59 protein-coding genes (2 of these 59 only partly in view) are annotated in these 57,671 nt (G+C 41.6%); 22 read left to right on the top strand and 37 right to left on the bottom strand.

Annotated features, from left to right (window positions below; genetic code table 11):
* The 7 genes from C5749_RS14140 to C5749_RS14110 form a co-directional block, all read right to left on the bottom strand.
* Window positions 1-424, bottom strand: partial view of an inorganic diphosphatase gene (locus tag C5749_RS14140; protein ID WP_105716496.1) — the 5' portion only. The gene continues 119 nt to the left of window position 1, outside the view; only the first 424 of its 543 coding nucleotides appear in the window; the start codon lies at window positions 422-424; its stop codon lies off the left edge, out of view.
* A 21-nt stretch (window positions 425-445) separates the two neighbouring features.
* Window positions 446-1,096, bottom strand: coding sequence for a DedA family protein (locus C5749_RS14135; RefSeq protein WP_105726794.1), 651 nt, complete (start codon window positions 1,094-1,096; stop codon window positions 446-448).
* Between the two features lie 57 nt (window positions 1,097-1,153).
* Window positions 1,154-1,570 carry an HIT family protein gene (locus C5749_RS14130; RefSeq protein ID WP_105726793.1) on the bottom strand — a complete coding sequence of 139 codons (417 nt, stop codon included), beginning with the start codon at window positions 1,568-1,570 and terminating at the stop codon, window positions 1,154-1,156.
* A 224-nt stretch (window positions 1,571-1,794) separates the two neighbouring features.
* Window positions 1,795-2,268, bottom strand: coding sequence for a transcription elongation factor GreA (greA, locus tag C5749_RS14125; protein WP_105726792.1), 474 nt, complete (start codon window positions 2,266-2,268; stop codon window positions 1,795-1,797).
* A 128-nt stretch (window positions 2,269-2,396) separates the two neighbouring features.
* Entirely contained in the window at window positions 2,397-3,098 is a 702-nt protein-coding gene (locus C5749_RS14120) for a response regulator transcription factor (protein ID WP_105726791.1), read from the bottom strand.
* 8 nt (window positions 3,099-3,106) lie between these two features.
* The gene (locus C5749_RS14115) at window positions 3,107-4,780 is read right to left on the bottom strand and encodes a sensor histidine kinase (protein ID WP_105726790.1); all 1,674 of its coding nucleotides are present in this window, start codon (window positions 4,778-4,780) and stop codon (window positions 3,107-3,109) included.
* 5 nt (window positions 4,781-4,785) lie between these two features.
* On the bottom strand, window positions 4,786-6,675 hold the full coding sequence (locus tag C5749_RS14110) for a S9 family peptidase (protein ID WP_105726789.1): 1,890 nt from the start codon (window positions 6,673-6,675) through the stop codon (window positions 4,786-4,788).
* Between the two features lie 160 nt (window positions 6,676-6,835).
* Between C5749_RS14110 and C5749_RS14105 the strand changes: the two genes are divergently transcribed.
* A complete protein-coding gene (locus C5749_RS14105; protein ID WP_105726788.1) occupies window positions 6,836-7,126 on the top strand; it encodes a DUF4286 family protein in 291 nt (96 codons plus the stop codon).
* Between the two features lie 22 nt (window positions 7,127-7,148).
* On the opposite strand, the gene C5749_RS14100 is transcribed toward C5749_RS14105, so the two are convergent.
* The 8 genes from C5749_RS14100 to C5749_RS14065 all read right to left on the bottom strand — a co-directional run bounded on the left by C5749_RS14100 (window position 7,149) and on the right by C5749_RS14065 (window position 14,195).
* Window positions 7,149-7,544 carry a DUF983 domain-containing protein gene (locus tag C5749_RS14100; protein ID WP_105726787.1) on the bottom strand — a complete coding sequence of 132 codons (396 nt, stop codon included), beginning with the start codon at window positions 7,542-7,544 and terminating at the stop codon, window positions 7,149-7,151.
* Window positions 7,545-7,548: 4 nt separating this feature from the next.
* Window positions 7,549-7,824 (bottom strand): hypothetical protein, encoded by a 276-nt coding sequence (locus C5749_RS14095; protein ID WP_342748711.1) that lies wholly within the window; start codon window positions 7,822-7,824, stop codon window positions 7,549-7,551.
* A 106-nt stretch (window positions 7,825-7,930) separates the two neighbouring features.
* Window positions 7,931-9,370 (bottom strand): SLC13 family permease, encoded by a 1,440-nt coding sequence (locus C5749_RS14090; RefSeq protein WP_105726786.1) that lies wholly within the window; start codon window positions 9,368-9,370, stop codon window positions 7,931-7,933.
* A gap of 75 nt (window positions 9,371-9,445) precedes the next feature.
* Window positions 9,446-10,888: an NAD-dependent succinate-semialdehyde dehydrogenase gene (locus C5749_RS14085; protein WP_105726785.1), complete on the bottom strand. Its 1,443-nt coding sequence runs from the start codon at window positions 10,886-10,888 to the stop codon at window positions 9,446-9,448.
* A 15-nt stretch (window positions 10,889-10,903) separates the two neighbouring features.
* Window positions 10,904-11,593, bottom strand: coding sequence for an RluA family pseudouridine synthase (locus tag C5749_RS14080; protein WP_105726784.1), 690 nt, complete (start codon window positions 11,591-11,593; stop codon window positions 10,904-10,906).
* A 67-nt stretch (window positions 11,594-11,660) separates the two neighbouring features.
* A complete protein-coding gene (locus C5749_RS14075; RefSeq protein ID WP_105726783.1) occupies window positions 11,661-12,650 on the bottom strand; it encodes an MlaD family protein in 990 nt (329 codons plus the stop codon).
* 6 nt (window positions 12,651-12,656) lie between these two features.
* On the bottom strand, window positions 12,657-13,430 hold the full coding sequence (locus tag C5749_RS14070; RefSeq protein ID WP_105726782.1) for an ABC transporter ATP-binding protein: 774 nt from the start codon (window positions 13,428-13,430) through the stop codon (window positions 12,657-12,659).
* Window positions 13,431-13,436: 6 nt separating this feature from the next.
* Window positions 13,437-14,195, bottom strand: a complete 759-nt coding sequence (locus tag C5749_RS14065) for an MlaE family ABC transporter permease (RefSeq protein ID WP_105726781.1) — start codon at window positions 14,193-14,195, stop codon at window positions 13,437-13,439.
* A 147-nt stretch (window positions 14,196-14,342) separates the two neighbouring features.
* Between C5749_RS14065 and C5749_RS14060 the strand changes: the two genes are divergently transcribed.
* From C5749_RS14060 to C5749_RS14050, 3 genes are all read left to right on the top strand, one after another.
* Window positions 14,343-15,731, top strand: a complete 1,389-nt coding sequence (locus tag C5749_RS14060; RefSeq protein WP_105726780.1) for a DUF6600 domain-containing protein — start codon at window positions 14,343-14,345, stop codon at window positions 15,729-15,731.
* A gap of 304 nt (window positions 15,732-16,035) precedes the next feature.
* Complete coding sequence (pncB, locus tag C5749_RS14055; protein WP_105726779.1) at window positions 16,036-17,208, top strand: nicotinate phosphoribosyltransferase; 1,173 nt, start codon at window positions 16,036-16,038, stop codon at window positions 17,206-17,208.
* Window positions 17,208-17,915, top strand: a complete 708-nt coding sequence (locus tag C5749_RS14050; RefSeq protein ID WP_105726778.1) for a class I SAM-dependent methyltransferase — start codon at window positions 17,208-17,210, stop codon at window positions 17,913-17,915. Before pncB ends, C5749_RS14050 begins: the two co-directional genes overlap by 1 nt.
* A gap of 391 nt (window positions 17,916-18,306) precedes the next feature.
* Here the strand turns inward: C5749_RS14050 and lnt are convergent, their stop codons facing one another.
* Genes lnt through rsmI form a run of 3 tightly spaced genes read right to left on the bottom strand, consistent with a single transcriptional unit; the run spans window position 18,307 to window position 21,267 of the window.
* Window positions 18,307-19,929, bottom strand: a complete 1,623-nt coding sequence (gene lnt, locus C5749_RS14045; protein WP_105726777.1) for an apolipoprotein N-acyltransferase — start codon at window positions 19,927-19,929, stop codon at window positions 18,307-18,309.
* Window positions 19,930-19,932: 3 nt separating this feature from the next.
* Window positions 19,933-20,595: a PH domain-containing protein gene (locus C5749_RS14040; protein ID WP_105726776.1), complete on the bottom strand. Its 663-nt coding sequence runs from the start codon at window positions 20,593-20,595 to the stop codon at window positions 19,933-19,935.
* A 6-nt stretch (window positions 20,596-20,601) separates the two neighbouring features.
* On the bottom strand, window positions 20,602-21,267 hold the full coding sequence (gene rsmI / locus C5749_RS14035; protein ID WP_105726775.1) for a 16S rRNA (cytidine(1402)-2'-O)-methyltransferase: 666 nt from the start codon (window positions 21,265-21,267) through the stop codon (window positions 20,602-20,604).
* A gap of 560 nt (window positions 21,268-21,827) precedes the next feature.
* On the opposite strand from rsmI, the gene serS reads away from it, so the two are divergent.
* The 3 genes from serS (at window position 21,828) to C5749_RS14020 (ending at window position 25,952) form a co-directional block, all read left to right on the top strand.
* The gene (gene serS, locus C5749_RS14030; RefSeq protein WP_105726774.1) at window positions 21,828-23,099 is read left to right on the top strand and encodes a serine--tRNA ligase; all 1,272 of its coding nucleotides are present in this window, start codon (window positions 21,828-21,830) and stop codon (window positions 23,097-23,099) included.
* Between the two features lie 642 nt (window positions 23,100-23,741).
* Window positions 23,742-24,371: a fibronectin type III domain-containing protein gene (locus tag C5749_RS14025; protein ID WP_105726773.1), complete on the top strand. Its 630-nt coding sequence runs from the start codon at window positions 23,742-23,744 to the stop codon at window positions 24,369-24,371.
* 444 nt (window positions 24,372-24,815) lie between these two features.
* Entirely contained in the window at window positions 24,816-25,952 is a 1,137-nt protein-coding gene (locus C5749_RS14020; RefSeq protein ID WP_105726772.1) for a cysteine desulfurase family protein, read from the top strand.
* Window positions 25,953-25,964: 12 nt separating this feature from the next.
* Here C5749_RS14020 and C5749_RS14015 read toward each other — a convergent pair whose 3' ends face one another.
* The gene (locus tag C5749_RS14015; RefSeq protein WP_181151427.1) at window positions 25,965-26,318 is read right to left on the bottom strand and encodes a copper resistance protein NlpE; all 354 of its coding nucleotides are present in this window, start codon (window positions 26,316-26,318) and stop codon (window positions 25,965-25,967) included.
* A 134-nt stretch (window positions 26,319-26,452) separates the two neighbouring features.
* Window positions 26,453-26,791 carry a tetratricopeptide repeat protein gene (locus C5749_RS14010; RefSeq protein ID WP_105726770.1) on the bottom strand — a complete coding sequence of 113 codons (339 nt, stop codon included), beginning with the start codon at window positions 26,789-26,791 and terminating at the stop codon, window positions 26,453-26,455.
* 149 nt (window positions 26,792-26,940) lie between these two features.
* Between C5749_RS14010 and C5749_RS14005 the strand changes: the two genes are divergently transcribed.
* From C5749_RS14005 to C5749_RS13985, 5 genes are all read left to right on the top strand, one after another.
* Window positions 26,941-27,678 carry an electron transfer flavoprotein subunit beta/FixA family protein gene (locus C5749_RS14005; RefSeq protein WP_105726769.1) on the top strand — a complete coding sequence of 246 codons (738 nt, stop codon included), beginning with the start codon at window positions 26,941-26,943 and terminating at the stop codon, window positions 27,676-27,678.
* Window positions 27,679-27,699: 21 nt separating this feature from the next.
* Complete coding sequence (locus tag C5749_RS14000) at window positions 27,700-28,674, top strand: electron transfer flavoprotein subunit alpha/FixB family protein (RefSeq protein WP_105726768.1); 975 nt, start codon at window positions 27,700-27,702, stop codon at window positions 28,672-28,674.
* 108 nt (window positions 28,675-28,782) lie between these two features.
* A complete protein-coding gene (locus tag C5749_RS13995) occupies window positions 28,783-29,409 on the top strand; it encodes a bifunctional nuclease family protein (protein ID WP_105726767.1) in 627 nt (208 codons plus the stop codon).
* Between the two features lie 37 nt (window positions 29,410-29,446).
* A complete protein-coding gene (locus C5749_RS13990; protein ID WP_105726766.1) occupies window positions 29,447-30,811 on the top strand; it encodes a nucleoside permease in 1,365 nt (454 codons plus the stop codon).
* Between the two features lie 36 nt (window positions 30,812-30,847).
* Window positions 30,848-32,182: a mechanosensitive ion channel family protein gene (locus C5749_RS13985; RefSeq protein WP_105726765.1), complete on the top strand. Its 1,335-nt coding sequence runs from the start codon at window positions 30,848-30,850 to the stop codon at window positions 32,180-32,182.
* A 205-nt stretch (window positions 32,183-32,387) separates the two neighbouring features.
* Here C5749_RS13985 and C5749_RS13980 read toward each other — a convergent pair whose 3' ends face one another.
* Window positions 32,388-32,888, bottom strand: coding sequence for a hypothetical protein (locus tag C5749_RS13980; RefSeq protein WP_245893782.1), 501 nt, complete (start codon window positions 32,886-32,888; stop codon window positions 32,388-32,390).
* Window positions 32,889-32,977: 89 nt separating this feature from the next.
* Complete coding sequence (locus C5749_RS13975) at window positions 32,978-33,535, bottom strand: C40 family peptidase (protein WP_105727060.1); 558 nt, start codon at window positions 33,533-33,535, stop codon at window positions 32,978-32,980.
* Between the two features lie 128 nt (window positions 33,536-33,663).
* Between C5749_RS13975 and C5749_RS13970 the strand changes: the two genes are divergently transcribed.
* Window positions 33,664-34,557: a DMT family transporter gene (locus tag C5749_RS13970; protein WP_105726764.1), complete on the top strand. Its 894-nt coding sequence runs from the start codon at window positions 33,664-33,666 to the stop codon at window positions 34,555-34,557.
* A 6-nt stretch (window positions 34,558-34,563) separates the two neighbouring features.
* Here the strand turns inward: C5749_RS13970 and mtaB are convergent, their stop codons facing one another.
* Complete coding sequence (mtaB, locus tag C5749_RS13965) at window positions 34,564-35,886, bottom strand: tRNA (N(6)-L-threonylcarbamoyladenosine(37)-C(2))-methylthiotransferase MtaB (RefSeq protein WP_105726763.1); 1,323 nt, start codon at window positions 35,884-35,886, stop codon at window positions 34,564-34,566.
* Between the two features lie 372 nt (window positions 35,887-36,258).
* Here mtaB and C5749_RS13955 point away from each other — a divergent pair, with 372 nt between their 5' ends.
* Both C5749_RS13955 and C5749_RS13950 read left to right on the top strand, forming a co-directional pair.
* A complete protein-coding gene (locus C5749_RS13955; protein ID WP_105727059.1) occupies window positions 36,259-37,080 on the top strand; it encodes a thymidylate synthase in 822 nt (273 codons plus the stop codon).
* A 24-nt stretch (window positions 37,081-37,104) separates the two neighbouring features.
* Window positions 37,105-37,602 (top strand): dihydrofolate reductase, encoded by a 498-nt coding sequence (locus tag C5749_RS13950; protein WP_105726761.1) that lies wholly within the window; start codon window positions 37,105-37,107, stop codon window positions 37,600-37,602.
* Here the strand turns inward: C5749_RS13950 and C5749_RS13945 are convergent.
* Window positions 37,571-38,593: a D-alanine--D-alanine ligase gene (locus C5749_RS13945; protein WP_105726760.1), complete on the bottom strand. Its 1,023-nt coding sequence runs from the start codon at window positions 38,591-38,593 to the stop codon at window positions 37,571-37,573. The two genes, C5749_RS13950 and C5749_RS13945, sit on opposite strands and share 32 nt — an antisense overlap.
* A gap of 105 nt (window positions 38,594-38,698) precedes the next feature.
* Here C5749_RS13945 and C5749_RS13940 point away from each other — a divergent pair, with 105 nt between their 5' ends.
* From C5749_RS13940 to rpsA, 4 genes are all read left to right on the top strand, one after another.
* Entirely contained in the window at window positions 38,699-39,454 is a 756-nt protein-coding gene (locus C5749_RS13940) for a PASTA domain-containing protein (protein ID WP_105726759.1), read from the top strand.
* A gap of 10 nt (window positions 39,455-39,464) precedes the next feature.
* The gene (mltG, locus tag C5749_RS13935; protein ID WP_105726758.1) at window positions 39,465-40,508 is read left to right on the top strand and encodes an endolytic transglycosylase MltG; all 1,044 of its coding nucleotides are present in this window, start codon (window positions 39,465-39,467) and stop codon (window positions 40,506-40,508) included.
* An 11-nt stretch (window positions 40,509-40,519) separates the two neighbouring features.
* Window positions 40,520-40,933: an acyl-CoA thioesterase gene (locus C5749_RS13930; protein WP_105726757.1), complete on the top strand. Its 414-nt coding sequence runs from the start codon at window positions 40,520-40,522 to the stop codon at window positions 40,931-40,933.
* A gap of 104 nt (window positions 40,934-41,037) precedes the next feature.
* A complete protein-coding gene (rpsA, locus tag C5749_RS13925; RefSeq protein WP_105726756.1) occupies window positions 41,038-42,972 on the top strand; it encodes a 30S ribosomal protein S1 in 1,935 nt (644 codons plus the stop codon).
* Window positions 42,973-43,055: 83 nt separating this feature from the next.
* Here rpsA and gyrB read toward each other — a convergent pair whose 3' ends face one another.
* Window positions 43,056-45,014 (bottom strand): DNA topoisomerase (ATP-hydrolyzing) subunit B, encoded by a 1,959-nt coding sequence (gyrB, locus tag C5749_RS13920; RefSeq protein ID WP_105726755.1) that lies wholly within the window; start codon window positions 45,012-45,014, stop codon window positions 43,056-43,058.
* 223 nt (window positions 45,015-45,237) lie between these two features.
* Between gyrB and C5749_RS13915 the strand changes: the two genes are divergently transcribed.
* Together C5749_RS13915 and C5749_RS13910 are read left to right on the top strand one after the other, a co-directional pair.
* Window positions 45,238-45,861 (top strand): OmpH/Skp family outer membrane protein, encoded by a 624-nt coding sequence (locus C5749_RS13915; protein ID WP_105726754.1) that lies wholly within the window; start codon window positions 45,238-45,240, stop codon window positions 45,859-45,861.
* 76 nt (window positions 45,862-45,937) lie between these two features.
* Entirely contained in the window at window positions 45,938-46,840 is a 903-nt protein-coding gene (locus tag C5749_RS13910) for a CorA family divalent cation transporter (RefSeq protein ID WP_105726753.1), read from the top strand.
* Here C5749_RS13910 and tsaB read toward each other — a convergent pair whose 3' ends face one another.
* The 5 genes from tsaB to mscL all read right to left on the bottom strand — a co-directional run bounded on the left by tsaB (window position 46,841) and on the right by mscL (window position 48,890).
* Entirely contained in the window at window positions 46,841-47,542 is a 702-nt protein-coding gene (gene tsaB, locus C5749_RS13905) for a tRNA (adenosine(37)-N6)-threonylcarbamoyltransferase complex dimerization subunit type 1 TsaB (protein ID WP_105726752.1), read from the bottom strand.
* A gap of 6 nt (window positions 47,543-47,548) precedes the next feature.
* Window positions 47,549-47,803 carry a membrane protein insertion efficiency factor YidD gene (gene yidD, locus C5749_RS13900; RefSeq protein ID WP_105726751.1) on the bottom strand — a complete coding sequence of 85 codons (255 nt, stop codon included), beginning with the start codon at window positions 47,801-47,803 and terminating at the stop codon, window positions 47,549-47,551.
* Window positions 47,766-48,173 (bottom strand): ribonuclease P protein component, encoded by a 408-nt coding sequence (locus C5749_RS13895; protein ID WP_105726750.1) that lies wholly within the window; start codon window positions 48,171-48,173, stop codon window positions 47,766-47,768. The genes yidD and C5749_RS13895 overlap by 38 nt, the downstream gene beginning before the upstream one ends.
* Window positions 48,174-48,224: 51 nt before the next feature.
* Window positions 48,225-48,383, bottom strand: a complete 159-nt coding sequence (gene rpmH / locus C5749_RS13890; protein ID WP_105716541.1) for a 50S ribosomal protein L34 — start codon at window positions 48,381-48,383, stop codon at window positions 48,225-48,227.
* Window positions 48,384-48,482: 99 nt separating this feature from the next.
* Window positions 48,483-48,890 carry a large-conductance mechanosensitive channel protein MscL gene (gene mscL, locus C5749_RS13885; RefSeq protein ID WP_105726749.1) on the bottom strand — a complete coding sequence of 136 codons (408 nt, stop codon included), beginning with the start codon at window positions 48,888-48,890 and terminating at the stop codon, window positions 48,483-48,485.
* A gap of 231 nt (window positions 48,891-49,121) precedes the next feature.
* Here mscL and C5749_RS13880 point away from each other — a divergent pair, with 231 nt between their 5' ends.
* The gene (locus tag C5749_RS13880; RefSeq protein ID WP_105726748.1) at window positions 49,122-49,766 is read left to right on the top strand and encodes a response regulator transcription factor; all 645 of its coding nucleotides are present in this window, start codon (window positions 49,122-49,124) and stop codon (window positions 49,764-49,766) included.
* A gap of 40 nt (window positions 49,767-49,806) precedes the next feature.
* Here C5749_RS13880 and C5749_RS13875 read toward each other — a convergent pair whose 3' ends face one another.
* The 7 genes from C5749_RS13875 to C5749_RS13845 form a co-directional block, all read right to left on the bottom strand.
* Window positions 49,807-50,949, bottom strand: coding sequence for a sugar phosphate isomerase/epimerase family protein (locus C5749_RS13875; protein ID WP_105726747.1), 1,143 nt, complete (start codon window positions 50,947-50,949; stop codon window positions 49,807-49,809).
* 91 nt (window positions 50,950-51,040) lie between these two features.
* Window positions 51,041-52,735, bottom strand: coding sequence for a cell division protein FtsZ (gene ftsZ, locus C5749_RS13870; protein ID WP_105726746.1), 1,695 nt, complete (start codon window positions 52,733-52,735; stop codon window positions 51,041-51,043).
* A 139-nt stretch (window positions 52,736-52,874) separates the two neighbouring features.
* Entirely contained in the window at window positions 52,875-54,236 is a 1,362-nt protein-coding gene (ftsA, locus tag C5749_RS13865) for a cell division protein FtsA (RefSeq protein ID WP_105726745.1), read from the bottom strand.
* A 35-nt stretch (window positions 54,237-54,271) separates the two neighbouring features.
* Window positions 54,272-55,099: a cell division protein FtsQ/DivIB gene (locus C5749_RS13860; protein ID WP_105726744.1), complete on the bottom strand. Its 828-nt coding sequence runs from the start codon at window positions 55,097-55,099 to the stop codon at window positions 54,272-54,274.
* A complete protein-coding gene (gene murC, locus C5749_RS13855) occupies window positions 55,092-56,450 on the bottom strand; it encodes a UDP-N-acetylmuramate--L-alanine ligase (RefSeq protein WP_105726743.1) in 1,359 nt (452 codons plus the stop codon). The genes C5749_RS13860 and murC overlap by 8 nt, the downstream gene beginning before the upstream one ends.
* Entirely contained in the window at window positions 56,451-57,557 is a 1,107-nt protein-coding gene (gene murG / locus C5749_RS13850; RefSeq protein ID WP_105726742.1) for an undecaprenyldiphospho-muramoylpentapeptide beta-N-acetylglucosaminyltransferase, read from the bottom strand.
* An 84-nt stretch (window positions 57,558-57,641) separates the two neighbouring features.
* A protein-coding gene (locus C5749_RS13845; protein ID WP_105727058.1) for an FtsW/RodA/SpoVE family cell cycle protein crosses the window boundary here: on the bottom strand, window positions 57,642-57,671 show its final stretch. It continues 1,164 nt past the right edge of the window; 30 of the gene's 1,194 nt are visible here — the last part of the coding sequence; the start codon falls outside the window, past its right edge; its stop codon occupies window positions 57,642-57,644.

Here is a 57,671-nt window from a genome sequence, read left to right as displayed (position 1 = left end):
TTTCAAAAAACTGAACGATCTCTTTCATGATATGCGGTGCTAAATCTTCCATATCATTCAAATAGCTGTATTTAGGGTCGTGTTTTGCTACGGCGATGATTTTATCATCCTGTTCTCCTCCATCGACCATATTCATCACCCCGATTACTTTGGCCTCTACCAAAGTCATCGGCAGGATATCTACCGAGCATATAACTAAGATATCCAGTGGGTCTTTATCATCACAATAGGTTTGTGGGATAAAACCATAATTGGCAGGATAGACAACAGAAGAACTTAGAACGCGATCCAATAAAAGAAGACCTGTTTCCTTGTCCAATTCATACTTTCCTTTTGAGCCGTTTGTAATTTCGATGATGGCATTGACCGAATTTGGCACGTCGCTTCCAGGAGCTATCTGGTGCCAAGGATGTTGTTTGTTCATTAATTACTGTTACTGTTTGTTTTATTTATTTGTTTGTTTGTTTTTTCTGTTCTTTAACCATCTTTTAAGCAGTGCGATAGCGATCGGCAGAAATGCGATAGCAATCAATCCGACGATGATATACTCTACGTAGTTAATGATCGCGGGAAACTTGACTCCCAGAAAATACCCGGTCAATGTCAGCAAGCTAACCCACAAAAAGGCTCCAACGATGTTGTAAAAGATAAATTTTCGAAAATTCAGTTTGACCACGCCGGCAAATATGGGAGCAAAGGTGCGAACGATTGGTACGAAACGCCCTATAATCAAGGCAGTCCCTCCATATTTGTGATAGAATTCCTCTGCCATAATCACGTATTTCCGCTTAAAGAGAAGCGAATCCTTTCGTTTGAAAAGCATGGGCCCCGTTCGATAACCAAACCAATAACCCGTAAAATTACCTAGAACCCCTGCCCCGAGAATACCGAAATACATTGTTACGATATCAACATCAATCTTCCCTAACGCGCAAAATAAACCAGCTAAAAATAGTAGATAATCTCCAGGCAAAAAGAAACCAAAAAATAGGCCTGTTTCAGCAAAGACGATCAGCACTACAATATAGAACCCACCATGGCTTAGTAAATATTCCGGATCCATCAATTGCTGAAAAGACAGCCACAAATCTTGCATAATTTCTATTTAGTATATCAGCAAGCTGATCTAAAATCTCTTTGTTTCTAAATTAGATTATGAGTCAGCATTTGTCACTTCCGAAATAGCTTCCCTGATGTCCTCCGCTATTTTTGTCATTTCATCACTTGGCAGGCTCAGTTTCGGACGAGCAAAGTTCATATCATCCACTTCATTTAACGGGATTAAATGAATATGAGCGTGAGCCACTTCCAAGCCGACTACAGCGACGCCCACTTTTCGGCAGGGGAACACCTTTTTTATGCCTTGGGCAACAATCTTTGCGAACACCCACATACCCATATATTCATCGTCATTAATATCAAAGATATAGTCTGTTTCTTTCTTTGGAATAACTAGGACATGACCGCTCGTTAAAGGGCTAACGTCTAAAAAAGCCAAATAATCGATACTTTCCGCTACTTTATAAGCGGGAATCTCACCTGACACTATTTTTGAAAAAATTGTTGACATCTTTTATCTATTTATAGAAATAACAAACAAAGATAAAAAAACCGTCTGAAATACGTGCATTGTTCTTCTAAGTTATCGTATATGTAGTTAAGTGGTGTCTTCGTTACATTGGTAGCGCCTGTGTATATTAAGCAAAAAAACGGTTGCTCTATTTTGCAACCGTTTCAAATTATTTCGTAAACGATGTGCGGTTATGGCAGAAACCGCACATAACCGTCTATCTTTTACCTTGAGATCTCCAAGATTTCGAACTCAACGATACCTGCCGGGACTTCCACCTGAGCAACGTCCCCCACAGATTTACCAAGAAGCCCTTGGGCAATCGGTGATTTTACAGAAATCTTCCCCGCCTTCAAATCTGCTTCTGTCTCCGAAACCAGTTGATACGTCATTACAGCATTGTTGTTCTTGTTCTTAATCTTGACATAAGACAAAGCCAAAACCTTTGACGTGTCCAGATTGGATTCGTCAATTAGGCGCGCACTGGCTAAGACGCCTTCTAATTTAGCGATCTTCGCTTCATGCAAACCTTGCGCTTCTTTTGCGGCATCATATTCCGCATTTTCGGATAAATCTCCCTTATCCCTTGCCTCTGCTATCGCTTTAGCGATATTCGCCCGGCCTTCTGTTTTTAGATACTGTAACTCTTGCTTCAGCTTATCTAATCCCTCTTGTGTGTAATAAGTTACTTCTGCCATATTTTTACGTTATTTATATTCAAAAAAAATTAAAAAAAGACAAGACCATACCGCCCTTTGCCAGGACAACATGGTCTTGCTCGTTGCTTGCTAAGATAGCAAGCAACTTCTAAAAAAGCAAATTTCTTTTACGATTCTTCTTCGTCTGTATCAATAAACTTATAACCCAATCCGCGAACGGTCTGTAAATAATGTGGCTTATCTGGATTGGTTTCGATTTTCTTACGAAGACGTACAACGTGCATGTCCAGTGTCCGTGTATTTACATTGGAGCTATAACCCCATACAACCTCCATCAGTTCCTCTCTTGTGATTTCTTTTCCCACATTTTGTAGAAAATAAAGCAAGATACGGTTTTCCAAAATCGTCAATTCTATTTTGCGCCCCTCTCTTACCAAGGAATGTATGGTAGGGTGGTGTTCCGTTTTGCCAAAAGTATAGACATCGCTATTTTTCGGCAAGAAAAACCGCACTTTGTTTTCGATCATAGCCACTAACACATCCATGTTAAATGGTTTCGTAATGTAATCCGTCACGCCATAGCTGTACGCATCAATTTTGTCCACGTCCTGTGACTTTGCCGTCATCATAATAATGATATTCTCAAAACCAGCTTGGCGCACAGATTCACATACATCAATACCCTCTTTGCCGGGAAGCATCCAATCCAACAGAACGACATCAGGTTTTTGTTGGAGTATTTGCTCTTCAGCTTCGAGACCATTAGCTGCCTGAATAACTTTATATCCTTCTGTTTGCAGACGGTGTGTAACCAAAAAACGTAAGTTCTCGTCGTCTTCTATTACAGCAATCGTGATATCTTTACTCATAATATTATTTAGTTCTTTTTCGGTCCTAAAGGTAGAAGCAATGTAAAAGTAGTGCCTTCGCTCGGTACACTATCTACTTTGATCTCTCCCCCCATGAAATCTACAATTTCCTTGCAGAACGCTAAACCCAAACCAATACTTCCTTGTTGGTTGAATTGGTTCTTTACTCTATAAAATTTTTTAAAAATACTATTAAATTCCTTTTTATTTATGCCTATCCCTTTATCTTTAAATTTTATAACAAAATTTTTCTTGTTTTGTTGTACGTCAATATGTAGGAACTTACGCTGCGGCTCCGAATACTTATAGGCGTTGTCAATCAAATTTTGGAACACGCTTAATAAAAGCGTTGTGTCTACCATCATATGGTTTTGGACATCGATTGTATAGGTAAAGTTTAAATCGGGATATTTTAGTTTAACGGCTTCGAAAATTGGTTCACAGAACTCCTCCACCTGTACCTCTTCTTTATTGGGCTTGATTGACTTATTCTCAATTTGCGCAAATGACAATAATTTGTTCATCAAACTGTTCAGTTTATCTGCCTCTTGATCCAAAATCTTCCCATACATGCGTTGCTCTTCCGTTGACAGCTTTTCACTACTCTGAATATTGTTTCCAGCAATCTTGATCACACTTACAGGTGTCTTAAATTCATGTGTTAGATTATTAATAAAATCATACTGTAGTTGGAATAGCCTGCTGTTGATTGTCACGTTCCGATAAATCAGATAAGCAATAAAGATTAATATCAGATAGACGCCCGATATACCAAGGCTAACGGGGAAGAAACGCCTGTTAATTTCTTTATTAATAAAGCCCTCAGAGCTTGTATACTGCAGTTTATAATCGGACAAGGCTCCTGGAAGCGATAATTCCGTCTGCAAATAGTAATGCTGATCACTCACACTACCAGATACAATAGGCAATATCGCTATCTTTTCATATAAATTTTCGGCTACATTTTTAATTTGAATCTTGCTTGGATCGATTAAAAACATGAACATATCTTGATCGTATGCTACAAAGTTTGTGTCTGGAACTGACATCATACGTTTATACGCTAATAAATCGGAAATCCGCGGAATATTCATGTAGATTACCTTCCCGGGGTTCAAAGCATAAAAAACCCGATAAATATCATCGTTCGACATGCTTGTCGATTCGTTAACCCGATCCAGGAAGCCGACAAACTTTAACACCATGGTATTAAAGTCGTCTATATAAGCACGTGTCTGCGTATTCTCAGGACGTTGAGCAATAAGCCTATTTTCTTCGTTTAAGTAAAACGAGGTAATACTTTTAGGATAAACGAGCAGGTTGTTGTACTTAATTCCAGTCTCTACAGTATCAGAATTCGTGATAGCGATATCGTAAAAAAGCACACGATCCACAAATGCATATTTCCGAATGATATCATTAACATATGATGCGGCTTTTACGGAATCCAAATATCCCTGATAATATGATATTTCAGGGATTTTATCGTTAAAGAACTCATGAAACGGCTGCACAGAGCGATCAAACACCTCTACTTTTCTGTTATTAAACTCTGTCTCAATAAAGTTGGCGATCATCGAGCGCGCGGCCAGCATAGCAACACCGAATAATATAGTCACCAATATTACAAAAGCAATTAGCAACCCAAAGTTCTTTCGGTATTTAAGCTGGTTATATGCCATATTGCTTATAGATACTTCTTCAAAAAGGCCTCTACTTCCTGATAATAGTTTATAATGTTTTCTTCACTCCTAAATCGCCGCCCCTCTTCTTCTCTATATATATACTTAATCGGCACGTCATTGTTTTTTAACTTTTGAACAAATTGGTTTGCATCTGTCAATGAACTAAATCTATCTTTTCCACCCTGTGCAAAAAGTACGGGAATCTTTACTTTATCAGCATGGAAAACAGGCGAAATTGCTTTGAATAGCTCATATTCCTTATTCGGATTACCAATTATGTTATAAAACAGACGAACGTACTGCTGATGGTGGGGTGGAATCTCTTTAAAATACGTAAAGAGATTTGTATATCCTGACATCGAAATGGCACACTTATAAAACGAAGAATTATAGGTAGCCGCATGGAGAGCCGAATACCCACCAAAACCACTTCCCATGATGGCAACCCTATCTTTATCCACGATTCCTTGATGAATCAGCCATGTCACTCCATCGATCATATCAGCTTGTATCTTCCCTCCCCATTCTTTGAAACCGGCGGACCAAAACTGCTTTCCATAACCCGCCGACCCTCTATAGTTTAATTGAAACACAAGATAACCTCGGTTGGCCAAAAACTGTACCTCTGCATCGAAATCACTTGTTTCGCGACGATTGGGACCATCATGTACCAACACCACTACTGGCAGCTTATCTCGTCTCCCAATCAATGGATAAGTAAGATAGCCATGCAATGTCAAGCCGTCCCGGCTTTGAAAGCTAACTGCTTCTTTTGGAGATAGCGTCGCCATTGCTAATTTCGGGTTCATTTCTTCCAACAGTTCTGCTGTATCGCTTATTACATCATAATAATAAATTCCACCTGCATGCACATCCGTATAAATTTTAACAATCCAATGCTGCATATTCTTGTCCATGTCGAGAATGTCAATAGACTGATTATCAAACTTAGCCGTCAGTTTGGCGAAATACTGTTGAAATGTAGGATGGAAAAAATGTCTTTTCACCTTGTTAATGGTATACTGACTAAAAATAAGCTCTTGTAAGTCGTAGGAATAACCAGCAGGCTCAAGGTCTACCTTTGGATTTTCAAATAATAGTCGTTCTTCTTTTCCGGTAGATACATCATATTCCACCAGCGACAGCCTATCTCTATTGTCGTTAGATAACGCATAGATATGGGTGTGCGAATGCTTCACAAAACCTAAGGGTCTTATCGATGTCTGGTAGTCCGTGGTAGTAACCTGCTGAAAAGGCATATCTTCCTCCGCTCGATACAAGATACTCTCCTGTACGCTATCGTTGGTCATCGCCAGTCGTACCTTTCCATCTGGAGACGCAAACCATTTAGAGATATTGCCAGGGTTGCGTGTTAACAGCTTGGGGTTAGAACCATCTACAAAAATTTTATACAAATCAAACGCCGTTGAATCTCGATCGTTCAGGGTAGCAAGCAAATAATTGTCATGGAGCGTGTGTGGTGCCAGCCAGCGCAATCGAGCTTTCTTAACTGGCAATAACAATGTGACTTTTTCGGAGTCGACCAAGATACTGTAAATGCGCAGGCTATCCTGGGGTGAATGGCTATTGGAATATACTATCAGGGAATCGGAAGCCCAGAAAAAATACTGTACATTCATATCCGACTGATAGGTAAGTTGCTTTGATTTGCTCTTGTCCTGTAAATCCAGAACAAAGATATTCCGACAATGGTCATCTATCCCCAAATACGCAATTCGGCGACCGTCGGGGGATATTTTAAAGTTACTTTTTTCCGGTTTAACGAAAAAGTCTTCTATGGGGATTAACTTGTTTGTATTTTGCTTATTTCCACACGAAACTGAACCTACAAACAAACACACAGCAAAAATCCAAAGCAAAAATCTAAACATATTCTAATCCTATTGCAATTTCAAATATTGTTATTTTTTTATAATAATAGGGTATCTGCAACCTTATTTTTACAAGCCTCGGTCATAACCAACTGCCCGTTCTCCGTCGAGGGCCAACTTATAACTCATAACTTATAACTCCAATCTCGTATCTTTGCGTATGATTTTATATAACATCTCTATAATTATGGAGGACAGTCGTCATGATCAAGTGGTCAATTGGCTTAAATCGCATTTACGCACAAGTTCTTACGAAACAACGTTTTTGAAAATGTTGGATTCTCCGCACGAAGGACATACGTATTGTATACAATTTCTTGCTGCAGACGATGCCGCAATAGGCAAATTTCAAGAAGACGTAATGGCCGAACTGCAAACGTATTTAATGACCAACCACGCCGAAAAAGCGTTTATTTTTGATAGCAAGATGCAATACCTATCATTGGAGTAACGCAGTATCGCGATCACCATTCCTACTTTTGTTCCGATGCTATTTCGTATGCTGGATTATACACGATTTTGGGAGAAAGGTAATGCAACAACACCAGACGGGAATATCGAAGATTAAAGGGTGCAAAGATTAATATTGCACCAAAAAGGACGGAAACATACAGCCAAGGTGATTCGCTTTTTGTCAACATAGCGGTGGCTAAACCGAGTGCGACCACTTCAGCTACTGAAAAAGCATAGCTCACATACATCGCCGCATAAAAATAACCCGGTTCTACTTCAAACTTTAGTCCGCAATGAGGACAACGCTCATGCATCTTCTGCTTTTTAAAGCCGTATACCGGTCCCTCAAACACCTTCCCGACTCTACATTTCGGACATTTAGACTGCGCCATAGCAGTGAACCTAGATGTTGTCATATAATTAGATTTGTTCTCCAAAGGGTGAGACTTTTTTAGCGTTGTTCTTGCGGTATTTTTTATACCACAAGACACCTATTCCTATGGCAATCAAATAAGGAATAGCCAACAGAAAGAGGATACCATCATTTAATCCCTTCCCTTGTGTGTTACCGTTAGCAGCACTATTCTCCGCATTTAAGGAACACATAGCGCATTGAGCGGACACGTCCGTATAACACAAAATACTCAACATGGCTACCGCCAGTATAACGAAAAAAGGAGTCCATTTTGAAATCATATACAAAAATACCAAAATTTTATGGTTTAGTACAATTTGAAAAGAACACTCCGGAGCTGACAATCTAAAGAAGTGCGATTATACATGACAAGGATGTGGCATTCTCCTAACCATATATCAAAGGGATCAACAGCTTGCTCATCAATAAAATGACGACCAAACTGATCATATTCAACCAAAACCCAACCTTAATCATATCCATAATTTTTATATGTCCACTCGAGAAGACGACAGCATTAGGCGGCGTAGCAATCGGCATCATGAAGGCACAACTTGCAGCCAGTGTAACCGGCACGACCATCAGCATTGTATCTACCTGCAATATATCAGACAGATTGATTACCACCGGTATAAAAATAGTCGCCAAAGCAGTATTACTCGTCAGCTCTGTTGCAAAGACCGTAAATACGGTCAATATACCGGTCAATACGTCTGATGGTAGGTCGAGATTAGCTGAAATCATATTTCCCATATATTCAATCACCCCAAATTCCTGGAGCCCTTTTGCCAAACATAAACCACCACCAAACAACAACAATATACCCCAAGGAAGTCGCTGTGTATCTTCCCAATGCAACACAAATATTGGCTTTCTATTATGAAGAGGAATCACAAACATCAACACACCTCCTCCCATAGCAATTACAGTATCGTTAAGATAATTATCACCAAGTACCCCATTTATTTGATCTTTAAATATCCAACAGCAAATTGCAAGGCAAAATACCCCCAGCACCAACTTCTCCGCCCGCTGCATATTTCCCATTTTTTTCCGTTGTTGGCGCACCATCATATCAGCTCCTTTCAATTGTTGCAGCCCGTGTCGAAAGAAAATTTTCGTAAAAAAAATGTACATTGTGGCGAGCAATACCACAGAAATAGACCCTCCCAATAACAACCACCTAGAGAAATCTACTTCTACGTCTGCAAACTCCTGCATAAATCCAACCATCACCATATTAGGAGGCGTACCGATCAACGTAGCCATCCCACCAATGTTCGCTGCGTAAGCAATCCCCAGCAAGAGTTCAACCTTAAACCGTTTCATGGCCTTATTGTCTTCCTGTGTCTCTCCGGTTTCTTCCAACAACTGAAATATGGAGTTTGCGATGGGCAACATCATCACAGCTGTTGCCGTATTGGATATCCACATGCTTAAAAAGGCTGACGATAACATAAAGCCCAACAGAATACCATTGACGTGCGTACCCGTAACCTGCAATATGCGTAATGCTATACGTCTGTGCAATCCATGTTTCTCCAAAGCTAGGGCAATGAGAAAGCCGCCCATAAATAAAAATATAATAGGGTGCGCATAAGGAGTTGTGGCTTCTACCATGGTAAAAACACCCGTCAGGGGCAATAACGTCATGGGTAATAAAGCGGTGACAGGCAACGGTACCGCATCAGTGACCCACCAAATGATCATCCAAACCGCCATAGCTAGCACCAAAGAGGCCTCCGAGCTTAGGGCATCTGTACGCAGCGAAAGGAGAAATAGCAGAAAAAGTATAGGTCCTAAAAATAATCCTAAGCGTTTACTCATGGTTCTTTTTTATTTTAACGGGTTAGCATCCTTTGCTCGTATTTTATTTATATATTGATATTATTCTTTAATCGGTCACCTCTTCGCGACACCAAAATTTATATATTTCAGCTCCGTATATTCATCCAATCCGTAACGTGACCCCTCCCTTCCTATTCCAGATTCTTTGATACCACCAAACGGCGCTCCCGCGAATGAAATTTGCCCTTCGTTTACACCCACCATTCCGGCTTCTAGTGCTTCTGCAACACGCCAACAGCGATGAACATCGTTGCTGTAAAAGTAAGCGGCGAGTCCGAATTCCGTATTATTAGCCAGCTGGATAGCTTCTTCTTCCGTCTTGAATCTAAATAACGAGGCTACCGGGCCGAAGGTCTCTTCTTTCGCGATCAACGCGTTCACCGGTACATCCGCAAGCACTGTAGCTTCGTAAAACAATCCCCCGATTGCCTTTCCTCCCTGGAGTATACGGGCGCCTTTATCAACCGCATCGGTTACATGTTTATGTACTTTATCCAATCCTTTTTTATTAATTAAGGGACCTAACTGTACACCTTCATCTAGGCCGTTACCTACGACCAAAGTCGCTACGGCTTCCATTAATCGTTGCGAAAATTCATCAAAAATCGCATCTTGTATCAAAAAGCGGTTTACCGCTACGCAGGTTTGTCCGCCATTGCGGAATTTCGCAAATATAGCCCCCTGTACCGCGGCTTCTATATCAGCATCTTCGAAAACGATGAACGGCGCATTTCCTCCAAGCTCCAAAGATACTTTTTTAATGTGATCAGCAGCCTGCTTCATTAACTGCTTTCCGACTGAAGTTGAGCCAGTAAAGGATAGCTTTCGGATCAATGGATTAGTGCTCAACTCGTAACCGATACCCGAAGAGTCGGTACCTGTAACTACGTTGAATACGCCCGCAGGACAGCCGGCTTTTTCGGCAAGAATGGCAAGAGCCAACGCCGTTAAAGGTGTCTGGGAAGCAGGGCGTAAGATAACGGTACAACCTGCTGCAATAGCTGGTGCTACTTTTCTCGTCACCATGGCCAGCGGAAAATTCCAAGGTGTAATGGCTGCAACAACACCTATCCCCTGTTTGATGGTCAGTATCCTATTCGACATCTTCGGTGCAGGCATGGTTTCTCCATAACAACGCTTACTTTCCTCGGCAAACCACAGCACAAAGGACGCACCATAGTCCACTTCACCTAGGCTATCGGTCAAAGATTTTCCAGATTCTACTGTAATGATTTCCGCCAGTTCCTGCTTATGTTCCAGTATTAAACGATACCAATTTTCCAATAGCGAGGCGCGCTGTACCACGTCCATTGTTTTAAAAGATATCCAGGCATGATGTGCAACTTTGACTGCATAACGTACGTCAGACACCGTGAGATCCGCTACGTTCTCCACTACGGTGTCAGTCGCCGGATTTACAACCTCGAATGAATCTGTTCCTACTATCCATCGTCCGTTGACAAAGGCTTTTCCAGTTATCAGTTCGTTGGTTTCCATATGATGTAGATTTTATTACAGCAGCGCATTAAACCGTTCCCAAAAGCCATCAACAGGCAGCTTTGCGACAAGCGTTAATTGCTCGTCCTTGATGGGGTGAATAAATTCCAGCGAACGGGAATGCAGACAAATCGTGCGGCGTAGGCTTCCTCTTGGATATCCATATTTGTTGTCTCCCACAATGGGACATCCCATATAGGCCAGTTGTGCACGAATTTGGTGTGTGCGTCCGGTGATAGGCGACACCTTTAATAAATAGTAGCCGTCTAAAACACCCAGCACCTCATAATCCAATTGCGCAAAACTTCCCCCCTTTACCTCCCGATCATAGGCTTTGGTGATCATTTTCTTACGGTCTCGCAATAGCCAATTCTTTAAGGTATCGGTGTCTTTTGGCGGACGGTTACGCACGACCGCTAAATAGGTCTTCGATACTTTTCGATCGTGAAACATACGATTCATTCTATCCAGACCTTTACTCGTCTTTGCAAAAAGAATCATACCGCTAACCGGTCTATCCAATCGATGTATAACGCCCACAAAAGCACCGTTTGGTTTTTGGTATTTGGCGGTCAGATAGATGTTGACCATATCTTCTAACGACTTGTCGCCCGTATTATCTACCTGTACAATGTCACCAGCTCGTTTGTTAATCGCTATGTAGTGATTGTCTTCATAGATAACATCACTGTCTGTTATGCCCATATGAATAGCTCTTCTCCTTCAACCCTGAAAAAACCAGATACTTTGCTCATCATTTGTACCTTACTACTCACAAAGAATCTTTAGCAGCCTTTTCTTGTTCTTTTTGTTGCTTTCTGAAATAACCCCTAAACAAAAAGTTGCTTTGTAGTGCCTTCATATTATCGTCCAATTTCGCTGTGCTCCCATTCAAATTCCGCAATATTTGCCGAATTTCCTCCGCAGCTTCGGGATCATTGGTCAATACACCGAGGGCATTGTCTTTGTCATTTAGACGTGCGGAAGTCGCGTTCAGATTTTCCATCAAGGCCGATGCCGTTTCTGTTACGCCTTGCAATTGTGTTGCTGACTCCCGTAAACTCGCAAAAACGACTGTGTCCGTTGTCAACTCGTGGATAAGCCCTTGATTGCTGTTCAGTTTGTTCATTAAAATAGCCAGATTTCCAGAAGCTTTATTGACATCCTCCATCGTCTTGTCTAGCCCTTGTACGGCACTTTTTAAAGAAAGCGCAATAGTTGAATCGGTCATTAACGCACCTACTGTCCCCTTTCCTTCCACCATCTGTTTGGAAAGAACAGCAAAATTTTTCGTTATCTCCACCAAATTTTCGTTGTTGGTTTGTAACGTTGCAAACATAGCGTCCGTGTCGGTACCACCCACCGATTTGATAACGTCACCGTTTTTTATCGGCGGAACCTCATCCGATCCGCCCACCAAATTGACAATAGCGTTACCGATTAACCCGTCGGAACCTAGCTTAGCGACGACATCTTCTCGAATAAACTGGCTGGATTTCTCTTCGATGTGCATAACGACTTTCACATCGTTAATGCTTTGGAATTTTATTTCTTTGACGATCCCTACTTTAACTCCTGAAAACCAGACGTTATTGCCTACTTTCAATCCCTTTACATCATGAAAATAGGTCGTCACGATCAAATTTTTACTGAATTTGTTTTGTTGCGTACCCAACACTAAAATACCCGCCACCAAAATAATCAAGCCAATTAGGACAAATAATCCTACTGTAAGCGAACGCTTCCTTTCGTTTGTACTCATATATCTTTAAACAATAAAATTATAATCATAAAAAGGTTTCACCCGTTCGTCATCTGTATCAAATATCTCTTCGAATGTCCCTTGTCTTTCAAATTTGCCATCCAACAGCATCACCATTCTATCTCCTACCATCTTCGCACACGACAAATCGTGCGTGATGATAATGGACGAGGTTTGATATTGTTCTTGCACCTGGTTTATCAACGAATTGATATCCAAACAGGTCAATGGATCGAGCCCGGCCGTGGGCTCATCATATAACATAATGTCCGGACGCAATATCAACGTCCGGGCAATCCCGATACGTTTCCGCTGTCCGCCGGATAATTCCGAAGGCATCTGATTAATCGCTTGAGACAATCCCACACTCTCCAACACTTCCTCTACCTCGCTATCAATTTCTGCTCTTGTTAAATTCCGCTTGTTTCTCACCAAAGGAAATTCCAGATTCTCCCGTACAGTCATACTATCGTATAACGCACTATTCTGAAAAGAGAAACCGATACGTTGGCGCAAAACCCGTAATTCTCGTTCATCCAGATGATTAACAATGTCTCCAAGTACCTGAATATCTCCCTTATCTGGTTTTAGCAAACCCGATATAAGTTTAATAAGCACGGATTTCCCTGTTCCTGAACGCCCTAATACAACCAGGTTTTCGCCATTAAATAGCTGGAGGTCTACATTTCGTAGTACGTGCAGATCGCCAAACGATTTACTGACGTTATCGACATGGATAACAACGTCATCATGATTGATATTTACTTTCTTTTTTTCCATAACCGTTTAACCAATCAATGAAAGCAATTGAACGATAAGCAACTCCTCAATAAACACAAGAAACATAGACGATACCACCGCAGCATTCGCCGCTTTACCCACGCCTTCTGTTCCTTTAGAAGAATAATACCCCACATAGGTACTAGCAAATCCGATAGTGAATCCAAAGACTATCGCCCGTAATACCATGGCGAAAACATCTTTGGCTGCAATAGATTCGAAAACTTGCGTAAAAAAGGCTAAAAGACTTAAATCATCTTTGGTTGCAATACTCAAATACCCGCCCAATAAACCAATGCCTGCTACATAAAAACAGAGTACCGGAATCATCGTCGTCGTCGCAATAATACGGGTAGAGATTAAGAATTTTGTAGGGTTTGTACCCGACACTTCCATGGCGTCGATCTGCTCGGTCACATTCATCGAACTCAGCTCTGCCCCAATCTGGGAGCCTACCTTGCCCGAAGCGATCAATGCCGTAACTAAAGGGGCTAATGCCCGGACGATAGCAATGGATATCAGATTCGGAAGCCAAGAAGTGGCACCAAAATCTTCAAGAGAAGGTCGGGATTGTTTAGTAAATACAAAACCTACAATAAATCCTGTCAAACTGATCAATGGGAACGATTTCCATCCGATTTCGTAACACTGCCGGATAATCTCTTTAAATTCATAAGGAGGAGATACCGCTTCCCGCAGGAAACTCATCATGAAGCGATGGATTCTAGCGAATTCGATAAGTAGTTTTTCTATTTTACGTCCCATTTATGTATGAGGTTTTCCAAAGAAGTACTCGGCAAAGATAAAAACTTTTGTGAACATCAACACGATCGGCTAATTAAACCTTTACTATTACTATGCAGTCATAGTAATAAAGATTGACGAAAGTTTTACTATTTAAAGACGAAGATCATGAGAAGCATAAAAACACCCACCTTACTGATTACATTAATCGCATTTGCATTTAGTGTCTTCTCCCATAAACAAGTGTCTGCACAACCTCACGGTTCAGTTTCATTTGATTTATTTTACAATGAATTATCTCCGTATGGACATTGGGATCGTGATCCTGCCTACGGTGATATTTGGTTTCCAAGAGCAGAGGCTAATTTTCGCCCGTACGGTACAAACGGTTACTGGACGATGACCGAATATGGTAACACCTGGGTATCAGACTACGACTGGGGATGGGCACCATTCCATTATGGCCGTTGGGTTTATACCAACTATCGTGGTTGGGGATGGATCCCGGGTTATGAGTGGGGACCTGCATGGGTAGACTGGAGGAGCGGCGGTGGTTATTACGGATGGGCTCCTATGGCTCCATCGATGGGCGTTACCGTTTCTGTTGGTTTACCGATCAATTTATGGGTATTTCTTCCAACAAGACGTATATATGATCGGCATATACATCGTCACTGGGCCTATGGCCGTCGTAACATTTACAACCGTACAACGATTATCAACAACACGTATATCGTAAACAATAACCGTTATTATGGTGGTCCAGCACGTCGTGACATCGAACGTCATATCGGCCGTCGTGTAGCTGTTCGAAACGTACGCACAACAGATCGCCCGGGTCGTGCACGGGTAGATAATCGTTCGGTATCCATTTACCGACCAGATAGAGCTGCCAACACACGCGGTAATCGGAATGCAGTACGTGCAACGGAGTCAAATCGTAACACCCGTGCTACGCAATCGAACAGCGGCAGGCAGGAACGTTACATTGGAAATAATCCGAACCGCAATAATAGCAATCAACGTGTAACGCGCGACAATTCCGCTTCCGGTCGTACGCAAGGTCGAAACGTAAGCCGTACGCCGAATAGGAACAACCGCGAAGGTACGACAACCCAGCGTCAAACACGTTCGAACGAGCAGCGGTCAAATGTTAACCGAAGTTCGACACAACGGAATCAAAACGTGACGCAACAACGCAGCCCCAGGTCAAGCAATACACGTGCTACACAACAGCGTAGTGAGGTAAAGCGTCCGACGGCAACGCAGTCGAAGCAAAATAGCAGCCGAAGTAATGTTGAGCGCCGCGCTGCACCTAATCGGAACCAGCAAGGACGCACAGCACCTAAGCAACAGCAGCGCCAACAACGTTCTACCGGTAGTGTGTATCAGACAAGCCAACGCAGCAGTTCACCGGCGCAGGTGAACCGCTCCCGCAGCAGCTCTTCGAATAGGTCTAGCGTACAACGCAGTAGTTCTTCTTCGCGAGGATCGGCAACGTCAAATAGCAGAAGGAGCAACAACAACCGTTCTTCGTCTGCTCGTGGAAGCAGATAAAAATTTTCTATTTTATATTGATGCGATAGCCTCCTATTTTGCCAATGCAGATGGGAGGCTTTTTTATTAACGCTACTTTTTTACTTTTGCTATTGGTTATTCCGTCTTTCTATTTTGCCTTTTAAAGGGCCTACAGATCGATACCGTCTATGGAGTCTTATATGCTAATCGAAAAAGATTTAGTTCGGTAAATCGGTAAAACTATCCGTTTTTACCATTCCCAAGAATAAAACCCTAAAATATTAGAATATTTTGAGGTTCCAGCCTTAAAATATTATCTTCACTCTAATTTAAAAGGCTTTACATGGCAACACTCACTTCCATTCTCGATAACGATTTCTACAAATTCACCATGCAATTTGCCGCAAGTAAATTGTTTCCTAAAGCGCAGGCTAGGTACGAGTTCATTAACCGAGGACAACATCAATTTCCTGACGGCTTTGACAAGTTGCTAAAAGACGCTATAAACGAGATGGCGAGACTCAAACTCACCAAAGCAGAAAAAGAGTTTTTACGTACTAAATGCCCCTACATCGAACCCACTTATCTGGATTTTCTGGAAGGCTATCGTTACGATCCCGATGAGGTACATATTATACAAACAGGTGGTGATCTGTCGGTTACGATAGATGGCTATTGGTACCGTACCATTCTTTGGGAGGTACCTATCATGTCGTTGCTCTGCGAATTGTATTACGAAGTGGGTGGTGTACCACGGATCCCGAATCATGAGGTTTGTCAGGTGGTCAAAGATAAGATGGAAAAATACGATAAACTGAACATTACCATTGCAGATTTTGGCACCAGACGTCGCCATTCCTATGAAGTACACGATCTGGTTATCCGCACCTTAAAAAACCATCCATCTAAGACTTTTATCGGCACCTCCAATATACATTTTGCAATGAAATATGAAACAACGCCCATCGGTACCCATGCTCATGAATGGTTTATGTTCCATGCGGCTAAATATGGGTATAAAATGGCGAATTTGCTCGGACTGGAACACTGGTCGGATGTATATCGGGGTGATTTAGGTATCGCCCTTTCGGACACGTATACGACGGAAGTGTTTTTCAAACAATTCGATAAAAAATTATCCAAACTCTTCGATGGTGTACGTCACGACAGCGGTGATCCTGTTATCTTTGCAGAAATGACCATGGAACATTACAAAAAGCAAGGAATAAATCCCGAGTCGAAAACCATCATTTTCTCCGACGGACTGGATTACAACAAAGTCAAAAATATCGCCGATTTTTGCGAAGGGAAAATTGGATATTCGTTCGGGATCGGAACGGATTTCACCAATGATGTTGGCTTACCGCGTATGAATATCGTATTGAAGATGGTCGAAGCTAAACCCGAAGACGGCGATTGGACTGCTGTCATCAAGCTTTCCGATGAACCCGGCAAACATACCGGGAACCCCAGTGAGATAGCCATTGCCAAACAAATATTGAAAATAGAAGATTGATGGAGCGCGACGTATACGGAGAAGCCTTGTATGATTTTCACGTGCTCGGCGACTTACAGGATCCTTTATTGCTACATAGCAGCTATGGCGATATAGAAGAAATGCCTATCGAAGTTTTTTTCCGGGATGAGACCGATTTTCCCGAACTGGAACATATTGCCCTTGCGCTTTGTGACGGCCATGTATTGGATGTGGGAGCGGGCGTTGGAAGTCATGCACTGTATCTACAAGATAAGGGTTTTCAAGTGGATGCACTGGAAATATCGGAAGCCGCTTGTAGCATCATGAAGCAACGTGGGGTGCAGCACATCATCCGAGAGGATTTCTTTGCGTTGAAGCAGGGAAATTATGACACGCTTCTTTTACTCATGAATGGAATTGGTCTTGCCGGTACGATAATGGGGTTCCGGGAATTACTCCGTCACAGCAAAAAACTGCTTTCTGATAAAGGCCAACTGCTCTTTGATTCGTCAGACATCTCCTACCTATACGACGAATACCGTATCCCGAAACCAGAACATTACTTTGGCGAGATCCGTTTTCAATACGAATACAAAGGAAATCTTGGAAAACCTTTTCAATGGCTGTATATCGACCAACAAGAGCTCATTAAAATTGCACACGAAGAAGGCTGGGTAGTACAGATTCTTTTTGAAGATGATAATGATCAATATTTAGTGAGGATGGAGCCAAAGAGGCACTGTTAAAAGAACCATTTCTTTCGACAAATTCTCTACCTCTCTTTTCTTGATAAGAATCTTTCTTACATTTCTTTTTCCTTGACGAAAAAGAAACAAAAAGTCAAGACTGAATATAGTTCTGCTATTTTTCTTTTTCTATTCCTAAACAAAATAAACTCGCTCCGCTTCAAACAAATTTTGTTCTTAACGGAATAGCATGCAGAAAAAAGGACGCAGAACGATATAAGGCCATTTTACTCTGCATAATTGCTATTCATAATTGGTTGCGTTCTACTACGCATGGCACTACTCCTCCCTTAACTTTGACTGTCGCATCCAGATATTTGAGGTCTGTACAGATCCATTCTTAGCATTATCCACTGTCTCAAATATCTGAAGCGACGATTTTTTTGGTTCTTTATTTCGATACTTCTTTGCGTTTCTTGAAAAGAAAAAAGATAGAAAATCCCCCCCCTAATAACGCCAAATATAAAATCAAATCGCCATTTTTGGTGTAAAACGTCAACTCCTCATTCAAATTGATTTCCTGTGTCAGGGCGTCCGGTGCCCACCAAGCTGTTTTTTGAACAATATCCCCGCGTTGGTTAATAAAACCAGAAATCCCGGTGTTAGCAGAGCGCGCTACCCAACGGCGGTTTTCTATTGCGCGTAGTTTAGCATAGAGTAGGTGTTGATCTTTTCCGGATGTATTGCCCCACCAACCATCATTGGTCACAATGGCGATAAACTGCGCACCTTTCCGAATGTAGTCTGCTACATAATTGCCCCAAATGGATTCGTAGCAGATAACCGGCGCAGCTCCAATACCGCTTTGTGAGTAGAATACAGATGGTTCTTCCTGGCTACCATACCCTCCAGTGGAACCACCAAAATGCGCAAAAAGAGGCTTCATAAAACTTAGTGTTTCGCCAAAAGGAAGCTGTTCTACACCAGGAACTAGCTTCGATTTATGGTAGAATTGAAGTTTACTGGATTGATCTATCAGAACGGCGGCATTAAAAGGGTCGAGAAAAACGCCATTTCCAAAATCTCTTGCGGTGGTGGTTTTTGCGTGATTATAAATGCGGTAACTTTCTATACCCGATAGTACGTTCCCATTTTTGTATTTATCAAGAAAACTGATAACTCTTTCGTAAGCTGGATATGCTCTGAATTGCTCTTCGTCAATGCCGCCCCGCTCGGATGAAAGAGCGGTTTCCGGCCATAGGAAAAACTCGGTATTTGGCTTGGCAACGCGTTCCGACAATTCCAATAACGTGGATAGCTGTTCTGACGGAGGAATAGGACCAAATTTTCCATAAGGGTCGATATTCGGCTGAACCACGACAACCTCCGATGGGTTGACGTGTTCAGTGTAAGCCTGATATTGTATTACAGAAAAAGTTATGGGCAGGACCAAAGTGGCCGTAACAGCAATAGCTAGTTTTTTATTGCTGTATGCTTCTATCTTTTCGCGCTTTTGCCAAATCAAAAGAAACACCAATAAATTGACCGCCCAAATCCATACGGTACCACCAAAAACGCCCGTAAAGCTATACCATTGAATCAGTTGGTGGAAATTAGCAAAGCCATTTCCCAATGTCATCCATGGGAAAGCTAGATCCCACCATTGGTGTAGAAACTCGTATCCTAGCCAAAAAGAGACCAACCCAATAAAGCTGTAACCTATAGAAGTTTTTTTACGAAGCTGATAGTAAGACCGAAAAACGAGAGCCATCAGTAGCGGAGCCAATCCAAAAGGAATAAGGGAGATGATGAGTGATACGTATGATGGTAAATAGGCATTCATCGCATTATATACCCAATAGATAGAGGCAGTATTCCACACGAAGCCTGTTAAGAAACTCAGCCAGAAAATCTTTTTGCCTTTATACGTAAAATTCCCTCTAATGACCTTTTCGATAGCAATAAGCAATGGTACGAAACCAGCAAACAACAACGGACTGCTATAGGGAATAGGCGGCCAAGCCAACCATAAAATAACGGCGCTTAAAAGTGCTAAAAGGTAATTTGTTTTCACGAATTAGAGTTGTGATAAGAGTTCTGATTTTTTATGCTCGTATTCGGATTGCGTAATCAACTGTCGGTCATAAAGTGTTTTAAGCTTTTTTAGCTTTTGCGTAAGCTCATCGTCTTCTACAACGGATATACCGGGTTGTTCTGTTATTTCCTCCTCTTTGTGTTCTTCTGTTATTGGTGGTGAAGCTGGTTCATCAACGACAGGTTGGACCGGTAAGGTAAAATGCTCCATCGGTTTTTGTTCGCTAATAGCCGGAGTAGGCTCTTCGCTTTTTTGACCTGACGGATTTTCCAATGCTGTCTTGATCAGCTGGTACAATTTGCGCGCCTGCACCTTGGGAATATAATCGATAGTCAGGTTTTCCCCCGTAAATGGTATTACCGTTACTTTCGATCCGAAAATTTCTTCTTTAAAAGCAATATCCTTAATATCACTCCACGAAAAAATTTCAAAATTTGTGGCCAATCCCAGTTTGGTAAACTCGCAAAGGAAAATACGCTTGTTACTGATGGCAATGCTGTCTGGCAACAGTGTTACAGCAGGTTTCTTTTGCAGTGAGATATATTGTATAAACTCCCCTGTGGTCAGCATATCAAGTATTTTACCATGGATTCTTTCTACCACTTTGGCATCCTGTCCATCCTGAATAAATTTATCTATACTCATGTTTTATTATGTCTTTCCTGCTACACAAAATACGAATTCTCCTTTAATAGGGTGTTGTTCAAAATGTAATTTTAGCGTTGCAAGCGTCCCTCTAATTGTTTCTTCGTACAATTTACTAAGTTCCCGTGATATAGAAGCTTCTCTGTCTTCGCCGAAATATGTAGCAAACTCTGCTATGGTCTTGAGAATGCGATGAGGAGATTCATAAAAAATCATGGTTCGCTTCTCCTCGGCGAGTTGTGTTAAACGTGTTTGACGTCCTTTTTTAACCGGGAGAAATCCTTCAAAACAGAATCTGTCATTGGGTAATCCGGAGTTGACCAATGCAGGTACAAAAGCTGTAGCACCGGGTAGGCATTGCACTTCCAATCCCTCTTTAATCGCCTCTCTTACCAATAGAAAACCGGGGTCGGAGATGGCAGGTGTTCCGGCATCGGAGATTAATGCTACATGTTGCCCTTCTTTCAAAAACCGGATAATCTCGGCGACAGCCTTATGTTCGTTATGTTGGTGATGTGCAAATACTTTCTTCTCAATACCAAAATGTTTGAGAAGTGGAGCACTTGTACGGGTATCCTCCGCCAATATGATATCAACCTCTTTCAAAATACGTATTGCCCGAAAGGTCATATCTTCCAGATTACCAATAGGCGTAGGTACTAGATATAGCATGATCAAAAATAAGCATTAGTTATGAGTTATAAGTGATGAGTTATGAATTATATGTTGATAGGAGTAATCTCAGGTAGGCGTAATATGTATTTTGTAAAAAAATATCCCCCTCGGGGTGAGGGGGATTAATCTTCAAAATCTGTGAAGTCGTCGCCATCATACGCAAACTCCTGGAGATCTACGTAATGGTCTTGTTCGAAAATTTCTAAATCTTTTAACATGTTTACTATATTTTACACTACAAACATACTACAGTAGTGTGAACTCCTAATGATGCTTATATCAAATAATTGTTAATATAATTGATAATACTTCTAAAGTATAGAATATTTTTAATAAATGCAAGTGTTGTGTATTATAATTATAATATTGTGATCGTTTTATTGAAATTTTATTTAAAACGGAGGTTGGGGCTGTAGCATCCCCTTTTTTAATAATGGATGTCACATACGAGGTTCGTAAGCCCCCGTTGGTTGGTTTTTTGTTTCTTTTTTTCGGAAAAAAAAGAAAGACCAGTCAACACTTCTTATCTTTGTCCATCTTAAATTACTTATTCATTTATGTTACAGTTAAATTATATCCGTGAAAACAGGGATGCAGTAATCGAACGATTGGCGGTAAAGAATTTTAAAGATGTGGAATTGATTGACGAGGTGATTGCGCTGGACGAATCGCGTCGTAAAATTCAAAACGAGTCGGACGCCATTGCTGCAGAAGCCAATGCTGCCGCCAAGCAGATTGGAGACTTGATGCGCCAAGGAAAGAAAGAAGAAGCTGAAGCGGTGAAGTCAAAGTCGTCCGGATATAAAGAACAAGTAAAAGAGTTAACAGAAAAGTTGGCGGAAGTTGAGCAGACATTGCAGGACAAAATTGTGCAATTACCCAATTTACCCCATACATCTGTGCCGACGGGTGTCTCGGCTGACGACAATGAGGTAGTTTTGGAACACGGCGTTGTACCTACCTTAGCAGAGGAGGCACTATCACACTGGGAGCTGCTGAGCAAATACGATATCGTTGATCTGGAATTGGGCGTGAAAGTGACAGGAGCGGGATTTCCGGTGTATAAAGGAAAAGGTGCACGTTTGCAACGCGCATTAATTAATTTCTTTTTAGACCAAGCGGTGGAAGCCGGTTACAATGAAGTGCAGGTTCCGCTATTGGTGAACGAAGCTTCTGCTTTTGCGACTGGACAACTACCCGATAAAGAGGGGCAGATGTACCATGTTGGTGGTGATGATTTTTATCTGATCCCGACAGCGGAGGTGCCGGTGACTAACTTGTACCGGGATACCATTGTAAAAGAAGAGCAATTCCCCATTAAACACTGTGCATATACCCCTTGTTTTCGTCGCGAAGCAGGTTCGTATGGCGCGCATGTGCGTGGTTTAAATAGATTGCACCAGTTCGATAAAGTGGAAACCGTACAGCTCGTTCATCCGGATAAATCCTACGAAGTATTGGAAGAAATGAGTGCATATATCCAGGGATTATTGCAGCAATTGGAATTGCCGTATCGCGTATTGCGCTTGTGTGGGGGGGATATGAGCTTTACTTCCGCACTGACGTATGATATGGAGGTATTCAGTGCCGCCCAGCAGCGTTGGTTGGAGGTTTCCTCGGTATCGAACTTTGAAACATATCAATCCAATCGATTAAAAGTGCGTTTCAAAAATGAAAATGGCAAAATGCAATTCGCTCATACCTTAAATGGTTCGGCATTGGCATTACCGAGGATCGTAGCATCCATTCTGGAAAACAACCAAACCGAAAAAGGTATACGTATCCCTGCCGTCTTGGTTCCGTATACGGGTTTTGAATGGATTGATTAAATATTCTTAGCGACCCGCATACGCTACGTAACATGCGCGCAAAGTCGTCTGTCATTATACCAAAGACAGGCGACTTTGCGTTTGCGACAAGGGGATCTCCAACAAAATAGGCGGATGTATGTCATCGAACATGCTAAATTTAGGCTTTTCTAGCATGTTTTTGATATGGAGCCTTCTTTTTAAGACGCATTCCTTGTACAGAAAAGACGGATAGTGTGGGAAAACGATAATCACAGGGAAGAAAAATAGTATCCTCCATGGTTTTTATACTGAATCATATTGTTTTTAAAGTAAACTTGGGTGCCGTTAGGGTTAATTCAGGTTTCTTTAAAGGAATGTTACGTAGCGACATGTTCATGTAATAGGTGGTTATCACGAAGTTAGGCCAATGTTGGTTGATTTAATAGACCTTTGTTGTAAGCTGCTATAGCGCTGTATTCTTGTCGGCTGTCCTTGGATCAATGTCACTTGATTTTATTTTATCGAAACCTGGGTATAGCTTTTTGAAATAGTACTTCACGCTCATATCTACCGTATTGGTTTTTAAGTGGCCCCGGTCTATATACTTGTTTACTATGCGAGGAATTTTTATCTTTGAGTAAAGAGTTGCTAATCTTGCTTATACGCCCTAGCCATGCTTATATGAAATACATACGTGCAAAAGCTAATTTTTTCCGTTACGCCGACGAGAAGCTAGTCGTGACTGCTTCTTGGATTATTCGTTGTATGAAAGAATCCGATATTTTTGTCAATCCAACACCGACTATAAAGGAAATAGAGGAAGCTTATGCGGACTACCATCAAAAAGTAGTGGAATCGGTTGGCGGTAGTCGATTAGTGAAGGCACAAAAGCGGGAAAGCAAAAAGAAACTCAGTGATCTATTGCAGAAACTTGTATTTTATGTAAACGTTGTCAGTGACGGTGATCTGGCGAAACTATATAACTCGGGATTTCCCGTATTAGCAGGAAAACGTAGAGGGCAAGTCCCTGATATACCTGATTCTCCTTTTTTGACGGATGGAAGAAGGAGCGGGGAGGTTGTCTTTGGATTCCGGTCTGTCGGACGCGATATGCTGTATGATTATTGTTTCGCTACCGAAGTGGATGACAACAATATGCCCATTTGGGGAGAAGAGCAAACCACATCACGCTCTTTCAAAGCCTATCAAGATGGTTTTAAGCCGGGGGAATATATTTATTTTAGAGTTCGTGCCCGAAATAAGCATGGCTGTAGTCCTTGGACTGCGACAGTTATGTTTATGGTGAGGTAGTAAAATTAAAAGAACCAAAAAAATCGTCGCTTCAGATATTTGAGACAGTGGATAATGCTAAGAATGGATTTGTACAGACCTCAAATATCTGGATGCGACAGTCAAAGTTAAGGGAGGAGTAGTGCAATGCGAGTAGAACGCAACCAATTATGAATAGCAATTATGCAGAGTAAAATGGCCTTATATCGTTCTGCGTCCTTTTTTCTGCATGCTATTCCGTTAAGAACAAAATTTGTTTGAAGCGGAGCGAGTTTATTTTGTTTAGGAATAGAAAAAGAAAAATAACAGAACGATATTCAGTCTTGACTTTTTGTTTCTTTTTCGTCAAGGAAAAAGAAATGCAAGAAAGATTCTTATCTAGAAAAGAGAGGTAGAGAATTTGTCGAAAGAAATGGTTCTTTTTTGAGAAAAAAAAGAACATAAAAATTCCTTATTTTTGCCCCCATGCAAGTATATCTCGATAATGCCGCTACTACTCCATTAGATCCGGAAGTGATAAAAGTCATGACGGAGACCATGCAGGATCATTTTGGTAACCCCTCTTCTATCCATGCCCACGGTCGACGGGCAAGAACCGTAGTGGAAAAGGCAAGGAAAACGATAGCGAGCCTGTTAAAGGCGTCACCGTCTGAAATATTCTTTACTTCGGGAGGTACAGAAGCAGATAATATGGCTATCGTAAGATCAATCACTGACTTGGGGATTACGCACGCTATTACTTCACCTTTGGAACATCATGCAGTTTTGCATACACTGGAAGACCTGGCGCAACGCAGTATTATACAATTGGACTTTGTACGAGTAGACAAACGAGGACATGTGGATTTGGATCACTTACGGAACTTGTTATCACAGAACCCACGAACCTTTGTTTCCTTGATGCACGCTAACAATGAAATCGGCACGTTAACAGACATCTATACAGTTTCAGAAATATGCCAAGAGTTTAATGCTATCTTTCATTCGGATACCGTGCAGACCATGGGTCATTATGAGCACGACCTTTCTACTTTGCATGTCGATTTCCTTACAGGTGCCGCACATAAATTCCACGGTCCAAAAGGAGTGGGTTTTATTTACATTAACGGAAAAAACAAAATTCGTCCGCTTATTTATGGCGGAGCGCAAGAGCGTAATATGCGTGGTGGAACAGAGAATGTCTATGGCATTGTCGGATTGGCTAAAGCATTGGAACTGTGTTATCAAAACATGGAAGCCCATCGGGCTTATATCCAAGACCTGAAAGATTATATGTGTACGGAATTGCAAAAGAATATCCCAGAGATCACATTCAATGGTGATATTACAAGCGAGGGTTCGCTCTACACCGTCTTAAATGTATCGCTTCCGTGCGCGGAAATTGCGGATATGTTGCTCTTTAGTCTTGACATTGCGGGTATATCTGCCTCAGGAGGAAGTGCTTGCAGCTCGGGCTCCCAAATTGGCAGCCACGTACTCCAAGCGTTAGGGAGCGATCCAGAAAAACCATCTGTACGATTTTCATTCTGCAAATACAATACAAAAGAGGAGATTGATTTTGTGGTGAAAAAATTAAAAGAGATTTGCGAAGATCGCGGGTAAAAAGAAATGCAGTCAATTAACAAAACGGAGTATATAGCGCTCCGCTAATTCTCCCCTTATTTCTTTTCCGGACAAGTCTAGTTGCCGTAGCTGATCGGCCTCTACTTTATATTTGTAGTCCAACCCCTCCAAATCAAGTTCGCCATCCCTCAACTCCCAGGTACCGGTTTTTGAAAACGGCTCAGCACTTTTTCCCACGTATATATATTTTAAGGTATAGGCTTTATCGTTTGCCAATGTTAAAGATGTCATAATCGCATCACAATCCGTGCAGGGAAGGTTACCCTGATAGGTTCCTACCACCCTGCCCTCGGTTATCTTACCAACCTTATTATTTTCTATACTAGCGTTTGTTCGGCTATTCACACAGCCGATAATAAAAAAAAGCCCCAGCAACGAAAATATTCCATATATAAATATACAATAACGCATGACATCTGATTTGCTAAAGGACTGCAAAAAAGATACCACAAAACGCCTCTCCCACCTTATTTAACGTTTTAGTCGTCCCAGTCCTCGTCCGCTATTCCTATGGCCAGATTATAAGCCGTTAAAAGCTCATTATAAGCATGGCGGTTCCGTAGTCGTTGCGCTAATTCCATTCCCTCTTTATAGATTTCCAAAGCTTCTTCTTTCCTCCCCTCCCCTTCTAGGAACTTAGCAAAATGATAATATGTTCCGATATAGTCCGGGTGGTTTGCCCGCAGATCTCGAAAACCGGCGAGTGTGTTTTCATTATCGCCCATTTTTTTATATTCCATAGTTATGGCATATTTTAGGAAGGGGTCGTTAGGGCTATCTTTTAAAAACTGTTGTAATTCTTCTAGTCTGTTACGCATGATAAAAACAAAAGTAGGAAAGATATTCGAATCAAAATACTATGCTAGCATACAAAAATGACAATTTACTGACGGCTAATACAATTTGACATCTTGTTTTTAGTCATTGAAATTGATAGGTTTGTGTTAAGGCTAAAAAAGATACTCCAATGAAGATACTTGTATGTATAAGCAATGTACCCGATACAACATCCAAAATTACTTTTACGGATAATAATACGGCACTCAATACCACTGGAATCCAATACATTATCAACCCCTATGATGAGATTGCTTTGGCGAGGGCTGTTGAACTTGCCGGCAATGGTCAGGGTACTATAACGGTTATCCATGTTGGGGAAGCTGCGGCTGACCCTACTATCAGAAAAGCTTTAGCAATCGGCGCAGATGACGCCGTCCGCGTAGACGCACGTCCGCGCGATGCTTGGTTTGTCGCTAATCAAATCGCTTCTTACGCCAAAACACAGGACTTTGACCTGATTTTGACAGGACGCGAGTCCATAGATTTTAATGGTAGTCTCGTGCAGGGATATATAGCCGAACTGTTGAACATACCCTCTATATCGATTGCTAAAAAGCTAGACATCAATGATATGAGCGCGACGGTAGAACGTGAAATAGAGGGTGGTAAAGAAGTCGTGCAGGTTCCGTTACCTGTGGTGGTTGGGACAGCGGAAGGAGTGGCTGAACCCAAAATTCCGAATATGCGCGGAATTATGAGTGCTCGATCAAAACCGCTTGAAATTATAGCGGCCGTTGATGTACCTGCACTATCTCAAATAACCCACTATGACACGCCTCCTCCTCGGGGTAACGTCAAACTTGTTGACAAGGACGACATCGCGCAGCTGGTTGAGTTGTTGCACAGCGAGGCAAAAGTTATATAAACCTTCATTAAAGCGCTTATTATGGCAATCTTAGTATATATCGAAAACACAGCGGGAGCATTTAAAAAGTCTGGATACGAGGCGGTTTCCTATGCAAAAGCTATCGGAGACTTGACCGGTCAGCCCGTACACGCACTTAGTATCGGAAAGGTCGATCCTGTATCCTTACAGCATATCGGTCGTTATGGGGTAAGCAAAGTGGTAGAAGTGAATACCGAACAACTGCATCAATTCGTCAACCAAGCGTATGCCGCTGTTATCGCAGAGGTAGCAAAAAATATACAGGCAACAACCATCGTGCTGTCTAATTCCTTCAGCGGAAAAGGACTAGCTCCACGCGTTGCAGTTAAATTGGACGCCGCGCTTGCAGACGGCGCGATTACACTTCCCACGATCAAAGGTGATACTTGGGAAATTAAAAAGTCTGCATTCTCCGGCAAAGCTATCGCGACGCAGGAGCTCACGGCTCCTGTCAAAGTTATCGCTTTGACACCAAACACCATGGAGGCCACGGAAGCACAGACAACAGTCGAAATCGAAACCTTCCAACCATCGGTTTCAGCGACTGATTTATCTACGATAATCAAAGATATTGTGCAAGCCACAGACAAAATACCATTGCCTGAAGCCAATATTGTTGTATCTGCTGGCCGGGGTTTAAAGGGTCCTGAAAACTGGAGAATGATAGAGGAATTAGCCGACGTGTTGGGTGCGGCTACAGCTTGCTCTAAACCGGTATCCGACGCGGGTTGGCGCCCACATGAGGAACATGTAGGACAGACAGGGTTAGCGGTAAGTCCAAACTTATATATTGCTATTGGTATATCCGGGGCGATTCAGCACCTTGCTGGTGTTAGTTCATCTAAAACTATCGTTGTGATTAATAATGATCCCGAAGCACCTTTTTTTAAAGTTGCCGATTACGGCATCGTGGGGGATGCATTTGATATTGTCCCTAAACTCATCGATGCTTTCAAAGCATATAAGAATCACTAAACAAACAATTGAAACAAAGTGAAATGGTCGGGTTGTAATAGATTACACCCGATCATTTTTATTTTGTCCCGAATATTTACATATTTGTATATAGTTTAGGCATTAAGAATGAAGAAAATCAAATTAGATATCGTTGGGTTGTCGTACAGTCAAACACAATCTGGTGCTTACGCACTGGTTCTAGGGGAGATGGGGGGTAATCGACGGTTGCCTATTATCATTGGTGGATTCGAAGCGCAGGCTATTGCCGTAGAAATCGAAAAAATGCAGCCGAGCCGCCCCTTAACGCATGATCTCTTCAAAACTTTTGCTGACAATTTTCAAATCAATATTCAGGAAGTCCTAATATATAACCTCGTAGATGGCATTTTCTTCGCAAAGCTGGTCTGCTCTAACGGTGATAAAACTTTCGATATCGACTCTCGGACTTCCGATGCGGTTGCGTTAGCGGTACGTTTTAGTGCACCCATATATGTATACGATTTTATTATGGATGCGGCCGGTATTGTTATTGAAAGCAACGATTTCGCTTTTTTAGAGAATTTGGAGGGGCTCCCCAAAGAAAACACAATGACGAGTGCTGCATCAACCGAAAAAGAAAATGCGCCAACGTCACCCTATCGTACGATGAGCAACGAACAGCTTGAGATGAATCTTAAGAAAGCAATCGAAGCAGAACAGTATGAGACAGCGGCAAAAATACGAGACGAAATTGACAGACGAAAAAACGGGTAATTTAACTACGTAACTATCTAACGACATAAACGTTTTTATGCCTATTAAATTTCGGTTGACCATTGTAAGCTTCTTCCAATTTTTTGTTTGGGGAGCTTGGTTAATTACTATCGCCAATTATTGGTTTGGCACCAAAGAATGGGATGGCACCCAATTTGGCGCTATTTTTTCGACGATGGGTATCGCATCCATCTTTATGCCTACCCTGATGGGCATCCTAGCCGACCGGTGGATAAACGCAGAAAAACTATATAGCTTGTTACACGTGCTGTATGCATTGACACTTTTTTATCTTCCCCAGGTCGATAACCCGCAGACATTTTTCTATGTTATGCTATTGGCCATGTGCTTCTATATGCCCACACTCGCACTATCAAATTCCATTTCTTATACTACACTTGTGGCAAGCGGGTATGACGTGGTCAAGGTTTTCCCACCTATACGGGTATGGGGCACAATAGGTTTTATAGCTGCGATGTGGGCGGTGAATCTAACGGGTAACAAAGCGACAGCGTATCAGTTTTACATCGCTGGAATTGCTGCAATGGGATTAGGCCTCTACGCTTTGACGCTCCCTAAGTGTCCACCTAAATACCATCAATCCCAAGAGAAGCAATCGTGGGCGAAAATACTCGGACTAGATTCGTTTAAGCTGTTTGCAAACTACAAGATGGCTGTTTTTTTCATCTTCTGTATGTTTTTGGGAGGTGCTTTACAATTAACGAATGCTTATGGCGACGTATTTTTGGATGAATTCAAATTTTTCCCAAAATATGCCGATTCTTTCGCTATTAAGTATTCTACGCTCATCATGTCCATTTCACAAATTTCCGAAACGCTCTTCATCTTAGCTATTCCCTTTTTTTTGAAACGATTTGGCATCAAAACGGTGATGCTCATCGCCATGTGGGCGTGGGTAGCTCGATTTGGATTATTTGCATTCGGTGATCCTCAAGCGGGCTTATGGATGATTATCCTCTCTTGTATCGTGTATGGAATGGCATTTGATTTTTTCAACATTTCGGGATCTTTATTTGTGGAAAAGTCTACAATGGCGCATATCCGTAGCGCTGCACAAGGTCTCTTTATGATGATGACGAATGGTTTTGGAGCGATATTAGGCAGCTTAATCTCTGGCTGGATGATAGACCAATACTTTACACTACAATTTTCATCATTGGAAGCATTGGCAGCTTACCTCCAAACAGAAACTTCCAATAAAACTTTACTCGAATTTATATCGTCACGCAGGATATCAATACTACCTAACGGCCTGCTAAGTGAAAATGTGTTACTGAAGGATTGGCGTCATATATGGCTAGCTTTTGCCGGTTATACATTGATAGTCGCTATCTTGTTCAACTTTTTGTTCAAGCATAAACACGAGCGTTCAACAAGCTGATTTTCGCGCATTTTTCTGTACATTTGTTCGCTGAATATGAACAACGTAGACATGCTTGATATAACTTCAAAACAAACTGGTGCACTATATGATTGGACGTTAAACCTCATCGAGCAAACCGGATTATCGGATCGGTTGGCACATATCGTTACGTCCGCTGGTCTGCTTATTGTCGCTTTCTTGATACTCTATATCCTAGATATGGTCATCAGTGCTATCTTTAATACTATCCTCACCAAAATTATCACGAATACTAAAACGAAATGGGACGACCTTTTAATTCGGAACAAATCGCTGAATCACCTCAGTCATCTTATTTTGATTATTGTCGCCCAACAGATGATCCCTTTTATTTTTATAGGGTTTCCCAATTTCACGGCCGGTCTTAACAAATTCCTCAGTATCCTGGTCATACTTTCTTTCTATATGCTCATCAATAGCCTGTTAAAAACCGGACGGGATATCCTGCGTTTGTCAAAGGCATTTGTGGATAAACCGCTGGATAGCTACTTACAGGTTACACAGATATTTTTCATTTTTGTTATCGGCACGCTTATATTTTCTGTTTTGACCGGCAATTCACCGTGGCAATTTCTCGTTTCGCTCGGGGCGGCCTCCGCAATTTTGATGCTGGTGTTTAAGGACACCATTCTCGGCTTTGTAGCCAGTATACAGGTATCGGCTAATGATTCGGTACGTGTGGGAGATTGGATTGAAATGCCTAAATACGGAGTAGATGGTGATGTATTGGAAATTAACCTGAACAAGGTCAAGGTACAGAATTTTGACAAGACAGTTATTTCGGTGCCGACCTATACACTTCTCAGTGATGCCTTTAAAAATTACCGTGGCATGCAGGATTCGGGAGGTCGACGTATTAAACGCGCTATACACATTAAGATTTCCTCTATCCGATATCTTACCGATGATGAAATTGCAGTACTAAAAAAGATCCAACTGCTAGCACCTTATATTGCAACGCGAGAAGAAGAGATCCGGGCCTACAATCAACGCACTGGCGCGGATGACTCGATGTTGGTAAATGGTAGACGAATGACGAATGTGGGGCTATTTCGAGCGTATATCAGCGCCTATGCGAGACATAACCCAGATATTCATAAAGGGTTAACATTTATGGTACGTCAGCTGGCACCAAACGAGCATGGTTTGCCGCTCGAACTATATATGTTTACGAATGGTACCGAATGGGCATTCTTCGAAAATACGATGTCCGATTTATTTGATCATTTATTCGCCGCGATAAAATACTTTCACCTTGAAGTATTTGAGCTTCCGGCATCCGATGATTTACGCTATCTAATTTCAGAAGGAGATTTTATAGCAGCAAACAAAAAGGCAGCAGCGAAGTAGCAATTATCACATATATGAAAAGTAAAAAGGTTGCCCTTTCAATTGGACAACCTCTTGCTTTTTGGCATATTTCACAACAAGCCTTAACATAAACACTAACTAACCATTAATTAAACATTAATGACGAACAAAAATTACTCATCACAAAGGTCTAGTATTCATATGAAGTAATGATTAGCATTATGTTAAAAGAAATATTATATTTTTAACGCGCATTCGCGATATTTATCCGCTCCAAAACTGTCTCTATTGTCGTTTTAGCAGCATCCATCATTTTCTGATTTCCGGGATAATCCGCGTCCATTGTAACCGTTTTTCCTTTTTCCTTATACTTAAACTCAAGGATGTAACGCGGTACAACACGTTCTTTAATGGAATCCGTTCTTGGTGTTGTCATATCGTCTTCCACATTCCAAAACCCCATTTCCATTGCTTTTCGGTGTAGAAAAAGTAAATCATCACTCGTCAGCTTCAATTTCTTTTTGACGATTTCATTTTCGCGATTAAGGTATTGGTAATCTTGCGTTGCTGAATTGTAGCTATTCAGCATCGAATCCCGTGAACCATACTGGATAGCAACGTATTCAAAGTCTGAATACCGGAATGGTGCATTCTTTATCATATTGGAATAATAATAAACACAATAGATAAAAAACGAACCGATGATACATAGTCCCAAAAAGATGGTCTTCGCTCTTTTACTCATGACAAATCAATTTGTCGCAAAAATACACATTACCATGGAACTTAATATGAACAGGCCTGTCTTATTAGACTGATTTTGTAATTTAAATGTTAGATTTTCGGCGTACCGGCGCGTACAAAGTATTTGTAGTACCAACTGTCTTTAATATCGGAAATAATGACCCCTCTTCTCGTTGACACGTGCACGAATTTATTATTATGCAGATATACGCCGACGTGGTCTATGTTCCTTCCTCCGAAGGAAAAGAATACCAAATCACCTTCTCGTAACTGTTTTTCGTATTTCCTTTTCACTTGATCGCCCATATCTCGTGAAGTACGAGGTAAGTCTTTACCATACACTTCGCGGTACAAAATTCCGACAAAACCAGAACAGTCTATTCCAGATGGTTGCGCGCCGCCGAGGCGATGTGGACTCCCTAGCCATTTATCAATGAAAGCATAAAGCGATTTGTTATTCAACTCTCGGGCAGAAACACCGAGTATCGCAGCATAATTATCTATTCCAGAACCAGATAACGACTTATTTCGGGCGTCACTCGCATCTGTAGGAATAGTTCTACTGGTACTGGAGGTTCCGTGACGAGGATGGCTTCCGTAGCGTGTCTTTCTTCTGGATCCACAAGATGCCAATATCAAAACTGCCATAACCCACGATATCAGCGCGAGGTACTTATATGATCGGTACTGCATGCAACAAAAGTAAGCATCAATCATTATTTTAGCAATATTGCTATGTGCTGGAATTGCCCTGATTTTGTATCTTGCTCGCCAGAATGGACAGGGAACGAATAAAAGGTATTATTGCGGTTGTTTTAGGTGCTGCCAGTTTCGGCATATTATCGACCTTTGTTAAAAAAGCCTACGCCCAAGGCTTTACGTTGGGAGAGGTAACAGGGATTCAAGCGCTTTTCGGTATGTCGCTCTTATGGGGGCTCATCGCCATAATATCTATCGCGAAAAAAGGCTATTTTTCAAGATACCCTGCTGGTTCGCCCAAATGGCACATCATCGTCAGTGGGTTATCTACCGGCGCAGTCAGTATTTTATACTATAAAAGCGTACAGCTTGTTCCAGCCTCCTTAGCCATTATTCTTTTGATGCAATATATTTGGATTGGCCAACTGATCGAATTTATTTTCTTTAAAACACGACTCACGCGACGACATGCCATAGGTATCGCTGCCATCTTAGGAAGCACCATTCTTGCGACCGGTTTATTAGAGCATGACTTCAAATCGATTAGTGCTGTAGGTATTGGCTACGGGCTGCTCGCAGCTACTGCCTATGCCCTATTTATTATCGTCAGTGGGCGTGTTGGCAATGACCACTCACCCCTTCAAAAAAGCGCCTACATGATTGTCGGGGCTTTTCTCTTAGTATTTATTCTGTTGCAACCATTTACCCTTTTTACCACATCGGTTTTTTCTTCCTTGTGGCGTTATGGATTGTTGCTTTCCTTTTTCGGGACAGTCCTCCCCCCGCTCTTATTCTCATACGGAATCCCAAAAACAGGTGTATCGCTCGGAAATATCCTGAGTTACATTGAATTACCTGTCGCGGTATGTATGTCCTACGTCGTATTAAAGGAACACGTGTCGATAGGGCAATTTATAGGCGTAGCCGGTATATTGGTGGTGGTTATTATGCTTAATGTCCGCAAGCGCTAAGCAATCTTATGAATGCATTAATAGCTCAGGCAGCTCTTCTATCTCCACTTCGCATTGATCCGTGATAGCCGTGAATTTGACCGACACAATTTCGTTGACCAATAGCGGGTCATATAACGAGCGTACTTTCACATAGTTTTTAGAGAAGCCGTGCATATAACCATCTTTAACATCACTCTCGAATAGTACTTCTCCAATTTTACCTAGCTGTTTTTCATAAAACGCCCGTCGCTTTTTCTCTGAGAGGATATGTAACATTTTGCTTCTGTCACTTCGCTGCGCTCCGGGAACAGCACCTTCCATTTGTGCGGCAATTGTATTTTCTCTTTCTGAATAGGTAAAGACATGCAAATAAGAGATGTCCATCTCGTTCAAGAAATTATAGGTATCTAGAAAATCCTCCCGTGTCTCGCCTGGGAATCCCACAATAACATCGACACCTATACAACAGTCTGGCATCAACGATTTGATCTTCGCGACCCGCTCCGCATAAAGCTCACGTTTATAGCGTCGACGCATTTTTCCCAATACTTTATTACTACCCGATTGTAGCGGCATATGGAAATGAGGTACAAATCTTTTAGATTGTGCTACAAATTCTATGATTTCATTCGCTAACAGGTTCGGTTCAATAGACGAAATACGTATACGGTCTATGCCGGCGACCTTATCCAAGGCTTTCACTAAATCTAAGAAACGATCCTGTCGCTTCCCGTCACGTATGCCATAGTCGCCAATATTAACACCCGTCAGCACAATTTCTTTGACGCCCGAAGCTGCAATATCTTCGGCTTGTTGCACAATATCTTCAATCTTACCCGAACGACTCGCTCCACGTGCCAGCGGAATCGTACAGAATGTACAGGAGTAGTCACAGCCATCTTGTACTTTCAGAAAGGTTCGCGTGCGATCGCCTATGGAATAAGCAGAAACAAACTGATGCGTCTCGTCTATGGGAGCATTATGCACAACAGCTTTTTCTTGCTTTGTTAGGTCGTTAATATGTTCGATAATATTAAACTTTTCCGCAGCTCCCAATACCATATCCACGCCAGGGATTTCAGCTATCTCTCGCGGTTTCAACTGAGCATAGCATCCTACAATCGTTATATAGGCATTTGGAGAATGCTTCAAGGCTTCTTTCACGACCTTACGACACTTTTTATCCGCATGATCGGTTACCGAACAGGTATTGATAACATAGACATCTGCCTGGCTATTAAACGGAGTGGTTTCATAGCCTGCTTCTTTGAAAATCCGGCCGATAGACGATGTTTCTGAATAATTCAGTTTACATCCTAACGTATAAAAAGCTACTTTTTTGTTCATGACAATTTTGCAAAGTTACTAAAAAATATATTGTTCTTTTTTTAGAAAAAAGAACCAAAAAAGCGTCCCTTCAAATGTTTTACATATGGGATAGTGCTGAAGTAAGTTTGTGCAGTTGTAAAACATTTGGATGCGACTTTTTGTGTTAAAGAGGGATGGTGCAATGGCGTAGCCTAAAGCGACCTTGCGCTTTTCCACGGTCATCTTTGCGCAGACTATTCCGTTAAAACAGAATGTTGTCTGAGTCCAGCGAGTTCCATTCTGTTTCGGAATAGACAAGTAAAGATAGTGGAAACGTGCTCAGTCTTGATTTTTTTGCTTCGTTTTTTTATCAAGAAAAAAATGAAGAAAAACACCTATCTTCGTGGTCATATGAAACAATATCTGGATTTACTGAAGCATGTTTATGAAAATGGGGTCGATAAAACGGATCGTACGGGTACGGGAACACGCAGTGTATTTGGTTACCAGATGCGATTCAATCTAAAAGATGGATTTCCGCTGGTCACCACAAAAAAATTGCATCTTCGCTCTATCATACACGAATTGATCTGGTTCTTACAAGGCGATACAAATATCAAATATTTAAAAGAGAACGGAGTAAGTATTTGGGATGAATGGGCAGATGAAAATGGCAATTTAGGACCTGTCTATGGTTCGCAATGGCGCTCTTGGCCAACACCGGATGGTCGCCATATCGACCAGATAACACAGGTCATCGAACAACTAAAAAAATCACCTGACTCTCGTCGGATTATCGTGTCTGCGTGGAATGTTGCAGAAATAGGAAACATGGCGTTGCCACCCTGCCATGCTTTTTTCCAATTCTATGTTGCACCAGCTCAACCTGAAAAAGGCATACTGAAGCCACAGCTTTCGTGTCAACTTTACCAACGAAGTGCAGATATCTTCTTGGGTGTACCTTTCAATATTGCATCATACGCTTTATTGACCATGATGGTTGCCCAAGTATGTGACATGGAAGTTGGTGATTTCGTCCACACATTAGGAGACGCCCATATATACAGTAATCATTTCGAACAAACGGAGTTGCAGCTAAGCCGGGAACCGAAGCCGCTGCCTACCATGAAAATAAATCCGGATGTAAAAAATATTTTCGATTTTAAGTTTGAAGATTTTGAACTGCAAAATTACGCGTTTCATCCTCATATCAAAGCACCAGTAGCCGTATAGGGGCCGCGTGAAGAACCATAAGTGATGAATGATCTAAAAATAACACTAATTGTAGCTGCAGCAGAGAATAATGCCATTGGTAAAAACAATCAGATGTTGTGGCATCTCCCAGATGATTTTAAATATTTCAAACAGCATACGTTAGACCATTCTGTTGTCATGGGCCGAAAAACGTATGAATCCATAGGAAAGCCACTGCCACAACGACGTAACATTGTGCTGACGAAAGATTTAAATTGGTTGGCGGAAGATGTTGATGTGGCCAACTCACTTGCTGAGGTGCTCACGTACTGTCGCGACGAAAGAGAAATTTTTATCATCGGTGGTGCGAAGATTTATAAACAAGCACTTCCGCTCGCCCAAAAAGTATTATTAACGCGCGTACATACCACGTTAGATGGAGATGCCTTCTTCCCCGAACTTCCAACGGACGAATGGAAAAAGGTCAGTGAAGACAGACATGCACGGGATGAGCGCCATGCCTATGATTTTACCTTTGAGGCTTGGGAGCGGGCGATATAGCCGCTTCAATTAACTCCGCATAAAAATCGCCTTCTTTCATACCTAAAGCCCGGACTTGCTGTGGGATAAAACTTTGCGGCGTCTGCCCGGGGATAGTATTGATTTCGATAAAGTAAAACTTATCCGTATCCTTTTCAAAAAAGAAGTCGACACGCACCATACCCTTGCAATTTAAACGGACATAGATATCCTGGATAATCTGGGAAGCGCGCTCTTTCTGCTCCGCTGTTAAGTCAGCCGGTGTGATTTCTTCTGTTAATCCAGCCACATACTTTGCTTCAAAATCAAAAAACTCGCGTGTGGTGCGAACCTCCGTGGCAGGCAATACCACCAACTCCCCTTTTGCATTTCGAAAAATACCCTGCGAAAATTCACGTCCTGTCACAAATTCTTCGACAAGAACCTGACAACCTGTGTTTGCTGCGTCAAAAGCGCTATCCAATGCGGACTGTAACGCAGATGATTCCTTCACTTTCGACATGCCTATGCTGCTTCCACCTGCATTGGGCTTTACAAAATAAGGTAAGGTCAGGTTTTGCTGTACCATAGCGACAGCTTCCCTCCGATTTGTTTCAAATAATAAAACAGATTTTGCTACGTAGAGATTAACAATATCCGATATAACGGCTTTTGTATATCCTTTATTCATCGTCAGGGCTGAAGTCAATGCGTCACAGGAAGTATAGGGTAGACCAATCATATCCAGGTAGCCTTGCAAGCGACCGTCCTCCCCCGGCGCCCCATGTAAGATGATAAAGGCGACATCAAATGTTACGATATCTCCCTGGATATCCAATGAAAAATCCTCTCTATTTATGGGTATTTTGATACCCGTCTCTGTTACGTGAAACCAACGATCTAATGTGATTGTTATAGGGTATATATCGTATTTCTCCTTGTCAAGTTTCTCTTGTACAAATGCGGCACTCTTGAAAGAAACCTCCGCCTCTCCGGTATATCCGCCGGTAATTAAAGCCACTTTTGTTTTCATAAAAACAAATATAACTTGTGTTACGGGGAAAAAAGAATAATTTTGTCTATTATAGTGAAAGTTCAGTGCGTGGTAAAATGTACTTTAATTTTATAGGAACAATACATGTCGAAACTATTATTGTATCTGAGAACAGATACGTTTAGAAAAAATTTAATTGGTGCGTTGATAGCATTTGCTCTCCTATTTTTGGGTATTTATTTCGGACTCAAATGGTATACTAAACATGGCGTTTCAATTGAAGTGCCACAAGTCGAGGGCTTGCATATCGGAGATGCAACAAAGGCCTTGGACAAAGCAGATTTAGCCTATTCGATTGATTATGTTTATCAAATGGATGCAAAGCCTGGTCTGGTCATCGAGCAAGATCCTGATGCCAAATCACATGTAAAAACGGGAAGAACGATTTATTTGACAATTATCACCGAGACACCACCAGAGGTAGCCTTCCCCGACATTATAGACAAGACGTGGATTGAAGCATCAGCTATTTTGAGAAACCAATCGCTTAAAGTCGCCGACACCGTATATATTGCTGATATTGCACGGGATGTTGTCTTGGATGTCAAGTTTGGCGGTCAACCGTTGAAAGCCGGACGACTTATCCCAAAAGGCTCTCAGATAACGATTGTATTGGGTAACGGACAAGGGGCAGATGATATAGAAGTGCCTAACCTTATTGGTTTATCATTAAGTGAAGCACGATTTGCACTTTCGGGTGTAGGATTGAACTTAGGTAATATCACATATTCCGAAACAGTCACTGATTCGCTGTCTACAACAATCGTCTCCCAACAACCTGATAGTACCTCAGGATTTATAAGCTTAGGCAGTCCTGTGCACGTAACGTTAGCGAATTAAAGAAACAGCCATGACAGAAAAAAAAAGAGGTTTTCGAAAAGCTTTCAGCATTATATTCATTCTGTTATTAATTTTGGGTATTATAGCCGCGTGGATAGGCTACCAGGTTTTTATGGGGCCGAGTATTACAGACAAACAAGAATATCTGTACGTAAAGACAGGTGATACATTCGAAGATGTAGTACGTACGGTTTCAGAACAACAAATCGCCAAGAATCCGGCTTTTTTTCGTTTTGTGGCAGAGACAATGGAATATCCAGATAATGTGAAACCCGGACGGTATAAATTGACGAAGGGTATGTCTAACAGACACTTGATAGGAAATCTTAGAGGAGGTTACCAAGAGGCCGTCAAGTTTAGATTTGAAAACATCCGTCTTAAAGCGAATTTTGCTGCGCTGCTCGGAAAAAATTTCGAGGCGGACTCCACCGCGTTTATAGCGATCCTCGATAATGAAGAGGTCGCAACGTCATATGGGTTTACGGCAGCGAATTTCTTCACGATGTTTATACCGAACACGTATGAGATATATTGGAATACAGCTCCGAACAAAATCGTTGCTCGTTTTCATGACGAATACAATAAATTTTGGACTTCTGAACGCAAAGAAAAAGCAGCGGCGGTCCAGTTGACACCACAAGAAGTAAGCGTTCTCGCTTCTATCGTTAAGGGTGAAGCGTTACATACCGACGAGATGCCGGCTATCGCAGGACTTTATCTCAACCGTCTGAAAAAAGGAATGTTATTGCAAGCGGATCCTACGGTGATTTTTGCAAACAACGACTTTACTATCCGGCGCGTGCTCAATAGGCATCTCACCATTGACAATCCGTATAATACATATCGATATAAAGGATTGCCCCCCGGCCCCATTATGCTCCCCAGCATTGCATCCATCGATGCCGTTCTTAATTATAAGCAACATGATTACATTTATATGTGTGCCAAAGATGATTTTTCGGGCTACCATAATTTTGCAAGAACACAAGCAGAGCACTTGGTAAACGCGCGAAAGTTTCAACGTGCGTTGAATGAACGAAATATAATGAGATAAGGAAACAGCACATGTTTACACACGAAACTAAATTGCGCATACGCTATGCAGAGACCGACAAAATGGGCTATGTGTATTATGGAAATTATGCAGCATTTTATGAGGTAGCCCGTACAGAAATGTTACGCAGCACAGGCATTTCTTACAAAGAATTGGAGGCCTTGGGCGTTATGCTACCTGTTACAGATTTGGTATGCAAATACTATCAGCCCGCGCGATACGATGATTTGATAACCATCAAAACCTATATCAAAGAAAAACCGGTGGTGCGCATCCAGTTTGAGTATGAAATATACAACCAAAACGGTATATTGTTGAATACGGGTTATACCCAACTTGTCTTTGTCGATATGGAAAAGAATAAGCCGTGCCGTGCGCCTCAGATTTTCCAGAAAAAAATGGAACCGTATTTCCGCTCGGAATGAAGCACGTATTAAAATTCAATTTTTTAAATATAATCTATTGTAAATAAAAGTTTTTCGTATCTTTGCAGTCCCTGCAACGCAGGGAAAAGGAGAATTAATAATTAATGGCAAAAAAACAAGAAGCAGAAAAAGAGTTAGCGGCGAAAAACGCAGAGCTACAAGGTGCTGACACTAAAGTAGTGAAAGACACTGAACAAATCGAGTCTGAAGCAGATTCAAACTTAATCGACGACATCAAATCTACTGCATGGAGTACACCAGAAGGAGACTTCGACTGGGATTTAGATGAAAAAGCGTTCGGTAACTACAGTGACACAGAGCGTGCTAAATTAGAAGAGCAGTACGCTGGAACGTTCAATCAAATCAACCAAGGTGAAATTATTGAAGGTACTGTCGTATCGATCAATAACAAAGATGTTGTATTGAACGTAGGCTTCAAATCAGACGGTCTTGTAGCATCATCTGAGTTCCGCGACTTACCTGACTTAAAAGTTGGTGATAAAGTAGACGTATTTGTAGAATCGCAAGAGGACGCAAATGGTCAACTTGTATTATCACGCAAACGTGCTAAAACACAAAAATCGTGGGAGGCTATCAATGAGGCATTGGAAAACGATGCTATTATCGATGGTTTCGTTAAATCACGTACTAAAGGTGGTTTAATTGTAGACATTAAAGGTGTGGAAGCGTTCTTACCTGGTTCACAAATCGATATTAAACCTATTCGTGATTACGATATATACGTAGGTAAAACAATGGAATTCAAAGTGGTTAAAATCAACCATGAATTTAAAAACGTTGTTGTATCACACAAAGTATTGATCGAAGACGATTTAGAAAACCAAAAAACTGAAATCGTTGCTAAATTGGAAAAAGGACAAGTATTGGAAGGTACTGTTAAAAACATCACGGACTTCGGTGTATTTATCGACTTAGGTGGTGTTGACGGTTTGCTTCACATTACAGACATCTCTTGGGGCCGTATTGAGCATCCGAAAGAAGTATTGGCTTTAGACCAAACTATCAACGTAGTTGTGTTAGACTTTGACGACGAGAAAAAACGTATCGCTTTAGGTCTTAAACAATTATCGGAGCACCCTTGGGAATCTTTAGATAAAGAATTAGCTATAGGCTCTAAAGTAAAAGGAAAAATCGTTACTGTAGCAGATTACGGTGCATTCCTTGAAATTATTCCTGGTGTAGAAGGCTTAATTCACGTATCGGAAATGTCTTGGTCTCAAAACCTACGCTCTCCACAAGAATTCTTGAAAGTAGGAGACGAAATTGAAGCTGAGATCTTAACATTAGATCGTGAAGAGCGTAAAATGAGCCTAGGTATCAAGCAATTGACACCTGACCCATGGAAAGATATCACAGAGCGTTATCCAATCGGTTCGAAACAATCTGCTGTTGTTAAAAACATGACGAACTTCGGCGTTTTTGTAGAGTTGGAAGACGGTATTGACGGATTGATCCATATCTCTGATCTTTCTTGGTCTAAGAAAATCAACCACCCTAACGAGTTCACCAAAGTAGGTGAAACACTAGAGGTTGTTGTCTTGGAACTTGACGAAGAAAACCGTAAACTTTCACTAGGTCACAAACAATTGGAAGAAAACCCTTGGGATACTTTTGAAACTATCTTTACAGAGGGTTCTGTCCACGAAGGTACTGTAATCAAAGTGGGTGACAAAGGTGATATCGTTGCATTACAATATGGTGTTGAAGGCTTCTGCCCTAACAAACACTCTGTTAAAGAAGACGGTAACCCATTGAAAGTTGACGAAGTTGCTGAGTTCAAAATCATCGAATTCAACAAAGAGAACAAGCGTTTGGTTATTTCTCACTCACGTATCTGGGAGGATAAAAAATCAGAAGCACGTATCGAAGAATTCAACAATCGTAAAAAAGAAGCAAAAGCCGCTAATTCAGCTGTGAAAAAAGTAAAAGACTCTGTTGAGAAATCTACTTTAGGTGATTTAGGCGTTCTTGCTCAATTGAAAGAACAAATGGAAGGCGACGAAAAGAAATCTAAATAATTTAGATTTCTCCATATTGCAAAGCCCCGATTGGATTTCCAATCGGGGCTTTTTTATGGGACTTGTTAAGTTTATGACAACATTTATACATCGATCTTCGCATATTTGGCGTTCTTTTCAATAAACTCTCTACGTGGGGCGACCTCATCTCCCATTAACATAGAAAATATCCGATCACATTCTGCAGCGTTTTCGATAGTAACCTGACGTAACGTGCGATGCTCGGGATCCATTGTAGTCAGCCACAGCTGTTCCGCATTCATCTCTCCGAGACCTTTATACCGTTGTACACTCACAGACTCTTCCTTTCCAGCACCTTTCAAACGTTGAATGGCTGCAAGACGTTGATCTTCGCTCCAAGCATACTCCGATTCTTTACCTTTTTTTACTTGGTAAAGTGGTGGCGTTGCAATATATACGTAACCTTTCTCTATCAGTTCTTTCATATATCGAAAATAGAAAGTCAATATTAACGTAGCAATGTGCGAACCATCCACATCAGCATCCGTCATGATAATGATTTTATGATAGCGTAATTTTTCCAGGTTAAGCGCTTTAGAATCTTCTGCTGTTCCTACACTTACGCCCAACGCCGTAAACATATTTTTTATCTCTTCGTTTTCATAAATCTTATGCTCCATGGCTTTTTCCACGTTTAGGATCTTACCTCTCAATGGCATTATGGCTTGAAAACGACGATTACGTCCTTGCTTGGCTGTTCCACCTGCAGAGTCTCCCTCAACGAAGAAAATCTCACATTTCGTTGGATCGTTATCCGAACAGTCGGCCAATTTTCCCGGAAGTCCCGAACCTCCCATAACTGTTTTACGCTGCACGAGTTCGCGCGCTTTACGTGCTGCAGCACGAGCTTGGGCAGCGATGATAACTTTCTGCACAATAGTTTTGGCTTCTCTCGGATTTTCTTCCAAATAAACCCCTAGAATCTCGCCTACAGCCACATCTACGGCACCCATCACCTCGTTATTTCCCAATTTTGTTTTCGTTTGCCCTTCAAACTGCGGTTCTGCCACTTTAACAGACACTACAGCTGTTAGGCCTTCGCGAAAGTCATCACCCGTGATGTCAACTTTGAGATTTTTCAGCAAACCTGATTTATCAGCATATGCCTTTAACGTACGCGTCAGTCCTCGACGGAAACCTGCCACGTGTGTACCACCTTCGATGGTGTTGATGTTATTGACGTAGGAATGGACATTCTCCGCGTACGTATCGTTATATTGCAAGGACAGCTCAACGGGTATACCTTGCTTTATGCCCTCTACGTATATCGGCTCCGGAATAAGCGGTTGCCGCGTGCCGTCTAGAAACTTTACAAATTCCCGCAAACCGCCTTCAGAATAAAATTCATCTGACTTAAGCGTGCCATCCTCATTAATCTCCCGCTCGTCAGTCAATGCTAAGCGCACGCCTTTATTTAGAAACGCCAACTCGCGCAAACGATTTGCCAGCGTATCATAATTATACGTGGTTGTCATGGTAAAGATTTCGGGATCCGGACGGAAAGTAACTATCGTTCCTGTGATATCACTTTCACCAATTTCCTTAACATCATACTGTGGTTTACCCTTTTCATATTCCTGCTGGAAAATTTTTCCATCACGATGTACGACAGCAGATAAATGGGTAGATAATGCGTTCACACAAGAAACCCCCACACCATGCAAACCACCGGATACTTTATACGTATCTTTATCGAATTTACCTCCAGCGTGGAGCACGGTCATGACCAATTCCAAGGCGGATTTATTCTCCTTCTTGTTAATACCCGTCGGGATGCCGCGCCCATTATCTTTAACAGAAATAGAATTATCGCTGTGAATAATGACGTTGATATCCGAACAATACCCTGCTACGGCTTCATCGATAGAGTTATCAACTACCTCGTAAACTAAATGGTGTAAACCCTTAATACCCGTATCACCAATGTACATGGAAGGTCTCTTACGTACTGCTTCCAAACCTTCTAACACCTGTATGTTATCGGCGGAGTACGTTGACCGATTCTTATTTTCTTCGCTCATGAAATTAAATTAAAATGAGTATCGTTTAACATTCAAAAATACGATTTTTTTCCCTAAAAATCAAGAGATAGTATAGGTAATAACACTTAGGACACCAACCCTTTTACCCGCTAGATTACACGGGTATCATCGGTTTTTTTGACACAATTTTTGGATGAAACGACAAAGAACTTCTAAAAGTTGATTTTTTATCTTAGGTTTGTTTTCTGAAAACTATATTAGAATGAATAAACTATTTAAAACTGTATCACAGACATCTTTAGGGCTAATTGCGGTCCTTGCCGTTGCCTCATGTAACCAAAACGCCAACACAGGGGCGACCAATACAACGAATGATTCAGCTGCAGCTGTAGTAAACGCGAACAACGAAGAGAAAATCGTTTATATAAACTCTGACACCTTATCGGAAAAATACGAATATTATAAAGACGTTAGAACGAAACTAGAGGCGAAAGTAAAGAAAGCACAAAGTGACTTACAAAGCAAAGGACAAGCATTCCAACGTGAGGTAGCCGAATATCAGCAAAAGGCGGCCAGCATGAGTGCTTCTGAGCGCCAAGCTACTGAAGAGCGACTTGCTCGAAAACAAGATGAACTTGGCCGTTTAGATCAAAATGCATCGGCATCTATCGCGCAGGATGAATCAACCGAATTCACGAATGTATATAATACGATTACTGAATATTTGAAAAAACACGCGGAAGAGAAAGGTTATGAACTGGTATTGACATACTCTGTCTCCAATCCTACCGTATTATATGCCGAAAAGAAAATGGATATTACGGCGGAAGTAGTAGAGGCGCTGAATAAGGAATACAAAGACAAAAAAGCGAAAGAAAAGAAATAAGAAAAATCCAAATAAATAAGGCTGTTCCGAGAATAGCCTTATTTGTTTTGTGATTGATGATTATATTATATCACACATGGTCCGCACCATCCTAGATTCCAGCAATGCTTCCTTTGACTGGATTGATATATCTGAGCCTACACTTGAAGACTTCGAAACGCTTCGTATCAAATACCAGCTACATGAAGCATCCATCAAAGATTGCCTACAAGTCGGACAACTACCCAAGATAGAAGAGTTCGAAAATTATCATTTCCTCATTATTCGCTCCATACCTTCCCGGTTTGACAACTTCTCCGATACCTTAACTGAAATTACCGAACGCATATCCATATTTTTCAGCGATAAATTTGTAATTACCGTTCATCGCGGAAATATTGGATATCTGGAAAAACTGGTTGACAATTTCCCATTTAGTAAACTCAACTCCAGCAAGCTTTTTATCAATCACCTTACCTCCGAAGCGCTGAAGACCTTTGAAAACCTAGTGATCAACAAACTGAATACCCAACTGGACAGTTATGAAGAAATGGTGTTTTTAAACCGACGGAAAAAAGACTTCTTACGTCAGCTTTATTATATTAAGCGTCAAATCGACCTGATTCGGATTATATTAACGCTTTACAAGGATATCGTAGATTTTTTTCATTTATCGGCATTCAAAAACATATATACGCAAGACTTAAAAGACATTTATGCCCGTTCGTCTACTTTGTATCGCAATATTTCGGAAAATACAGCACAGCTTCTCTCCGTTTATTTCAATATAGAATCCAACCATACCAATGATATCATGCGCACGCTGACCATCATATCGGTATTTTTTATGCCGCTGACGTTTATTGTAGGGGTGTACGGAATGAACTTTAAAAATATGCCTGAACTAGAATGGTATTACGGCTACCCGGCAATTATGATAGCGATGGCCGTTCTCGCTGTACTCATTTATTACTGGTTCAAAAAGCGCCGGTGGCTATAATTATCGTTTTTTAGGCGTAGTAGCGATAAAATCCTTAAGATAATAAGGTTCAAAATAAACCACATCCTCAAAAAAAGAATCTTGAAATTTCTGGAAAGCTAGTTTGTCAAAAAACGATGCTGAGTTACGGAATCCTGTCTTCACCTGCACCTTATCATTTTCATCGAAAAGTCCTTCAAATTTATCTGCTCCGCTTCCGAAGAGTATATATTCCTTTCCTCCGTCGTCGTCGGTAAAAGCATGTTTATCTATAATACGCGCCACCGTTTGCTCCACGCATTGCAACTGTACATTGTATTTAGCCATATAAACCTCCATCCGCCGAGCATCAATCATGGGTACGTATAGACGAGCTTCGTCAGCTGCTATCTTTTGGGATACAAATCCTTGAACCATTGCTTCCAAGGTATTGACAGCAATTAACGGAATGTCTAACCCATAACATAAGCCTTTGGCTGTCGAAACGCCAATACGAAGGCCCGTATAAGAGCCAGGTCCCATACTAATTGCTACAGCATCCAAACTATCACGTGTAACGGCAGCGGCATCCAGAACCTCCTCAATGAAGGGCGTTAAATGACTCGCATGCAAATTAGGAGCATCTGCTTCTATTTTAGCTATCGTTTCACCATTTTTTCCTATAGCGACCGAGCATACCGGTGTCGCCGTTTCTATTTGTAAGATATACGTATTGTCAATCATAAAATATTATGGAACAGGGTCATGTCCGTGCCCTCCCCAGGGATGGCATCTCAAAATTCGTCGAATCGCCATGTATCCACCTTTGAAAGGTCCATATTTCATAATAGCTTCCTTACTGTATTGAGAACAAGTAGGCGTGTATCGACAGTTGGCACCCAGCAATGGCGAAATAAACAGCTGATAAAAACGAATAATAAGCACAAAAAGCCATTTTAATGGTCTCTTAATCAATCTCTCCCATAAAATTTTGAGTATGCTCATCTTTCAGTTTGGTTAATACTTTTCCCATACGTTGATAGAACATTGTATAGGGCTCCTTTTCCTTTCCCACATATTGGAATGCCAAACGCAAATGTAAGGAATGTTCTTGAAGAAAATTATACAAATCTGATTTTTGTAATCGATACGCTTCACGTATACGACGTTTTATAGCATTTCGATCTACCGCTTTCCGAAAGCGGCGTTTGGAAACGGAAATTATACACTGAACAGGGACAGCGTTATGCATCAGTGGAACGTACTGAAACACTATTCGGTAAGGGTAAACAACAAAAGAAGAACCATTACGGAAAAGACTTTCGATAAGTCTTTTGCTACATAATCGTTCTTCCTTCGTAAATGTATAGCTCATTGTGACTATTTGCCGAAACACAAGCCCGCAGGAGTCACCGGCCAGTATTTATTATCCTTTGTGACGGTATTCGTCTGATACGGAAAGACGTCTTCTTCCTTTAGCTCTACGAGCAGCTAATACTCTTCTACCGTTAGCTGTACTCATACGCTCACGGAAACCGTGCTTATTTCTTCTTTTTCTTAACGAAGGCTGAAATGTTCTTTTCATGACGCTATTATGCTTGTTTTTATATCTTAATCAATCGTCCCTAATGCAAGGAAGTGCAAAAGTACTGTTATTTTAGAAAAGAAGCAAATTTTACTAAAACTATTTGCTGCGCAATGCATCGCGAATTTCGGTTAATAGCACTTCTTCTTTCGACGGTCCTGCAGGCGCCGCTGGTGCTTCTTCTTTTTTCCGCTTAAGCGAATTCATACCCTTGATCACCATAAAAATACACAAGGCAACAATGATGAATTGAATAATCACGTTGATAAAATTACCATAGTTGATAGAAACCTCGGTCACCCCCGCAGCTTCGTTCGCTTCTGTCATAATATACCTCATCTCCGTAAAATCTATCCCGCCGGTAATATAACCTATTGGAGGCATAATAATATCATCGACCAACGAAGTGACAATCTTACCAAATGCACCCCCAATTACCACACCAATTGCTAAATCAACGACGCTTCCGCGCATCGCAAACTCTTTAAATTCCTTTAAAAACCCCATAATGTTATTTTTTAAAACAATTATACACAAAAATGACAATTAAACATATATTTATTCACGAATTTATCGGTCTCCAGCGACTGTTTAAATTTCAGAAAATGAACTACCTGTAATAATTGTCTCTTAGGTATTGCATTTTTGTTTATTTTTAAAGGCATGCTCGAGCTCATTTAACATGAAGTTCGTGAATGCAAAGCATTTTATTTAGGTTTGTTACATAAGTGACCAAAGATGAAAAAAGTATTAATAGCAGACGACCATAGCATTGTAAGATTGGGGGCGTCGATGATTATTAAGGAATGTATTGCCGATGCCGGCATTCAACAGGCGCAGACCTACGACGAGGTCTACGACCAATTACGCAACGAATCCTTCGACTTACTCTTGTTGGACATCAACATGCCTGGAGGCAATAACATTAAAGTCATCAAGGAATTGTTGGATATCCAACCCGGAGTGAAAATATTGGTTTTTTCTTCCTATGAGGAAAGTATATACGCTTTACGATACATCAACGCGGGAGCCTGTGGCTACCTTAATAAGACAACCGCTATGTCCGAGCTCAAAAATGCCATCGAGAGTATTATGACACGTGGAAAATATATGTCGGATGCCGTTAAAGAACTTTATATACAAAAGCTCACCACAAGTAAGTCCTCTTTTGATAAGAGCAATCCCTTATATAAATTGTCAAACCGCGAAATGGATGTAGCTAAACATCTTACCAAAGGACTCGGTATTTTGGAGATGGCCAAATTGATGGAATTAAGTTCTTCTACCGTGAGCACCTATAAGGGTCGTGTTTTTGAAAAATTAAATGTAGGCAACGTTCCCGAGCTCATTGAGTTATTCAAGCTACACAGTGAGAGCAAATAACAAACAGGTGAGGAGGCTCTTTTTGATAGCCCCCTCATTTTTATTTTAGTTGATCAATGGTCACCACTGGAATATCCTTTGCAGACGGTTCTTCCAGATAGCTTCTACGTTTATACATATATCCCTTTTCACTATCCAGCTCCCATAATAGCGGCGACAGGAAGCGAATACAATTAGCAAAGCCTTGATTGGTGGCTGCAATATTCCCGGTATCTTTTGAATTTCTAGCTTCGTTTTCAATTTCGAAAGGCCCATCAAAACCACGTCTGTGTAACACGGAAACAAAATCATTCCAATCCATATGATCTGTCCCTCCAAATCCCGGAAGCATCGCTTCATAGTGATGTCTATCCCAATCGTGTTGTGGAATGGCAATTCCCGCTTGTTCCGCCAACGAAATATCCACTTGTTGCATGGGATACATCCCTCCCCACTCTACACGGGCTTTAGTCTTCAAGTTACGGGTGGTTTTTACGTGAATACGCTTTAATCGGTCGATATCCATTTGTTCCATCACATCAACAGGATTCACATTTTGCCATATGTCATGAGAAGGGTCATATATTTCTCCGTGCGCCTTGCTTGGAATTAATGTATACATTAATTTTCTTGCAGCTAATACAGCGGGCAAGTTATTATAGGTAGAGGTATAGCGCGCGGAACGCCAGCCCTCCATCGGACAGTTTTCGTATACAATCGTGACACCGAGGTCTTCCGCGTATTTCACGATAGGTTCAAATATACGCTTATACTCTTCTAAATTTTTCTGAAACCCATCGATTTCATTTCCGAGATCATGGTTATACCCTACAAATGTCCCTACCTTTACATCATTTTTATCTCCTCCTAGTAGATAAGCTATCCGGATAAGGCGTAAAAGATGGTTTTGATTTTTGATACGTTGTTCGAGGTCACCACCAATCATATTTTCAAATGCTCCCAAAGATAAACTCAGTTCCGCTGCATTAAACTTCTCAATAAGACGCTTGCCATCTGCCGTCGAAAAGTCTTCGTATTCTATATGAGTAGCGGTGTGGTCTTCGCGCGTTCCGTCTTTTCTAAATACACACAAATCGATTCCCTGCGCCCCTACCTCTTTAGAAGTGGCTATTAGTTCGTCCAAAGACAATTTATCATACGCGGAGCTCATTACCCAAATAGGGTTATTCAGTTTAGCCAACATATAAATCTAAATTTTATTTTAGTTTAGGTAAAAATAAACAAAAAAAGACAGTATTCCTACTGTCTTCCAAAGCGTATTTTGATTTAACCGATTAATCAACGTTGTCGTGGAGGAACGAGTTGTTCGGCCGAATTTCGGTATCTCCATCATCAAAAGACAAAGTGAACCTCGACACTTGTGATTGTGATGAGTGCGGCACATCTTCCAGCGATTTTTGTCTACGTTTATAGGCTGGCTCGTTTTCCAACTCCTGTAAACCATTACTGGATTTTAACTTCATACTCAACTCTTTCAAACGCAATATACGTTCTTTCGTCTTCATGAGTTGGTCTTCAAAGTCGAGCTCCTTTTCCGACGCCGGTTCTACTTGCGCTGCCGGTTCTTCCGTTGCTAAACCCGCTACGTTGCTCGTATCTTCTACATCTTTCGGTTCATCATATGTATCAAATACCGATGGCAATTTAAATTCAAACACAGAAGGTGACGTTTTCAATTCAAAGCCTGATTCTTGTGTTTCCTCTTGCTCTGGTTCTTCCAAATTCAGCGTATGACGGATAACTTCTGGCTCTTCTTTCTTTGCTACTGCTGCATGAATTGGTTTAGGCGAAGTGAACAAGTCTCCTTGAGGGGTCGACGGACTTCCTATGGAAGGTGTTTCCGCCGTCGTATCCTGTATCGGTTTAATGTATGTCTGTTGTGTAGAAGCAGATTCTTCTTTTTTTATGAATTGATTCTGAACTACTGGCTTTACAAATTGTTTTGCCGGTTCTGGACTTAAGGGTAAGGCAACTTTTTCCTTTTCTTTTTCTTTGACACGCTCTTCTGCTGTCTGGAAACCGGTGGCAATGATGGTCACCGACAACTCATCTTCAAAGCTCTCATCAATACAATTACCCCATATAAGGTCCGCAGAAAGCCCCGCCTGCTCTTGGATGTAATCTGTCACGATAGCAACCTCATCCATGGTTACCTCTTTTTTACCGGAAGTGATATTGAGTAGAATATAGCGTGCACCTTCAATCTCATTATCTTTCAACAATGGAGATGCCAATGCACCGGTTACCGCCTCCAGTGCGCGGTTTTCACCAGTAGAAACGGCGTTACCCATAATAGCTACCCCGCTGTCATTCATGACGGTACGTACATCTTTAAAATCCACGTTGACATAACCCGGAATGGTAATGATTTCCGCGATACCTTTGGCAGCCGTAGTCAAGATATCATCAGCTTTGGCAAAAGCAGCCGTCATCGTTAAATTACCGAATATTTCACGCAAACGGTCGTTGGAAATTACTAAATAGGAATCCACGTATTTACGTAATTCCGACAAGCCTTCTTCCGCCTGTGAACGCCGTCGTTTACCTTCGAATGTAAAAGGAGTAGTTACAATAGCTACCGTTAGGATACCAAGCTCTTTTGCAGCTTTTGCCAATACAGGGCTTGCCCCGGTACCGGTACCACCTCCCATACCCGCAGTAATAAAAAGCATCTTGGTGTTGGTACCCAACATACGTTTGATGTCCTCAATACTTTCAATAGCTGAATTTTCACCAACATCAGGATCTGCACCGGCGCCCATTCCTTCTGTTAAACTCGCTCCCAATTGTACCTTATTCGGAATAGGACTTAACTCTAACGCCTGCGCATCCGTATTGCAAACAATAAAGTCAACACCGCTAATCCCTTGCTTGTACATGTGGTTTACGGCATTGCCACCTCCACCACCCACACCAATAACTTTAATTATTGATGATTGTTCCTTTAACATTTCAAATTGTATCGACATAAAAATACCCTATTTAACTCTTGCTAAACCAATTATAAATCCCCGATAGGTTCAACAATTCAAATGTAATAATACCAAAATCTTCACAACAGTTTTCCACATTTGTGAATTTGTGGAAAAAAGACACGTTGTGGAAAACTTACTTCCTTCCTATAAAAGTGTCATCGTCAATCCCTGCATCATCTTTGATAAAATCTGAAAGAAGTTTGGAGAACCAACTTTCCTTTTTGTTCTTTTCCTCCGCAATTTCCTTCACTTTTCCCATCTTCTTAGATGTCTCGACCTCTTGCTCAGTGGCTTCTGCTTCTTCTACAGCTTGCACACCTTTAATTAAAAGCCCGATAGAGGTTGCATACATTGGACTCTTCAACTCTTCCAACGCCTGTTTATGCAGCATTTCTGTTTTCGCCAAATATTCGTTTGGATAACCGATTCGACAACCAATTCCGGTAATGTACTCTACTAATTGCACCAAATGTTTCAATTGGGCACCACCACCCGTAATAACAATTCCCGCAATCAACTTGTCTTCATAGCCAGATGACTTAATCTCATAGTAAACGTGTTCGATGATTTCCTCCATCCGAGCCTGGATAATATAAGCTAAGTTCTTTACCGAAATTTCTTTAGGTTCACGTCCCCGGATGCCCGGTACACAGATCACCTCATTGTCCTTATTTTCGTCCGCCAAAGCAGAACCATAGCGAACTTTCAACTGTTCTGCTTGATTACGCAATACCGAGCAACCCTGTTTAATGTCTTCTGTCACGATATTGCCGCCTAACGGGATAACCGCTGTATGACGGATAATACCTTCGTGAAAGATAGCCACATCTGTTGTACCACCACCGATATCGACCAACACTACTCCAGCAGTTTTTTCTTCATCATCCAACACAGCTTCGGATGACGCTAACGGTTCCAACACAAGAGAAGAGATTTCCAAATCCGAATTATCTACACAACGCTTGATATTATTGATATCTGTTACGCGTCCCGAAATAATATGAAAATTAGCTTCTACCCGACGTCCCGCCATACCAATAGGTTCTTTGATACCTGGTTCGTTGTCGATGGTAAACTCCTGCGGCAATACATGAATAATTTCCTCGCCGGGAGGAAGCACCAGCTTGTACATATCGGATATTAATTGCTCCACATCGATACGTGTCACCTCATCATAATCACGTTTGGTCAGGATACCGCGATGTTGAATACTTTTGATATGCTGACCCGCAATCCCTACATTAACCACCTTGATATCTACGTTAGATTGGGACTCAGCTATGGAGACTGCATCTCGGATACTACTTACCGTCCTTTGTATGTTAGCGACCACGCCACGGTTCACACCGGAAGATTCGGCTTTCCCTACACCCAAAAGCTCAATCTTGTTGGCTCCGCTACGACGACCGACCGTGACACAAATCTTCGTTGTTCCGATATCTAACCCTACGATGATCGGACTATCCTTTTCGTTTTCTGCTAATCTTGGTTTCATATGCTGTGTATTTGTTGCTGTATATTCAATATTAATTATTTCATTTTTAGTTTTATTTGTAAACTATCGAGGATCCAACCATCTCGTCGTTCACAAATAATCTGTCCGTCATACTTCACGTTTACCTTTTCGTAAGCATCCGCACCGACCTTTGGCAGAATATTTTTATAGAAAATCTCCAAACGCGCTAATTTTTCCGCTAATTTATCTGCACTGCCAATAATTAGTGGTTGAGTCCCCACCCGTGGAATGATCTCGATGTCCTGCTTATCGTCCACATAAAGCTGAACAATCTGATTGCTCCACAACGGATCATCCTTCACGTGTTCCACAATAGCAACCAAGTCGGTCACCAGTTGGGTCTGAATAGTATCCAATGGCTTTTCATACCCTTCTCGTATATTCCCGTTTGCTACTAAAACATGGGGAACGTATTTTAATGTCACGGGCACCTTAGCCCCTTTTGTATCAATGTAGTATTCTTTACCTACCTTATTCACAATACGCAAAACGACCTCTCGTTGTTGTACTATGACCTGCAATATTCCGTCCATATCGGTATAAATCTCTGCACTGGACACGTAGGGAAGCTCCATTAACGCCTTTTCGATTTGATCGATCGGAATTTCATTCAACGGCTTTCCAACTATATTTCCGAATTTCGTATTTACTAAATCAGAAATGTCGTGCTGATCGATAAAGGTTTCTTTTCCTTCCACCACTACTTTCATAGAGGCACAAATTTGCGCCGTATCCTTCTTCTTGACTAAGCCCATCAACATACCTATCCCTACCAAGGCAATAAGCCCTAAACAGACATAACCAAGTTGTCTCCATGGTATGTTACGAACGGCATTAAGCATTTTCCAATAGCTTTTTTAATGGTTTAACCAATTTATCAACATCACCCGCTCCTACCGTCACGACCAGCTCTGGACGATTTCGCTCTACTACCTCCAAGACACCTGCTGGCGACACAAGCTGTTTACGATCTATATTAATCTTATCCAACAACCAGGCTGAAGTTATACCTTCAATAGGCAATTCTCTTGCCGGATAAATATCCATCAACAACAGTTCGTCTGCTAATCCCAGTACCTCCGCAAAACCATCCACGAAATCCCGCGTCCTGCTATATAAGTGCGGCTGGAAAACTACGGTCAATTTCTTTGTGGGATAAAGTTTTCTCATCGATGTAAGAAACGCGCGTAATTCTTCTGGGTGATGGGCATAATCGTCTATATACACGTGTGCCGCCGTTTTAACGATATATTCAAACCGTCTCTTCGCGCCCCTAAACGAAGCCAAAGCCGATTTAATTTTATCGGGCGTAATCCGAAGCTGTAAAGCTACGGTAATCGCGGCCACCGCGTTTTCTACATTATGTAGCCCTGGAATCCCTAAGGGGATGTTTAACATTTCCGTTTGTTCGGAGACGTAATCAAAATAAAACACACCATCGTCCACGCGAACGCCACGCGCATAAGCATCGCACTCATCCTCGTTTGCGTAGATTATGTTTCCGCTAAAAGGCAAACCTTTCTTCACAATGGATACACCGTCTTGGACTACGCGCTTTAAAAACAGCTCGAAAGATTCGATAAGGTGTCGTTCATCACCATATATATCCAAATGATCGGGATCGGCGGAGGTAACTACAGCAATATTCGGATGCAACGTAAGAAACGAACGATCGTATTCGTCGGCCTCGACCACGACCACATTATTTTCACCATATAACACATTGCTATTATAATTGGAACTGATTCCGCCCAAAAACGCGGAGCAATCATAACCCGAATCCTTTAATATATGTGCAATCATCGTCGACGTGGTCGTTTTGCCGTGCGTTCCCCCCACTGCAATCGTAAATCGGCTCGCGCTAATCATTCCTAAAACCTCCGAACGCTTGTACAAACTAATTCCTCTATCTAAAAAATAGACCTTCAGTTTAAGATCTTTCGGAACCGCTGGTGTATAAATCAGTAACGTGTGCTCCGATGGTCGTTTATATTCATCTGGCAGTAGTTCGGTATCATCCTGATAGATTACCTGAATACCCTCATGCACCAAAGCACGCGTTAGCTCGGTCTCTGTTTTATCGTAACCTTGCACATCACAACCTAAGTGTTTGAAGTAACGGGCTAATCCGCTCATACCAATCCCCCCTATTCCGAGCAGGTAAACACGTTTTATATGGTCAAGGTTCTTCATTTATTTAATCATTTTTAATACTTCTCTTGCTATCGCCTCATCCGCATCTGGCTTAGCCATCTTCTTAATTTCTGTACTTAAAGATGCACATTTAGCTTCATCAGCAAGTAACGCCAACGCCACGTGCATCATGGTATGCTTAGCATCGGCTTCAGAAATCATCACAGCCGCCTTATTAGCAACCAAGGCCTTTGCATTTTTCGTTTGATGATCCTCCGCAACATTGGGCGAAGGCACCAATATCACGGGCTTGCCCACGACACAAAGTTCTGATATCGTTCCCGCACCCGCTCTCGAAATAATTAGGTCTGCCGCCGCGTAAGCTAAATCCATGCGTTCTAGAAATGGCTTCACCTTTACGTTACCAGGGATCAAACTGTCCATTTTCAGCATACGCTCCATGTCCTCGTAATAGGTTTTCCCTGTCTGCCAAATGAACTGTACATCATCTTTTTCACCTAGTTCATGTATCACATCCAACACATAACCATTCATTTGCTTTGCACCCAAACTGCCACCTATAATCAATATCGTTTTCTTATGCGGTTGCAGGCCAAAAACCTGCAAAGCAAAATCACGCTTACCTGTTATCGCAACCGAATCGCGACGTATGGGATTACCCGTCAATATGACTTTTTCCGCCGGAAAGAATGCACCCATTCCCTCATAGGCGACGCATATTTTTTGCGCTTTCTTCCCCAGAAGCTTATTCGTTATACCAGCATAGGAATTCTGCTCTTGAATCAACGTAGGCATTCCTATATTGTTGGCTGCCATCAGTAAAGGTCCTGACGCAAACCCACCAACGCCTATTGCCGCATCTGCCTCAAATTCCTTTATCATTTTCCGCGCCTTTATCAAGCTATTTATCAACTTGAAAGGCAGCACCAAGTTTTTCAATACTGAACTTCTATCAATGCCTTGTATATCCAGTCCTACAATTTTGTAGCCCGCTTCGGGCACACGGTTCATCTCCATACGCCCATTTGCCCCCACAAACAAGATTTCGATATCCGGTTCAATACGACGTAATGCATCCGCTATCGCAATAGCTGGAAAGACATGCCCTCCTGTACCCCCTCCGCTTATGATTACTTTGTGTCCCATTTTTTCTTATTTAGTTGTCAGTAATTAGTCGTCAGTTGCCAGTCTACTATTCACTGCCCACTTATAATTCATCACTTATAACTCCTATATCGTTCCAACAACCACGCGTTGTTT

Origin of the sequence: Sphingobacterium gobiense, assembly GCF_002980575.1 — a bacterium.
GTDB lineage: Bacteria > Bacteroidota > Bacteroidia > Sphingobacteriales > Sphingobacteriaceae > Sphingobacterium > Sphingobacterium gobiense.
The sequence above is the reverse complement of the archived record's forward strand: the minus strand, read 5'-3'. Positions and strand labels throughout refer to the sequence as shown.

Excerpts from the sequence above, each read along its gene's own strand:
- C5749_RS14130 (WP_105726793.1), bottom strand. The coding sequence starts at position 1,570 with ATGTCAACAATTTTTTCAAAAATAGTGTCAGGTGAGATTCCCGCTTAT.
- C5749_RS14000 (WP_105726768.1), top strand. The coding sequence starts at position 27,700 with ATGGCAATCTTAGTATATATCGAAAACACAGCGGGAGCATTTAAAAAG.
- C5749_RS13950 (WP_105726761.1), top strand. The coding sequence starts at position 37,105 with ATGAATGATCTAAAAATAACACTAATTGTAGCTGCAGCAGAGAATAAT.
- C5749_RS13875 (WP_105726747.1), bottom strand. The coding sequence starts at position 50,949 with ATGTTGGCTAAACTGAATAACCCTATTTGGGTAATGAGCTCCGCGTAT.
- C5749_RS14050 (WP_105726778.1), top strand. The coding sequence starts at position 17,208 with ATGGAGCGCGACGTATACGGAGAAGCCTTGTATGATTTTCACGTGCTC.
- tsaB (WP_105726752.1), bottom strand. The coding sequence starts at position 47,542 with ATGATTGACAATACGTATATCTTACAAATAGAAACGGCGACACCGGTA.
- gyrB (WP_105726755.1), bottom strand. The coding sequence starts at position 45,014 with ATGAGCGAAGAAAATAAGAATCGGTCAACGTACTCCGCCGATAACATA.
- pncB (WP_105726779.1), top strand. The coding sequence starts at position 16,036 with ATGGCAACACTCACTTCCATTCTCGATAACGATTTCTACAAATTCACC.
- C5749_RS13985 (WP_105726765.1), top strand. The coding sequence starts at position 30,848 with ATGAACAACGTAGACATGCTTGATATAACTTCAAAACAAACTGGTGCA.
- C5749_RS14020 (WP_105726772.1), top strand. The coding sequence starts at position 24,816 with ATGCAAGTATATCTCGATAATGCCGCTACTACTCCATTAGATCCGGAA.
- C5749_RS13975 (WP_105727060.1), bottom strand. The coding sequence starts at position 33,535 with ATGGCAGTTTTGATATTGGCATCTTGTGGATCCAGAAGAAAGACACGC.
- C5749_RS13970 (WP_105726764.1), top strand. The coding sequence starts at position 33,664 with ATGGACAGGGAACGAATAAAAGGTATTATTGCGGTTGTTTTAGGTGCT.
- C5749_RS13860 (WP_105726744.1), bottom strand. The coding sequence starts at position 55,099 with ATGCTTAATGCCGTTCGTAACATACCATGGAGACAACTTGGTTATGTC.
- C5749_RS14100 (WP_105726787.1), bottom strand. The coding sequence starts at position 7,544 with ATGACAACATCTAGGTTCACTGCTATGGCGCAGTCTAAATGTCCGAAA.
- mltG (WP_105726758.1), top strand. The coding sequence starts at position 39,465 with ATGACAGAAAAAAAAAGAGGTTTTCGAAAAGCTTTCAGCATTATATTC.
- C5749_RS14095 (WP_342748711.1), bottom strand. The coding sequence starts at position 7,824 with ATGATTTCAAAATGGACTCCTTTTTTCGTTATACTGGCGGTAGCCATG.
- C5749_RS14090 (WP_105726786.1), bottom strand. The coding sequence starts at position 9,370 with ATGAGTAAACGCTTAGGATTATTTTTAGGACCTATACTTTTTCTGCTA.
- C5749_RS14120 (WP_105726791.1), bottom strand. The coding sequence starts at position 3,098 with ATGAGTAAAGATATCACGATTGCTGTAATAGAAGACGACGAGAACTTA.
- murC (WP_105726743.1), bottom strand. The coding sequence starts at position 56,450 with ATGAAGAACCTTGACCATATAAAACGTGTTTACCTGCTCGGAATAGGG.
- C5749_RS14060 (WP_105726780.1), top strand. The coding sequence starts at position 14,343 with ATGAGAAGCATAAAAACACCCACCTTACTGATTACATTAATCGCATTT.
- C5749_RS14085 (WP_105726785.1), bottom strand. The coding sequence starts at position 10,888 with ATGGAAACCAACGAACTGATAACTGGAAAAGCCTTTGTCAACGGACGA.
- C5749_RS13895 (WP_105726750.1), bottom strand. The coding sequence starts at position 48,173 with ATGAGCTATACATTTACGAAGGAAGAACGATTATGTAGCAAAAGACTT.
- C5749_RS13930 (WP_105726757.1), top strand. The coding sequence starts at position 40,520 with ATGTTTACACACGAAACTAAATTGCGCATACGCTATGCAGAGACCGAC.
- C5749_RS13995 (WP_105726767.1), top strand. The coding sequence starts at position 28,783 with ATGAAGAAAATCAAATTAGATATCGTTGGGTTGTCGTACAGTCAAACA.
- greA (WP_105726792.1), bottom strand. The coding sequence starts at position 2,268 with ATGGCAGAAGTAACTTATTACACACAAGAGGGATTAGATAAGCTGAAG.
- C5749_RS14115 (WP_105726790.1), bottom strand. The coding sequence starts at position 4,780 with ATGGCATATAACCAGCTTAAATACCGAAAGAACTTTGGGTTGCTAATT.
- C5749_RS14110 (WP_105726789.1), bottom strand. The coding sequence starts at position 6,675 with ATGTTTAGATTTTTGCTTTGGATTTTTGCTGTGTGTTTGTTTGTAGGT.
- C5749_RS14070 (WP_105726782.1), bottom strand. The coding sequence starts at position 13,430 with ATGGAAAAAAAGAAAGTAAATATCAATCATGATGACGTTGTTATCCAT.
- C5749_RS13880 (WP_105726748.1), top strand. The coding sequence starts at position 49,122 with ATGAAAAAAGTATTAATAGCAGACGACCATAGCATTGTAAGATTGGGG.
- rpmH (WP_105716541.1), bottom strand. The coding sequence starts at position 48,383 with ATGAAAAGAACATTTCAGCCTTCGTTAAGAAAAAGAAGAAATAAGCAC.
- C5749_RS13940 (WP_105726759.1), top strand. The coding sequence starts at position 38,699 with ATGTCGAAACTATTATTGTATCTGAGAACAGATACGTTTAGAAAAAAT.
- C5749_RS13945 (WP_105726760.1), bottom strand. The coding sequence starts at position 38,593 with ATGAAAACAAAAGTGGCTTTAATTACCGGCGGATATACCGGAGAGGCG.
- C5749_RS14040 (WP_105726776.1), bottom strand. The coding sequence starts at position 20,595 with ATGAGTATAGATAAATTTATTCAGGATGGACAGGATGCCAAAGTGGTA.
- C5749_RS14135 (WP_105726794.1), bottom strand. The coding sequence starts at position 1,096 with ATGCAAGATTTGTGGCTGTCTTTTCAGCAATTGATGGATCCGGAATAT.
- ftsA (WP_105726745.1), bottom strand. The coding sequence starts at position 54,236 with ATGAAACCAAGATTAGCAGAAAACGAAAAGGATAGTCCGATCATCGTA.
- C5749_RS13990 (WP_105726766.1), top strand. The coding sequence starts at position 29,447 with ATGCCTATTAAATTTCGGTTGACCATTGTAAGCTTCTTCCAATTTTTT.
- C5749_RS13915 (WP_105726754.1), top strand. The coding sequence starts at position 45,238 with ATGAATAAACTATTTAAAACTGTATCACAGACATCTTTAGGGCTAATT.
- mtaB (WP_105726763.1), bottom strand. The coding sequence starts at position 35,886 with ATGAACAAAAAAGTAGCTTTTTATACGTTAGGATGTAAACTGAATTAT.
- C5749_RS14005 (WP_105726769.1), top strand. The coding sequence starts at position 26,941 with ATGAAGATACTTGTATGTATAAGCAATGTACCCGATACAACATCCAAA.
- C5749_RS13955 (WP_105727059.1), top strand. The coding sequence starts at position 36,259 with ATGAAACAATATCTGGATTTACTGAAGCATGTTTATGAAAATGGGGTC.
- C5749_RS14010 (WP_105726770.1), bottom strand. The coding sequence starts at position 26,791 with ATGCGTAACAGACTAGAAGAATTACAACAGTTTTTAAAAGATAGCCCT.
- C5749_RS14075 (WP_105726783.1), bottom strand. The coding sequence starts at position 12,650 with ATGAGTACAAACGAAAGGAAGCGTTCGCTTACAGTAGGATTATTTGTC.
- C5749_RS14105 (WP_105726788.1), top strand. The coding sequence starts at position 6,836 with ATGATTTTATATAACATCTCTATAATTATGGAGGACAGTCGTCATGAT.
- C5749_RS13980 (WP_245893782.1), bottom strand. The coding sequence starts at position 32,888 with ATGAGTAAAAGAGCGAAGACCATCTTTTTGGGACTATGTATCATCGGT.
- rpsA (WP_105726756.1), top strand. The coding sequence starts at position 41,038 with ATGGCAAAAAAACAAGAAGCAGAAAAAGAGTTAGCGGCGAAAAACGCA.
- serS (WP_105726774.1), top strand. The coding sequence starts at position 21,828 with ATGTTACAGTTAAATTATATCCGTGAAAACAGGGATGCAGTAATCGAA.
- mscL (WP_105726749.1), bottom strand. The coding sequence starts at position 48,890 with ATGGGGTTTTTAAAGGAATTTAAAGAGTTTGCGATGCGCGGAAGCGTC.
- rsmI (WP_105726775.1), bottom strand. The coding sequence starts at position 21,267 with ATGCTATATCTAGTACCTACGCCTATTGGTAATCTGGAAGATATGACC.
- ftsZ (WP_105726746.1), bottom strand. The coding sequence starts at position 52,735 with ATGTCGATACAATTTGAAATGTTAAAGGAACAATCATCAATAATTAAA.
- murG (WP_105726742.1), bottom strand. The coding sequence starts at position 57,557 with ATGGGACACAAAGTAATCATAAGCGGAGGGGGTACAGGAGGGCATGTC.
- C5749_RS14080 (WP_105726784.1), bottom strand. The coding sequence starts at position 11,593 with ATGGGCATAACAGACAGTGATGTTATCTATGAAGACAATCACTACATA.
- C5749_RS13910 (WP_105726753.1), top strand. The coding sequence starts at position 45,938 with ATGGTCCGCACCATCCTAGATTCCAGCAATGCTTCCTTTGACTGGATT.
- yidD (WP_105726751.1), bottom strand. The coding sequence starts at position 47,803 with ATGAGCATACTCAAAATTTTATGGGAGAGATTGATTAAGAGACCATTA.
- C5749_RS14025 (WP_105726773.1), top strand. The coding sequence starts at position 23,742 with ATGAAATACATACGTGCAAAAGCTAATTTTTTCCGTTACGCCGACGAG.
- C5749_RS14065 (WP_105726781.1), bottom strand. The coding sequence starts at position 14,195 with ATGGGACGTAAAATAGAAAAACTACTTATCGAATTCGCTAGAATCCAT.